The following is a 44,661-nucleotide window of genomic DNA, read 5'->3' as shown; positions in this document are numbered from 1 at the left end:
ATACTGCAATAAATTTGTGATAGAAATTAAAAAAATGGTACAAAGCAAAAAGCTCAAGGGTAAAAGTGTTTGACAAATATGTAAAATTTTAATAAAATATAATACAAATTAAAAATTTAAAGGTAATGACGGAGGCTAATAGAAAGTTTACCTGCGAAAAGAGAGCGCACCCCAAAGGCTGAAAGGGTCGCCGCAAGGGACTTTCGAACCCACCTCCCGAGCTGCTTTTGCCGGCAAACGCCGTTATCTCTAATGAGTACCAAATAGGGTGGTACCGCGAATAACCTTCGCCCCTTCAGGCGAAGGTTTTTTAATTTTATAAAGGAGGTATTGTTATGGAAGAAAAATTTGTTAAAGAAATTACCCCGCGCAGTGAAGATTTTGCTCAATGGTATGTAGATGTAATTTTAAAAGGAGAATTGGCTGATTATTCACCGGTTAGGGGCTGTATGGTAATAAGGCCCTATGGATATGCAATATGGGAAAACATTCAAAAACTTTTGGATAAGCGTTTTAAAGATACCGGACATAAAAATGCATATTTTCCTGTTTTTATCCCCGAATCTTTACTTAAAAAAGAAGCAGAACACGTGGAAGGTTTTGCCCCCGAAGTTGCATGGGTAACTCATGGTGGGCAGGAAGAACTGGCGGAAAGAATTGCCGTAAGACCTACTTCGGAAACAATTATTTGTAGCATGTATGCAAAATGGATAAAATCTTATAGAGACTTGCCTGTACTAATTAATCAGTGGTGTAATGTAGTAAGATGGGAAAAAAGTACGAAACCTTTTTTAAGGACCGCTGAATTCTTATGGCAGGAAGGTCATACAGCCCACCGAACCGAAGAAGATGCTGAAGAAGAGACTTTACGGATGCTGGAAGTATACAGAGACTTTGTGGAATCGGAACTTTCCATACCTGTAATTAAAGGAAGAAAATCAGAAAATGAAAAATTTGCTGGTGCACTGAGAACCTATACAATTGAAGCCTTGATGAGTGATGGGAGGGCATTGCAGGCAGGTACTTCTCACAATTTGGGGCAACATTTTTCCAAAGTTTTTGACATACAATTTTTAGACCAGGACGGACAGCTGAAATACGTATGGCAAACCTCCTGGGGTGTATCTACGAGATTAATAGGTGCGATTATAATGACTCATGGCGATGACCGTGGATTAAAATTACCGCCCAAAGTAGCACCAATTCAAGTCATAATAGTTCCCATTTTTGGTCAAAAGAAAGATTTAGTTTTGAATAAAGCTAAAGAAATATACGAACTATTAAAGAACGAATTCCGGGTTGAACTTGATGATAGAGATGAATATACTCCCGGATGGAAATTTAACGAATGGGAGATGAAGGGAGTACCCGTAAGGTTAGAAATAGGGCCTAAGGATATTGAAAATAACCAAGTAGTGGTGGTAAGGAGAGATACTTTCGAAAAGAATTTTGTTGCCGAGGAAGATGCCGTGGAATATATAAAAAATCTCCTGAATGATATTCAAAAAAATATGTTTGAACAAGCCAAAAAATATAGAGAAGAAAATACAAGGGTAGCTTTAAACTTTGAGGAATTGAAAAATTTAATTGAAAATTATAGAGGGTTTGTCAAGGCGATGTGGTGTGGCAATGGCGATTGCGAAAAATACATTAAAGAACAGACGGGTGCCACACTCCGTTGCATACCTTTTGAACAGGAAAAATTATCTGATAGATGCGTAGTGTGTGGAAAGGAAGCAGAAAAAATGGTCTATTTTGCAAAATCCTATTAATTCGAGGTGAAAGGAGAATGAAAGCAACCGAAATATTCCCAAAGAGCGTATTTAATATCCCTGCCGGTTTAAAATACGATACCGAAAAACTCTTGTATAAAAGCGGATTACTAAGGTCAGGGGAAACCCTGACCTTTTATTCCCTGGGAGTAAAAATTTTGGATAAAATAAAAGAAATAATTATAAATAGAATAGAAGCCGAAAATTTTCAAAAAATATATCAATTTGAACCTTCCATAGAAGATATAAAAAGAGAAATCTACAATGAAAAAATCCTTCCTTTAAACTTTTACTTTTTAAACGATTTTACCCTCTATTCCTATGAAATCACAAACATTACTCCAAAATTGCCCAGAATATTAAATCAAATTTTAGATTATTTTATGCAAAAAATTATCAGCCAAAAATATTTTACTGTAGCAGAAAGTAATGAAAAAATAATTTATTCTTTTTCCTCGGAAAAAAGAGATTTTGCTTTTTTACATTGTCCGGGGTGCTCAAATTCATACTCCTTAAATTATGTAAGTTATAAAAAAGAAATTGAGCCTAAGAAACTTAAAAAGAATGAAAGCATGAAAAAGGTTTATACACCTGGTATTAAGACCATTTCCGAACTTTGTAGCTTCTTAAATATTTCTCCAGAAAAGACTATCAAAACAATGATTTACAAAGTTAATTATAATAATAATAAGGAAGAGTACATAGCTGCTCTTGTAAAAGGTTCAAGGAATATAAATGAAGAAAAGTTGAAAAGAGTTTTAGGTGCTTACAAAGTTACTTTGGCCAATGAAGAAGAAATAATAAATTTTGGCCACACCAAAATGGGATTTGCTGGGCCTATTGGGCTTGACATGAAAGTCATAGCTGATAGGGATATTATTGACATGAAGGAAGCAGTAGTAGGTGCAAATGAAGAAGATTACCATATAATAGACGTTATTCCGGAAAAAGATATAAAGATTGATATCGTTTGCGACATTAAAGAAAATAAAGATAATGACCTTTGCCCTGTCTGCAATAGACCAATGGAAATAATTGAGGGTCAAATAGTTGTAGAATTTTCGACATCCAAGGAAAATAATATAACCTTTAATTCTATGAAAATAGATTTATTTAATCTCTTTTATTTAATTTCTGAAAAAAATAGGGATTCTGAAGGATTGATATTTACCCCGGAGTTTTCTCCCGCTCTTTGCTACATTATCCCAATAAATGTAAAAAATGAGTCTATTCTTAATGCATCAAAGGAAATTTATGAAAAATTAATAAAGTATTTGGATGTCATTATTGACGATAGGGAAGATAGCCCGGGAGTTAAATTCAAGGATGCAGATTTGCTGGGTATACCGTATAAAATTATAATTGGCAATAAATTTATTAAAGAAGGAAAAGTTGAAATAAAAGAAAGAAAAACTGGAAAGTCCTTTGAAATAGAATTTAATAATATTAATATTGAATTTTTTAATACTCTGTGATAAATTTTTTTTGCTTGATTAGATTATTTTTTCATGTAAATTATGATAAAAGGAGAGGGTTACCATGTCAGTGGCAGCTATAGTTCCAGCATATAATGAAGAACGGACGGTAGGATCGGTGTTAAAAACGATTATAGAAAGCGGTCTATGCGATGAAATTATTTTAGTTAGTGACGGTTCTACTGACAATACTTCACAAGTAGGAAGAAACCTGGGGATTAAAGTATTAGACATAAAAGAAAATAAAGGCAAATTTTCGGCTATTTTAGAAGGGTATAAATCTACTAAATCGGAAATTATTTTAATGTTAGATGCAGATCTGGTAGGCTTAAAAAAAGAGCATATAGAAAAATTAATTGAACCAGTAAAAAAAATGGAAGCAGACATGAGTATTGGAATTTTTAAAAACGGGAGAGGGGCCACTGATTTAGCGCAAAAAATAACCCCTTTTCTATCGGGACAAAGGGCTATGAAAAGAGAGGTAATGGAAAAATTAATAACTTATCCTGCTGATAATTACGGTTTAGAAATGGCGTTAACAATCTTATCGAAAAAAGAAGGTTTTAAAGTAAAAATGGTAGATTTATACGATTTAACCCATGTAATGAAGGAAGAAAAAAGGGGATTTTTTAGAGGAAGTTTTGCTCGTTTGAAAATGTACTATGATATATTAAGGGTGTTTATAAAACTTAGATTCGGGGTGTATTAAATGATTACTCAAAGTGAAGTGGTGACTCGTCTCCTTTTATCGATAATTCTTGGAGGTATCATAGGAATTGAAAGGGAGAGTGTAAATAGGCCGGCCGGCTTTAGAACACATGTCCTTGTGTGCGTAGGATCGACTTTAACAATGCTGGTTTCAATATTTATATTTGAAAAATTTAGAGCTTTTACCTCTACAGACCCTTCAAGGATTGCAGCACAAGTAGTAAGTGGTATAGGATTCCTGGGTGCAGGAACAATTATAAGAGTTGGACCTACTGTTAAGGGTTTAACCACGGCTGCAAGCCTGTGGACTGTAGCTTCCATTGGACTTGCTATAGGTTGCGGCTTTTATTCTGCTGCTATAATTGCTACAATTTTTACTTTTATTACACTTATTTCCCTTACCAGAATAGAAGCGGTATTCATTAATCGGAGGCTACTTTATAACATATATGTCACTGTTTCGGATAAACCGGGACAATTGGGAAAAATTGGTACGGTTTTGGGAGAATACGGAATAAGTATAAGAAATATCAAAATGGAAAATTTAGATGAGGATAGAGTAAATATAAATCTTACTGTAAGGTTACCAGCAAATGTAAAAATAGAGGATGTTATAATGAAATTGTCGGCTATTGAAGGTGTTCAATGTATCGATATTTAATTTGGCCGGAGGAAGAACTATGTTAGATCTATTTAAAATTGTTTCTTTATCAAATTATAATGATAAAGAAATTTTAATTATAAAAAGTACAATTGTTAAAAAAGTAGAAATAAATAAAAAACAACAGAGCGTTGATATATATTTGGAAGGCATAGATCCTTTAAAAGAAGAGATAATTAATAAAATTACAAGAGATATTAAACAAAAAATTGGCTGTAATGCAAATATTAACTTAAATTTTATAGAAACAAACAAAAACTGTGATAAAAAGGTTGCGATAGAAGTAATTAAAGAGAACTGGGAAACTTGCAAAGAAGAGCTTTTTAAGAAATACCCTTCCACCAGAATATTTTTAATAAATACGAGCTGGGAATATAAAAATGGAGTACTGGAGATCATAGTAGAAAAAAATGGTAATAAGTATTTAGAAAAAAAAAGAGCAAAGGACTTTATCGAAAAGTTTTTTTTAAGGTACGGTATTGAAATCAATGTAGAATTTAAAGAAAAGTTAGAAGTTGAATATTATGATTTCGAAGAAGAGGAAAGAAAAATTGTTGAATCTATCTTAATGGATTTAAGTTGTGAAAAAGATAAAAAACAAAAAAAGCAGATTGATGTTATTTTAGGAAAAGACTTTGAACAACCACCGATCAATATCAATGCAATTGCCGGTGAAGAGAAAGAAGTTGTAATATTAGGGAAAATTTTCGATGTACAAGTAAAAGAACTGAAAAATGAAGGATTGCTTGTAACCTTCGCAATTACTGATAATACGGCTTCTTTACCGGTTAAATTATTTTTGAAAAAAGATAAAAAAGAGTTAATTAATTATTTAGAAGAAGGACAGTATTTAAAAATTCGAGGCAAGATTGAACAAAGTAAATTTACACAGGAATACGAATTGATACCTTATGATATAAAACTTTCCGAAAAACCCTGGAGAAAGGATGAAGCAGAAGAAAAAAGGGTTGAGCTTCATTTACATACTAAATTTTCCTCGATGGATGCGATTTGTTCCCCAAAAGAAGTAATAGAAATGGTAAAAAATTGGGGTTGGAAAGCTATAGCATTTACAGATCATGGGGTTGTACAAGCTTTTCCTGAGATTTACGAAGCTTCTATAAATTCGGGCGTAAAGCCTATTTACGGAATGGAAGCCTATATCTTTGATGACCAATTTCCAGTAATTGCATTCCCACCGGAAGGAAATATTGATGATTTTCTTTATGTAGCCGTTGATATTGAAACAACAGGCCTATCAATGGATTCTGACGAAATAATAGAAATTGGAGCTGTAAAAATATATAAAGGAGAAATTATCGACACCTTTCATACTTTTATAAAGCCTAAAAAATCTATTCCATCAAGTATTTCCAGCTTAACCGGGATTACAAATGCGATGGTGGAAAATGCCCCTCCTCTTAACGAAGCTTTATACAAGTTTAAAGATTTTATTAAAGATGCTGTATTCGTAGCTCACAATGCAGAATTTGATTCAGGATTTTTAAGAAGGGACTTTTATAAACTGGGCATTCCCTTTAAAAATAGTGTCATTGATACCGTTGCTTTATCGGCTATGGTTCTTGAAGATATTAAAAACCATAAGCTGGATACTGTGGCAAAGTATTTAAACATTAAGCTAAAAAATCACCACAGGGCCACAGATGATGCTAATGCCCTGGCACTTATATTTATAGAATTAATAAAAAGAGCAAAAGAAAAAGGAGCCTTAAAACTTTCCGATTTAAACACATTAAATACGCCGTGTAATATAAATTCTTATCATGCGATTATTCTTGCTCAGAATGAAACAGGACTTTATAATTTATACAAATTGGTTTCTATATCTCATTTAAATTATTTTTACAGGCATCCGAGGATACCAAAATCTCTGCTTAATTCCATGAGACAAGGTCTTTTGATAGGTTCGGCATGTGAATCGGGAGAACTTTTTCAGGCTCTTTTAAATTATCATTCTGAAGAGGATATTGAAAGGCTTGCCTCTTTTTATGATTTTCTGGAAATTCAACCTTTAAAAAATAATTATTTTATGGTTCAAAGAGGTATTGTAAAAAGCGAGGAGACATTGAAAGAAATAAATAAAAAAATTTACCTCCTTGGAAAAAAATTAAATAAATTCGTAGTTATGACCAGTGATGCCCATTTTATTAATCCTGAAGATGAAATTTTTAGAAAGATCCTGCTCAATGCTCAGGGATATCAGGATTATGATAAAAGCTCCATGCTATATTTGAAAACCACAAAGGAAATGTTATCCGAAGCTGAATATTTGGGTGACGGCCCGGCTTACGAAGTAGTAATTGAGAATCCAAGGAGAATTGCCGAACTTATAAAAGATAATTTAAAACCAGTTCCCGATGAATTATATCCCCCAAAAATAGATGGGGCCGAAGAAGAAATAATAAATATGACTTATAAGAGAGCAAAAGAAATTTACGGAGAGGATCTCCCGGAAATTGTCAAAAAAAGAATTGAAAGAGAGCTTAATTCCATAGTAAATAACGGATATTCGGTTATATATTTAATTGCTCATAAACTTGTGAAAAAATCTTTGAACGACGGTTATTTAGTAGGTTCAAGGGGTTCCGTTGGATCTTCCCTGGTAGCTACCATGTGTGAAATCACCGAAGTAAATCCTTTACCGCCTCACTATTTGTGCCCTAAATGCAAGAAAACTATTTTTGTTGAGAACAATGAAGGAATTGTAGGGCCAGATCTTCCGGACAAATTATGTCCAAATTGTTCAAGTAAAATGAAAAAAGACGGATTTAATATTCCCTTTGAAGTTTTTATGGGTTTTGAAGGAGATAAAGTACCGGATATTGATCTTAACTTTTCAGGAGAATACCAAAGTAAAGCTCACAAGTATACAGAAGAGCTTTTTGGAAAAGATAGCGTATTCAGGGCAGGTACTATATCTACAATTGCCGAGAAAACGGCTTACGGTTTTGTAAAATCCTATGCAAATGATAATAAATTAAATTTCCCCGAGTGTGAAATTAAAAGGTTAGCGCAGGGAATAACGGGAGTAAAAAGAACAACCGGTCAACATCCCGGCGGATTAATAGTAGTTCCCAAAGATAAAGAGATTTATGAGTTTACCCCTATACAATACCCGGCTGATGACAGGGAATCAGGAGTCATCACTACCCATTTCGATTATCATTCGATAAGTGAAAGGCTTTTAAAATTGGATCTGCTGGGACATGACGATCCTACTGTGATAAAGCTGCTGGAGGAAGAAACCGGGGTAAATGCAAGAGAAATTCCCTTAGATGACAGGAAAACCATGGGTATATTTTCCAGTTTGGAACCTTTGTCATTAAATCCAGAGGATGTCGGAACTACAGTAGGAACCTTAGGGGTGCCGGAATTTGGAACTCGTTTTGTAAGACAGATGCTGGAAGATACAAGACCCACTACTTTTTCCGAACTTGTTAGAATCAGCGGTTTATCCCATGGGACAGATGTATGGTTAAACAATGCTCAAGATCTAATTAAAAACAAAATAGCAACTTTGAAGGAAGTAATTGCTACCCGCGATGACATTATGCTACATCTTATAGAAAAAGGAGTAGAGCCTAAAATCGCTTTTAATATAATGGAAAGGGTAAGAAAGGGAAAGGGATTAAAACCCGAAGAAGAGGAAATTATGAAAAAAAATAACGTAGAACCATGGTTTATTGAATCCTGCAAGAAAATAAAATATATGTTCCCAAAAGCTCATGCAGTTGCTTACGTAATTATGGCTTTTAGAATTGCTTATTTTAAAGTATATTATCCAAAGGCTTTTTATGCCACTTATTTCACGGTAAGGGCAGATGACTTCGATGGGGAATTGATCTTAAAAGGACATAAAGCTATAAAAGAAGCTATTAAAGAAATAGAAAGTAAGGATAAGGAAGCTTCAGCAAAGGAAAAAAATTTATTAACAATTCTGGAAGTGGCGAATGAAATGTATCTGAGGGGAATAGAATTTTTGCCCGTTGATTTATATAACTCTCATTATAAAAAATTTATTATTACTGATGAAGGTATTTTACCACCTTTAACAACTCTACCCGGCCTCGGCATTGCCGCTGCGTTAAGCATTTTTGAAGAAAGACAAAAAGCTCCTTTCACATCAATAGAAGATCTAAGAATAAGGACAAGAGTAACAAAAAATGTTATTGAAATATTAAGAAAAAACGGGGTTCTCGGTGGTTTAAGGGAAACCGATCAGATTTGTCTTTTTTGAATATTGTATAAAAATATTCAATGTGCTATAATAAAATGAGATTAATTTTGGAAGATTAGTAATAGAGTGGGTTTTCTCCCACTCTTTTAAATTATTTTAAAGGGTGGTACGGTATTATGCAGAAAAATCTTATTTTAGAAAAAGCTAAAAATATTGCTGACGAAGCATTAAAGGGAAAAAATTACGAATTGGTGGATGTTGAGTTTGTTAAAGAAGGAGGTAATTGGTATTTAAGGTATTATATCGATAAACCGGGAGGAGTAACCTTAGACGATTGTCAGGAGGTGAGTGAAGAAATAAGCAGACTGCTGGATATTTACGATCCTATTCCTCAAAGGTATATTCTTGAAGTTTCTTCTCCAGGTGTAGAGCGGCCGCTAAAAAAAGACAGCGATTTTATAAGATTTAAAGGTAAAGAGATAGAAGTAAAAACCTTTGAACCAATATCAGGTAAAAAATCCTTTACGGGCATTTTAGTAGATTTTATTGATGGAGTAATTGTTTTAAAAGAAAAGGACACTAATTTTAATATACCGAAAGATAAAATTTCCTCTGCTCGACTTAAATTTAATTTCAAATTTGACGAACAGGAGAGGTAAAGATGAATATTGAATTTCTTGAAGCACTGGAACAAATTGAAAAAGATAAAGGAATTAATAAAGAAATTCTCATAGAGGCAATTGAAGCAGCCCTTGTTTCAGCATATAAAAAAAATTACGGGACGACTCAGAATGTAAAAATCAATATTGATAGAGAAACTGGCGAAGTAAAAGTATTCTCTCAGAAAACTGTAAAAGAAGATGTTTCGAACCCTCTTTTGGAGATTAGTCTTATTGAAGCAAAAAAAATTAATCCTTTGGTAAAAGTGGGAGATATAATTTCAGTAGAAGTAAAGCCAAAAAATTTTGGCAGAATTGCAGCTCAAACCGCTAAACAGGTAGTCATGCAGAGGATTAAAGAAGCTGAAAGAAATATAATTTACGAAGAATTTGCAGGCAGAGAAACAGACCTGGTAACAGGTATTATTCTGCGCACGGAGAAAAAAAATGTTATAATAGATTTGGGGAAGACGGAAGTTATTTTACCACCGACTGAACAAATTCCCAATGAAGTGTATAATACCGGTGAAAGGATAAAAGTATATGTTTTAGAAGTTAAAAAAACTACAAAAGGGCCACAGATTACCGTATCCCGTTCTCATCCAGGATTAATAAAGAGGCTTTTCGAATTAGAAGTACCTGAAATTTATGAAGGAATTGTAGAGATCAAAAGTATTGCCAGGGAAGCAGGATCAAGAACAAAAATTGCTGTTCATTCTCGAGATGAAAATGTGGATCCCGTAGGAGCTTGCGTAGGTCAAAAAGGTACCCGAGTTCAAACAATTGTGGATGAACTCAAAGGTGAAAAAATAGATATAATAAAATGGAGTAAAGATCCTGCTGAATATATATCAAACGCTTTAAGCCCTGCAAAAGTATTGAAAGTAGATATAGATGAAGATAACAAAACAGCAAGGGTGATTGTTCCAGATAATCAGCTTTCCCTTGCAATTGGAAAAGAAGGACAAAATGCTCGTCTTGCTGCGAAATTAACGGGCTGGAAAATTGATATTAAACCGCAAAATAAATCTTAGGGGGGATTGTCTTGAGTCCTAAAAAAATCCCTCAAAGAATGTGCTTGGGATGTAAGCAGATGAAACCAAAAAAAGAATTAATTAGGGTTGTAAGAGCTCCTGATGGAAGTATTTTTGTAGACCTCACCGGTAAAAAGTCTGGAAGAGGAGCTTATTTTTGCAGGGATCCCAAATGTTTTGATAAAGCTTTAAATGAAGATAGGCTTTCAAAAGCTTTGGATTGCAGTATAGATAAAGATACTATTGAAAGGCTTAAGGAGGAAGTTATAAAAAGTGAAGCCTTGTAATATTTATTTTCTCCTGGGCCTTGCTCAAAAAGGAGGAAAAATAGTTTCCGGGTGGAGCCTTGTGAAAAAACTAATCCCTTTAAAAAAAATAAAATTAGTAATAATTTCACAGGACGCCTCGGAAGGAACAAAAAGATATTTTAAAGATATGTGTGAAAGGTTCAATGTGCCGTTTTGTATTTTTGGTAATTCATACGATCTGGGTAAATCTATTGGAAAAGATGAAAGGAAAATACTGGGTATAAAAGATTACTATTTTTCAAAAAAAATCATAGAATACGTAGGAGCTCATTTAAAATCGGAGGTGGGGAATATTGACAAAGGTAAGGGTGTATGAACTCGCAAAAAAATTAGGAGTTCCCAGTAAAAAATTAATGACCATTTTAGAGGATTTAGACATTGATGTCAAAAATCATATGAGCAGCCTTGAGGATGATATGGCTCAGCTTATTATAGATTTAATAAACGAAGAAAAAGAGCCAAAAAAGAATAAAAAAGATAAAGAAGAAGAAAAGGAATTAAAAATTATTGAACCCAAAAAGGAAGTAGAAAAAAAAGAGGAACAGACAAAGAGTAAGATTCAAAAGGTAATTTTACCTGAAAAGATTACCATTAAAGAATTAGGACAGAAAACTAATATTGAACCGGTAAAATTGATAAAAAAATTGATTGATTTTGGTTTGATGTTAAATATTAATGCTGATATAGATTTTGAATCTGCAAAAAGGCTCTTAAAAGAATTTGGTTATGAAGCTGAAAAAGAAGAAGAGGAATCAAAGGAAAAGCTTGTAAAGAAAATAAAAGAAGAATCTGCAGGAAACCTCAAACCTCGTCCTCCTGTGGTAACAGTTATGGGACATGTAGATCATGGAAAGACCACATTACTTGATGCTATCAGGGAGACCAGAGTGGCAGCTCAAGAAGCAGGAGGTATAACTCAACATATTGGTGCTTCGCAAATAGAAAAAGATGGTAAAATTATTATTTTTTTAGATACACCAGGCCATGAAGCTTTTACGGCACTCAGGGCAAGAGGAGCGAGCGTAACAGATATCGTAGTTTTAGTCGTTGCTGCTGATGATGGCGTAATGCCTCAAACTATTGAAGCAATAAACCATGCTAAAGCTGCTGGTGTGCCTATTATTGTAGCAGTAAATAAAATAGATAAGCCTGATGCTAATCCAGAGAAAGTAAAACAGCAACTGACAGAATATGGCTTGATACCGGAGGAATGGGGTGGAGATACCGTTTTTGTAAATGTATCAGCAAGAAATCGTATTGGTATAGATCAACTGTTAGAAATGATTTTGCTTGTAGCAGATATGCAGGAGTTGAAAGCTGATTACGATAGCCCTGCAGTAGGTGTAATTATCGAAGCGAAACTTGATAAGGGGCGCGGCCCTGTAGCGTCAGTAATTGTTCAAAAGGGAACATTAAAAGTAGGAGATATAATAGTGGCAGGAGGCACCTGGGGAAAAGTAAGAGCAATGTTTGATTCCCGTGGAAAGATAGTTAAAGAAGCTACTCCATCTATTCCAGTTGAAGTAATTGGATTTGAAGAAGTACCTGTAGCTGGAGATATTTTAAAAGTAGTCGAAGATGAAAAAACTGCAAGAGAAATGGCTGAAAAAGAAAAGGAGTTGTTAAAAGAAAAAGAGGATATTACTTCTCCAAAAGTGTCCCTGGAAAAATTGTTTGATAAAATTAAAAAAGGAGAAGTAAAAGAACTAAACGTCATTATAAAAGCGGATGTTCACGGCTCTTTAGAAGCTTTAAAACAAGCTATTGAAAAATGTTCTAATGATCAAGTAGTAATAAGGATAATACATGGTGGAGTAGGCGCTATAAATGAAAGCGATATACTGTTGGCATCAGCTTCCAATGCTGTAGTTATTGGATTTAATGTAAGACCCGATTCTAATGCAAGAAAATTGGCTGAAAAGGAAAACATAGATATAAGAACTTATAGAATCATATATGAACTAATTGAGGATTTACAATCCGCAATGAAAGGTTTATTGGAACCTGAATACAAAGAAGTAGTTATCGGTCATGCACAGGTTAGAGCGCTGTTTAAAGTACCTAATGTAGGTATCGTAGCTGGGTGTTATGTAGTAGATGGCAAAATTACTCGAAATGCTAACATCAGGGTTATCAGAAATGGCGTGGTTATTTACGAAGGTAAAATTTCATCATTAAAGAGGTTCAAGGAAGACGTCAGAGAAGTTGCAAGCGGATATGAATGCGGAATTGCAATAGATAAATTTAATGATATAAAAGAGGACGATGTTCTTGAAGCATTTGTAAATAAAAAGGTAGAATAATTAATCCAAAATTATTAAAGTAAGATAAAGGGGGAAAAAAGGTGGAATTCTCAAGAACCGATAGAATAGCAGGAGAAATTAAAAAAGCTGTAAGTGAAATTATAAATAATGATCTAAAAGACCCCCGTATACAAGGACTTATATCTGTAACCAAGGTAGAAGTATCAAAGGATTTAAGACATGCAAAAATATTTTTAAGTATATTTGGTAATGAGAGTGAAAAAGAAGAAATAATTTCAACTATACAAAAAGCTGAAGGGTTTATCAGGAAAGAATTGGGATCAAGGATTAGAATTAAGTTTTTGCCTGAACTATCTTTCAAATTAGATGAATCAATTGAATATGGGATTCATATCAGTAAACTGCTCAAAGATATTTCACAAGAAACAAAGGAAGAGGAATAAAATATGGATATAATATCCATCAAGGATACAATATTAAATAATAAAAGTTTTATAATAACTTCTCATTTAACTCCCGATGGAGACGCTATAGGATCACTGCTGGGACTTACCTTAGCTTTAGATAATTTGGGCAAAGAAGTATTTCCTGTTTTAAACGATAGTATCCCAAAGCGTTATTTATTTTTACCCCATGCAAAATCTATTGTAAACGAAAATTCTCTTTCGGGCAAAAAGGATGTTATTATCTGCCTTGATTCCGCAGATTCCGAAAGGATAGGTTTTAAGAATCCCTTAAAAAATTACGCGAATATAATAATAAATATTGATCACCATAAAAGCCATGTGCTGTTTGGAGATTTAAATTACGTTGACCCTTCAGCTTCCTCGGTAGGGGAAATGGTTTATAATTTGGTTAAGGAAATTAATGTAAAAATAAATTATGATATTGCGCTTTGTCTATATACTGCAATAATTACCGATACGGGTTCTGTAAAACATTCGAATACCACACCCTCAGCCCTTAGAGCTTTAGCAGATTTTGTAGAATTAGGAGTTAAACCCGATAGGGTGAGCTGGGAGGTATTTGAGAAAAACAGTCTCAATACTATTTTACTTTTAAAGGATACATTAAATACCTTAAAGATATCTGATGATGGAAAAATTGCCTGGCTAACCATTACCCGGGAGATGTTGGAAAAAACAAATACCTTGGAGGAAGATACCGAAGGTTTGATTGATTATGCAAGAAGCATAGAGGGTGTAGAAATAGCCTTGCTTTTTAAAGAAAGGGAAGATAATAAAATAAAAATTAGCTTGCGGTCAAACGGTTGGATAGATGTTAGTGAAATAGCAAAAAAAATGAACGGGGGAGGCCATGCGAAGGCTGCCGGTTGTATGTTGGAAGGAAATATGAAAGATGTAGAAAAAAAGGTATTAAGAATCATAGAAGAGTATATGGAAGAGGGTAAAAATGGAGGGAATTATTAATTTAATAAAACCACCGGGTATTACTTCCCACGATGCGGTATCTTATTTAAGAAAGGTTTTTTCCATTAAACGTATAGGTCATGGTGGCACGTTGGACCCCGGCGCTTGCGGGGTAATTCCAATATTTATCGGGAAGGCTACCAGAGCAATTGAATACTTTGAAAACTGCGATAAAGAATATATAGCAGAAATCACCCTGGGTAAAACTTATGATACAGGAGATAACTTTGGGAATTTAATTGATGAAAAAGATCCTTCAAAAATTACCTTGGAAGATTTTAGAAATGTTATTTCAAAATATATTGGTGAGATAGAACAAATTCCTCCGATGTATTCGGCTATTAAAGTAAAAGGCAGAAAACTTTATGAATACGCCCGAAAGGGATTGGAAATTGAGAGAAAGCCACGAAAAATATATATATACACTATTAAAATACTTGATTTTAAAAATCCAAGAGCAAGGATCAAAATACACTGTTCGAAGGGTACTTATATTAGGACTCTATGTGAAGATATTGGAAAAGATTTAGGATGCGGCGCACATATGTCATTACTTATTAGAACAAGATCCGGCCCATTTTCCTTAGAAAAATCGGTCACCTTCGAAGAAATTGAAAAATATTACAGAACAAATGAAATAAATGGATTTCTTTTGCCTGTGGATAAAATGCTCAATAGAATAATGAAAAAAGTTACAATTCCTTATGAAAAAGAACAGATATTAAAAAGAAATTTTATACCTTTAGAAAAATTATTAAAGGATTTTAGGGAATCTAATGAAGATTTTTATATGCTTTATGATAAAAATAATGTTTTTTTTGGCATAGGCAAATTAGATTCAGATAGAAAAATTATAAAGTTCCATAAAATTTTTATTTGAGGGTCGAGATGATAATGAAAACATATTTAGATATAGAAAATTTTTCAACAGAAAAAAATACTGCCGTAGGGTTGGGAAATTTTGACGGTGTTCATTTAGGACACAGGAGGCTTATAACCGTTTTAAAAGAAGAATCAAGAAAAAGGAATCTTGTTTCCACAATACTTACCTTTGATCCCCATCCGTCTAAAATTTTATTTCCTGAAAAAGATTTTTCTTTAATTGATACACTAAATAAGAAAATTTCTATTATAAAGAGCATGGGAATTAGTTTATTAGTTATTGCTCCTTTCACCTATGAATTATCGCGATTGAATTGGGAAGAGTTTGTTGAAAAAATACTCCTTGAAAAGATGAAGGCAAAATTAATTGTAGTTGGTTATAATTTTACTTTTGGATATAACGGCCAGGGAAATGTGGAAAAATTATCCAATATTGGGAAGGAAAAGGGCTTCGAAACCATTGTTATACCCCCGGTAAAAAAAGAAGGAGAGATAGTTAGTAGCTCAAAAATAAGAATGTTTATTAAAGAAGGCGATATGGAAAAAGCCCAGATGCTCTTAGGCCGTCCTTTCAGTATTGAAGGAAGAGTAATAAAGGGAAAATCTCTGGGGAGAAAGCTTGGTTTTCCCACCGCCAATATAGAAATTCCTGAAGGAATTGTATTGCCATCTTTTGGAGTATATTCCGTTTATATAAAAATTAATAACGATAAATTATATGAAGGTATAGCTAATATAGGAATAAACCCAACTTTCATGGATAGGAATATTAAAAATCCTATTTTGGAAGTCCATATATTTGATTTTACGAAATTAATATATGGAGAACAGGTAGAGGTATTTTTCATAAAAAAAATAAGGGATGAAAAAAAGTTTGAGACTCCCAATGCCTTAGCTGAACAAATTAAAAATGATATAATTACCGCAAGGGAAATTTTGAGAGGAGCATCTTTTTCCAGAATTTCTTGTATAAAGGGATAACATATGTTATAATATTTTACGAAAAATGTTTATGAACCCTTGCGCGGTAATCCATTACCTCCAATAGGTTACTGGGCAATAGGGGATTAAAAGAAGTTAGGAGGTGAAAAAATGGCATTAACAAAGGAATTGAAGCAGGAATTGATAAGTAAATTTAAAGTACATGAAAATGATACGGGATCTCCGGAAGTACAGATAGCTCTTCTTACCGAAAGAATAAATCAGTTAACCGAGCACCTTAAGGTTCACAAAAAGGATCATCACTCTCGTAGAGGACTTTTAAAGATGGTAGGTAAGAGGAGAGCCCTTCTTAATTATTTAAAAGAAAAAGATTTTGAACGTTATAAATCCGTAATAGAAAAATTAGATCTAAGAAAATAAAAAAGCGGGGATTCCCCGCTTTAATTTTTAAAAAAAAGAAGGAAAAAATATATTTAATGTAGAATAAAAATTATGGTTTTTAATGGAAGAAAGGAGGCAATAATTAGTTGGAAATATTTAATACAGAAATAGCAGGAAGGACATTGGTTTTTGAAACAGGGAAACTTGCTCAACAAGCAAATGGAGCAGTTTTAGCAAAATACGGTGATACTGTTGTTCTTGTTACCGCAACCGCTTCAAAGGAACCGAGAGAAGGGGTGGATTTTTTACCTCTAACAGTGGACTATGAGGAAAGGTTATACGCAGTTGGGAAAATTCCCGGCGGATTTATAAAAAGAGAAGGAAAACCCAGTGAAAAAGCAATACTTTCAGCGCGTTTGATAGACAGGCCCCTTAGACCTTTATTTCCGAAGGATTTGAGAAATGATATTCAAATTATTGCTACTATTTTATCCGTAGACCAGGATAATACTCCGGATGTTCTTGCTATCAATGGTGCATCTTTAGCTCTTTGTATTTCTGACATTCCTTTTGAAGGTCCTGTAGGAGCTGTTTCGGTTGGTTTAATTGACGGAAAGTTTGTTATCAATCCTACCGTGGAGCAACATGAGAAAAGTCGCTTGAGATTAGTAGTGGCAGGAACAAAAGATGCTATTTTAATGGTGGAAGCAGGTGCGGATGAGGTTACAGAAGAAGAAATGTTAAATGCAATACTTTTTGGACATGAAGAAATTAAAAAAATAGTAGCCTTTCAGGAAGAGATAATAGCTAAAATAGGTAAACCTAAAATGGAAATACCTCCTATTAACATTGATGCCGAAATGGAAAAAGCTGTTAGAGATTTTGCCACCCCAGAAATACAAAAAGCTATTCGTATATATGAAAAACAGGAAAGAGAAGCGTATCTTTCGAAAATTACGGAAGATACTCTAACTCATTTTGCAGAGATTTATCCAGAAAGGGAAAAGGAAATATCGGATATACTGTATAATATTTTAAAAGAAGAAGTTAGAAAAATGATTACCAAAGAAGGAGTAAGGCCAGACGGGCGTAAGAGCAACGAAATAAGGCCAATTTCTTGCGAAGTGGGAATTCTACCAAGAACTCACGGATCAGGACTTTTTACCCGGGGACAAACTCAGGTTTTAACAGTTGCTACCTTAGGTGCTCTTGGAGATGTTCAAATCCTTGATGGCTTAGATCTGGAAGAAACAAAAAGGTATATGCATCATTATAACTTTCCACCCTATAGTACCGGTGAAACAAGAGTTCTTAGGGGACCTGGCAGAAGAGAAATTGGACATGGCGCTCTGGCAGAAAGAGCATTAGAACCAATGATACCTCCTGAAGAAGAATTCCCTTACACAATTAGACTTGTTTCCGAGGTATTAAGCTCAAATGGATCTACTTCTATGGCGAGTGTATGTGGTTCAACCTTAGCATTGATGGATGCGGGAGTTCCTATAAAAGCTCCTGTTGCAGGAATTGCAATGGGTCTTATAAAAGAGGAAGAAGATTTTACTATACTTTCTGATATTCAGGGTATAGAAGACTTTTTAGGTGATATGGACTTTAAGGTAGCCGGTACAGCAAAGGGAATAACTGCAATACAAATGGATATAAAAATTAAAGGAATTGACGAAAAAATAATGAGAAAGGCTCTGGCTCAAGCCAGGGAAGGAAGACTTTACATTCTTGAAAAAATGCTTTCAGTGATTTCTGAGCCGAGAAAAGAACTTTCTCCTTATGCCCCCAGAATTTTCTCTATTACAATTGATCCTGAAAAAATAAGGGATGTTATAGGACCCGGTGGAAAAACGATAAACAAGATAATATCTGAAACGGGAGTAAAAATTGATATAGAAGATGATGGAAGAATATACGTGGCAGCACCTAATGAAAAAGCTGGAGAAAAGGCCTTAGAAATGATTAATAGAATCACTCAAGATGTAGAAGTTGGTAAGGTTTATTTGGGCAAAGTACTGAGAATAACAAATTTTGGAGCTTTTGTAGAAATATTACCGGGAAAAGAAGGTCTTGTGCATATATCAAAACTTGCTAAAGGAAGGGTTAAAAGAGTGGAAGATGTAGTAAATGTCGGAGATGAGATACTGGTAAAGGTCACGGATATTGATAAGCAGGGAAGAATTAATTTATCCCATAAAGATGTTTTTCCTGAAACTCCAAAAAATAAAGCAAATGCATAAACCGATGAAATCGGTTTATGTTTTTTTATGTACTTTTTTAGTCATTTTTTTTATAAATTTATAATAAATTTTATTAAAAACTTTTATATAGGGGGAAAGCTAAATTTATGAAAGTCATTTCTTTTAGCATCCCCAGGTATTTCTCAAAAATAATTCTATTAATAATTTTTATTACATTATGGACCGTAATAAAAACAGAGGTATTTTGGTATAAAGATACCGAGACTTTAAATCCAATATATGAGTTGAATACCGAAAAAAAAATGATAGCCTTTACCTGCAACGTAGCATGGGGAAATGAGTATCTGCCAAAGATGCTGGAAATTTTCGATAAAAATAAAATTAAAATCACGTTTTTTATTGAAGGAAGATGGGCAGAAAAATACCCGGAATTGGTAAAAGAAATTAAAGAAAAAGGACACGAAATAGGGAATCACGGTTACAGCCATGCTCATCATGCCAAACTGAATTTGATGGAAAATAAAAAGGAAATTGAAAAATGTGAACAGGTACTAATAAAAGTTACCGGTGAAAAAACAAAGTTATTTGCTCCACCCTATGGTGAATTTTCAAAAGATACTATCAAAGCTGCTGAAGAAATGGGTTATAAAGTAATATTATGGTCAATAGATACCATAGATTGGAAAAATCCAGGAGCAAATTATATTATAAATAAAGTGTTAAAAAATGCAAATAATGGTAAGATCGTTTTAATGCATCCTACAAAAGATATCCTAGAAGCTCTTCCTGTAATAATTGAAAATTTAAAATCAAAAGGATTTTTAATTGTTCCGGTAGGAGAATTATTAGAGTGAAATGGAAACTTAAGAAAAAGTTGCAAACTACTTTTGAATTTTATATACTTTATTTTAAAAGATTATAAGGTTTGGATGAGGTGCGAATAATTGAAAAAAGTAACAATAAAAATAAAAAAAATTAAGGGTTGTGAAGATTTACCTTTTCCCTCTTATATGACCCCGTCTTCCTCTGGAATGGATCTTTTTGCTGCGGTAAGTGAAGAAGTGATAATAAAACCAGGGGAAATAAAATTAATTCCCTGCGGATTTATATTGGAATTACCTGAAGGATATGAAGCGCAGATTCGCCCCAGAAGTGGATTAGCCTTGAAATACGGCATTACAGTTCTTAATTCTCCAGGTACAATAGATGCAGATTATCGGGGGGAAGTAAAAGTAATTTTAATAAATCACGGAAAATATGATTTTACAGTCAAGAGGGGAGATAGAATAGCACAAATGGTATTATCAGAAGTTATAAAAGCTGAATTTATTGAGGCGGATGTTTTAGATATTACCGAAAGAGGAAAGGGAGGTTTCGGACATACAGGTATATAAACCTATAAAATTTTAGTATTAAAATTATTTTTGCCCCCATAGAATATAAATGAAGGGGGGCATGTTTATGAGGTTAAGCGAGCTTTGCAGTAAAGAAATAATAAACTTAGAAAATGGCGAAAAAATGGGAAACAACGGTTATATTGATTTAATATTCGATGAGTTAACGGGAAAAATAGAATATATCTTAGTGCCGGGTAAGTTCAGGTTTTTTTCTTTTGGTATAAAAAACTACATACAGATTCCATGGAACTCTATAAAAAGGATTGGACCGGATATTATTATTATAGAGTTGGAGAAATCTAATTACGGAAATAAAATATAAAAATATTGTATTGGAGGTGCTATTTTTTGTCAAAAAACGAACCAAAGATTCAAATTATACCTCTTGGTGGTCTTGGAGAAATAGGTAAAAATATGACTGTAATTCAATACGAAAAAGAAATACTGGTTATTGATGCGGGATTGATGTTCCCTGAAGAAGACATGCCTGGAATCGATATGGTAATTCCTGATATCACATATTTAAAGGAAAATCGCGAATACGTAAAAGCCATCTTATTAACACATGGGCATGAAGACCATATAGGCGCTCTTCCCTATGTATTGCAAGAATTAAATGTTCCTTTATTTGGGACAAAACTTACCCTGGGACTGGTTGAAGGCAAATTAAAGGAAAATAAAATCAAAAAAAATATTTCTATGAATGTGGTAAATCCCCTTCAAACTGTAAAAATAGGCAATTTTACGGTGGATTTTTTTCGTGTAAATCACAGCATACCGGATTCCTTAGGCATTGCTATTCATACTCCTGTTGGTACTATTTGTCATACAGGGGATTTTAAATTTGATCAAACCCCTGTAGATGGTAAAATTGCGGATCTTCATAAATTGGCTGAATTGGGCAGCAAAGGAGTACTAGTATTGCTATCGGATAGCACAAATGCCGAAAGAACGGGTTATACCATGTCCGAAAAAGTAGTAGGAGCTACCATAGAGGAAATATTTGGTATGGCCAAGGGAAGAATTATCGTAGCCACCTTTGCATCGAATATACATAGAATTCAGCAGGTTGTAGATGCAGCTTTTAAATACGATAGAAAAGTAGCAATTGTTGGAAGAAGTATGGTAAATACTGTTTCTATTGCAGAAAGTTTAGGGTACATTAATCTTCCCGAAAATATGATACTGGAACTCGACGAAATAAGCCATCTTCCCGAGAATAAGATAGTGATTATAACTACCGGTAGTCAAGGAGAGCCAATGTCTGCTTTAACTCGAATGGCTATGTCGGAACATAAAAAGTTAGAAATTTTACCGGGCGATACGGTATTAATAGCAGCCACACCTATACCCGGCAATGAAAAACTTGTAGCAAGAACAATTGATCATCTTTTTAAGCAGGGTGCTGATGTGATATATGAAAAGATTTCTGGAGTACATGTTTCCGGTCATGCCAGCCAGGAAGAATTAAAATTAATGATCAATTTAGTAAGACCCAAGTATTTTATACCTGTCCACGGGGAATTCAGGCACCTTATCCATCATGCAAACCTGGCAAAAGAAGTGGGAATACCTGAAGAAAACATTTTCATCGCTGAAAACGGACGAATTATAGAATTTACAAAAGATGGTGCAAGATTCTCCGGAAAGGTAACAGCCGGGAAAGTTCTGGTAGATGGTCTTGGTGTGGGAGATGTAGGCAATATTGTATTAAGAGATAGAAAACAATTAGCCCAGGATGGTATAATGATTGTCGTTGTTACAATAGATAAAGAGTCTACCGAAGTCGTTGCAGGACCGGATATTATTTCCAGAGGTTTTGTATATGTGAGAGAATCTGAACAGCTTATAGAACAGGCGAAAGATATTGTAAAACAGGAATTAAAAAAATGTCAGGAGGAAAATATTACCGAATGGTCATCTATAAAATCTGAAGTCCGGGAAGCCTTGGGGAAATTTCTTTTTGAGCAGACAAGGAGAAGGCCAATGATACTTCCGATTATAATGGAAGTATAAAATATCATATGAATATTAGATTTACTATTAGTAAAGGCTAATATTAGATAGAATATTTATTTGGAAGGATGAAAATACTATGGCCTTTACTAATAGAAATAATTCCAAAAATATAGAAAAAGAAAATCCAACTCAAGAAATTCCTTTACAAACTTCTGTCACCGATACAATTAATCAATTAGGACAAACGGATATACCTCGTTCGGAAAGCAATATTCACTGTCTTTCTATTGTTGGACAAATAGAAGGACATATAATTTTACCACCTCAAAATAAAACTACAAAATACGAACATATTATTCCTCAATTGGTAGCTATTGAGCAAAATCCAAAAATAGAAGGTCTTTTGATTATTTTAAATACAATTGGTGGGGACGTGGAAGCAGGACTTGCTTTAGCTGAAATGATAGCCAGCATGAGTAAACCTACAGTTTCCTTAATATTAGGAGGCGGGCACTCCATAGGAGTTCCCATTGCCGTTGCAAGTGACTATTCTTTTATAGCAGAAACGGCTACCATGACAATACATCCAATCAGGTTAACAGGTCTTGTGATCGGTGTACCTCAAACCTTCGAATACCTGGATAAAATGCAGGATAGGGTTATTAAATTTATTGTAAACCATTCAAAAATAACGGAGGAAAATCTACGTAAATTAATGTTTAATACAGGACAGTTAGCCAGGGATATCGGTACAGTTCTTATTGGTGAAGATGCGGTAAGATACGGAATAATTGATGAAGTGGGAGGGCTTGGTAAAGCGGTGGACAAGCTAAAGAGCTTAATTGAAGAAAAAAATAAGCCCAAAGGAGTAAATTAAAATGATATTATATACACCGATGCCTTATGAAATAATAATGGAGGGGTTTGAAAAATCCAACGTTAATTTTAAAGAAATTTTGATCGATGTAGACTTAAAACTTATAGTAGAACCAATGGACAATTTTTCTGCTAAAATAATAAGAATTATTAGTTCAAATCCTATGGATTATTTAAATCCAGAATTTCAACCGGGTAAAATAATTTTATTTAGAATGCATTAATAAAAAGGCTTAAAAGCCTTTTTATTTTTTAAAAAGGATTTTCCTGCTATATGGAGAATTATTTCATGGTGGGGTGATTCGGTGAAGACGGTAATTAATAAAAAAAGAGGATTAGTTCAAGAGATTAAAGGAATTGTTTTTGTTTTTCTGGGAATGTACTTTATTATATCTTTATATTTTAAAAATACCGGTGCTGTTGGAAATTTTATTAAAAATCTTTTATATTTAATTGCGGGCGAAGGAGCCGTTGTATTCAGTGTATTATTTTTATTTTTAGGTCTTTCTTTTTCCTTAAAAATTAATAATAATGAACTCAATCTCAGAACAACAGGAGCAATTATAATTTTTATAGTTGTATCCTCAATCCTTCATTTTAAAATTAAAAACAATATTTTCTCAGTAAACCTTCCTGAATTAATTAAAGAAAGCATTCTTTATGCAAAACAGGGCAAAGGGGGAGGAATCTTAGGGGCAATAAATTATTATTTTTTCTATAAATTATTCGGTTTATGGGGCTTCTATATTTTTATGACTGCGCTTTCAAGTATAAGCATAATACTAATTACAGGGTCTTCACCTATTGATATAATGCTAAAAACTTTTAAAAGACTGTATAAAAGAAAAATTAAAATTAAGGCTCCATTAAAGGAAGAATTAGATAAAATAGAGGCGAAAAATGATTTACAAAACCCTGCAGCAAATAAATCCTTAGAGATAAATGAGTTACCCATCAAGATAAATAATTTGTCCAATAATAACAAATTAGCGATCGATAAAGATGAAGACAATATTAAAACAGTTGTTGTAAAAAAGAATTCTGTATGCGAAAATTATATTGATTATAAGTTACCACCAATAAGTTTACTGAAAAAATCTCCTGATAAAGGGCAAAATTTAAGCGAAAAGGAAATTTTAAATACAGCTCAGGTCCTCGAAAATACTTTATTAAGCTTTGGGATTCAAGCAAAAGTTATAGAGGTAGGATGCGGACCTACAGTAACAAGATTTGAACTTCAACCTTCTCCGGGAGTAAAGGTAAGTAAAATTGTAAGCCTTTCGGACGATATAGCCTTAAGCCTCGCTGTGCCGGATGTAAGAATAGAAGCTCCTATACCCGGAAAATCAGCTGTAGGTATAGAAATCCCTAACAAAGAAGTCTCAAGGGTATATCTTAGAGATATTATAGAATCTCCCCTTTTTAAAAATTCTGACTCACCTTTAACTGCGGCTTTAGGAAAGGATATTGCAGGTAAACCAATTGTAGCTGATCTACAGGAAATGCCCCATTTGCTAATTGCAGGTGCTACGGGTTCAGGCAAAAGTATTTGCATTAACTGTATAATTTTAAGTATTTTATTTAAAGCTTCTCCAATGAACGTAAGGCTATTATTGATTGATCCTAAAAGGGTAGAATTATCTTGCTACAACGGTATACCTCATTTATTGACACCGGTTATAAATGACCCTAAAAAAGCTTCTGCCGCTTTAAATTGGATGGTCAGCGAAATGGAAAGAAGATATCAATTATTTGCTCAAAAAGGTGTAAAGGATATCAACAGGTATAATGAGATTATAGGACAAGAAAAACTACCAAAAATATTGATAATTATTGATGAATTAGCAGATCTTATGATGGTTTCTCCAAAAGAAGTAGAAGATTCCATATGTCGCTTAGCACAAATGGCGAGAGCAGCAGGAATGCATTTGATAGTTGCTACTCAAAGACCTTCTGTAGATGTAATAACGGGCTTGATAAAAGCAAATATACCTTCAAGAATCTCTTTTGCGGTATCTTCTCAGGTTGATTCAAGAACTATTTTGGATATGGCAGGAGCGGAAAAATTGCTGGGTAAAGGCGACATGTTATTCTTACCTATAGGAGCTTCTAAGCCTGTAAGGGTCCAGGGAGCCTATATTAGCGAAAAAGAAATTGATAATGTATTAAACTTCATTAAAAACCAAATGAAACCAACCTATGAGAAAAATTTAGAAGAAATTGATAGCGAAATAGAGCAAAAAAATTATGAAGAAGTGGATGAACTATTCAGAGAAGCATTGAAAATTGTTTTTGAAAACGGTCAAGCATCGGTTTCTCTTCTTCAAAGGAAGTTAAGGGTTGGATATGCCAGGGCTGCAAGATTAATAGATCAATTAGAAGCGCAAGGGATTATCAGCGGGTACGATGGTGCGAAACCTCGACAAATTTTGATAAACAAAGAGCAATATGATAAGTTGATGAATAACTGAAAGATAACAAAAAGTCGAAACATATAAATATTGTGAAAATTATGCGATTTCCAGGGAAATACTATTTTTAAAATTATTAGGGGGGCAAAAGAGTCCTATGGAAATAAATGAAATTAAGAACTTTAAGGATTTGGGTGAGTATTTAAAAAATGAAAGAGAAAAAAAAGGTATAACTTTGGATTATATAGAAAAAGAGACAAAAATAAGGAAAAAATATTTATCTTCTATGGAAGAGGGGAATTTTCAATTAATCCCTGGAGGAGATGTATATGTTAAAGGCTTTTTAAAAAATTATTCCCAAATATGCGGTATTGATTATATCTCAATTCTTAACGTATATAAAAACCTGGTAAATAATACTGAAATAAAAAATAAAGAAGAAAATTTTATATATAAAGGAGAAAATTCAAAAAAAGAAATTCAGGAAGTGAAAATTAATAAGAAAAAAATTAAAGCGTGGGTAGTTTGGACTTTTACTCTAATAATAATTGCAGGAATAATATACATTCTTAATTTAAACCCTCTGAACTACTCATTCAAATCCACAAATAACGAAAATAATTTAAATAATTCGGAATCCGTCATTCAATCTCAGATACCGAATCCAAATCAAAATAACACTCAAAATAACCAAATACCGGTACAGGAAAGCAAAGAAGAAGTAAAAATTGTGGAAGAGACTGCCAAAAAAATTACTGCGGAAGTTTTATCTGAAAAAATTCAGGCAAATATAAAAGTATTATCCGATAGATGCTGGATCTCGGTGAAAGAAAATGGAAAAATTATATTTGAGGGCACCTTACAACCCCAAGAGGAAAAATACTTTGAATCGACCACCGGATTAGAAGTTAGAGTAGGAAATCCAAAGGCAATAGAATTTTTTATATTGAATAAAAAACTGCCATTGAGCGGCTCAAGCCCTGTTACTATTTTTATAAATAAAATATAACTGAAAAATATAACTGCTGGAGGTAAATTCGTGGTTGAAAAAATAAGCTTAATTACCTTAGGTTGTGATAAAAATTTAGTAGACTCGGAGTTAATTCTGGGAGCTCTGAAAAAGGAAGGTTACAGTTTTACCGAAAACATTAAAGATGCAAATGTAATAATTGTTAATACTTGTGGGTTTATTAAAGCTGCAAAAGAAGAATCTTTGAATACCCTTAAAAAAATTGCCGCACTAAAAAAGAATAATAAAAATATCTTCCTAATAGCTGCGGGCTGTCTTGCTAAACTTCTCGGAGAAGAAATAAAAAATGAAATCCCCGAGATAGATGCAATAATAGGTTCGGGGGATTTATATAAATTACCCGGAATAATTAAGAATAGGAATAGAACTATTGAGATTAGCAATCAGTCTCATTTAATTTACAATGAGGAAGATAGGATCTTAAGTGATGCGTTTTCGGCAAACTTAAAAATTGCCGAAGGTTGCAATAATTGTTGTTCTTATTGTGTAATTCCCAGGATAAAAGGAAAATACAAAAGCAGGGATATGGAATCTATAATAAGGGAAGCAAAATATTTAATTTCAAAGGGAGTTAAAGAAATTAACATAATAGCCCAGGATATAACTTTCTATGGCAAAGATTTATATGGAAAATTCAGCCTTTCAGAACTGCTGAAAAGAATAACTAAGATTCCCGGGGATTTCTGGATAAGATTATTATACGCCTATCCTTCTTATATTGATGATCATTTAATTAAAACAATTGCAGAAAGCGAAAAAATCGTAAAATATTTAGATATTCCCCTTCAACATGTTAATGATAGGATATTAAAATTAATGGGAAGAAAAACCAGCTCCAAAGAAATAAAAATATTGTTTAATAAATTGAGGCAAACTATCCCCGATATTGCTTTAAGAACTACTTTTATAGTAGGATTCCCATCTGAAAAAAAGGAAGAATTTGAGGAGCTTAAAAACTTTATCTGGACTTACCAAATTGACAGGGTAGGAGCCTTTAAATATTCAAAGGAAGAAGGGACATTAGCATACCATTATAGATTACATTTACCCGAAAAAATAAAAGAACAAAGATATGAGGAGTTAATGAAAGTTCAGAAACTTATTTCCAGAACCATTAACAAACGTTTTATTGGTAAAAAATTAAAAGTTCTTATAGAAGGATATATAAATGAAAAGAATTTATTTTTCGGTAGAAGTTATAGAGACAGCAAAAATGTAGATGGTGTTATTTTCGTTAAGGGAAATAATATAAAGATAGGAGAATTCGCAGATGTTATCATAAAAGAAGCATACGATTATGATCTTTATGGAGAAAAGGTTTAAAAAAGAGAGGCTTATTCTAAATATTGCCTCTCTTTTTTTATGACAAAAAAAATTTTTATATGCTATAATATTTGAGTAAACAAATATTCGTTTGAGGGGGATATAATGAAATTTGAAGATTTAGATGTTAAATTAATAGCTATTGTCTTTATCGTTTCTTTTTTTCTATTGATTGCTGGACAGCAAGTATATAAAAAATACGGTATAGATAAACCATTGCTGGAAGATATTAAACAAAAAAATTATATAAAAAATGTGGAGGTCGAAAAATTTAATGATCAGGTAAATATAAAAATAGAACTTAATAAAGTTGATAGCTTTAAAGAGACTTATGAAGATTTAAACAAAACTATTCAAAAATATTTAAAAAATAAACCCTACAGGATAACTATTATCAATAAAAAAGGCGAGCTTAGCAATATATATGAAGAAAAGATAAGATTTATCATTTATGAAGCGCAAAAGACTGGCGAATATGTAAAAATGAAGGATTCGATTGATGAACTTTCTATTAAGGAAAATTTTTATGTAAAAATTGAATTTGATGAGGATATGAATTTATACTTAACAATGGAAAAAAATAATGAAGTGTTTTATCAGGTTTTATTTGAAAAATAATTTACTCTTAAATTTTTTGGGCATAAGGGGTGTTAACGGTGATTTTTGAAATAATACTCGGAGCGGTAATTGCGGTATCAATTTTTCTGTTAATAAATGGAATCAATATTCTTCCAATAATTGGCATTGTGTTGTTTTCAATAGTATTTTTAAATATTTTAAAGAATACCAATTATATAAAGGTTAGTCAAAAAAAGGATAATAATGAAACAAGAATTACCTTTGAGGATATAGGAGGACAGGATACAGCAAAAAATGAACTTCAGGAGGCTTTAGATTTTATAAAAAATTACGATGAGGTAAAAAGAATGGGTATTAGACCCCTCCGCGGTATCCTTCTTACCGGAGAACCCGGCACTGGAAAAACTCTGCTCGCAAAAGCTGCTTCAAACTATATTGATTCTGCTTTTGTATATGCTTCTGGTAGCGAATTCGTAGAAATGTACGCGGGTGTTGGCGCTCAGAGGGTAAGGCAACTTTTTAACACTGCAAGAAATTTAGCCAGGAAGAATTCTAAAAGACACTGTATTATATTTATAGATGAAATCGAAATAATAGCAGGCTCAAGAGGTAAAAACAATAGCCATATGGAATATGATCAAACCCTGAATCAGCTTTTGGTTGAAATGGATGGGCTTTCTGCAAAAGATGATGATGTAAATATTTTAGTTATTGCTGCTACTAATAGACCTGATATATTAGATCCTGCAATTTTAAGACCGGGTAGATTTGATAGAATAGTAAAAGTTAATTTACCTGATAAAGAAGGAAGACTCGAGATACTAAAAATTCATACTCAGGATAAGCCTCTCGATGAGGATGTAAATTTAGATGCAATAGCAAAAGAAACTTTTGGTTTTTCTGGAGCTCACTTAGAAAGCTTATGTAATGAAGCAGCTATTCTTGCTATGAGGGAAAAAGAAAAGAAAATAAAGCAGAAGCATTTTTTAGAAGCAATAGATAAAGTAATTATGGGAGAAAAGCTCAAGAGAAAGCCGGGAAAAGAAGAAATCCGGCGAATTGCCGTGCACGAATTAGGTCATGCTTTGGCCAGCGAATATTATAAACCAGGTTCCGTATCAGCAATTACCGTAACCTCAAGAGGTCAAGCCCTGGGATACATGCGTCAGAAAATGGAAGATGACACATATCTTTTTACGAAAAAGGATTTGGAAGCAAATATAGCAATATCATTGGCCGGAGCTGCCGCTGAAGAAGTATTATTAGGTGAAGCAAGTACGGGTTCAACGAGTGATATTAATCAAGCTGTAAATTATGCTAAAAATATAATTTATTCCGGTATGTCTTCTCTTGGCACGGTAGATAAAAATACACTGCCGCAGCGTGAACTCTATACGGAAATGGTTAAAATCATAAATACCATAAAGGAAGAAGTAAAAGGATTAATAGAAAAATGCAAGGAGGATTTAACCAATATTGTGGAAATTTTAATTGAAAACGAGAAAATTGATGGAGATACTTTCCGCAACTTATTAAAATGTTCAGAAATCTTTAAAGCTGCTTAAAATCTTTCAAATTTTATTAGAAGGGTGAAAAAGAATGAAGGCAGAAATAATTTGTGTAGGTACAGAATTACTGCTGGGGGATATAGTAAATACAAATGCTTTTGTTATTGCCAGAGCACTGAAAGAAATCGGTATTGATGTGTACTATCACACTGTGGTTGGGGACAATTTTACAAGAATTAAAGAGGTTTTTCAGTCTGCCCTAAAAAGATCCGATGTTATTATTACTACTGGGGGATTAGGACCAACCAGAGACGATATTACCAAGGATGCAATTGCTGAAGCATTAAATTTAAAAATGATCATCAATGAAGAAGCTTTGAGAAAAATTGAAGAATTTTTTAAACGAGTCAACAGGGAATTTACTAAAAATAATCTTAGACAGGCTCTGGTTCCTGAAACCTCAAAAATAATTCCTAATGAAATAGGTTTAGCTCCGGGAGTTTTACTTGAAAAAGATGATAAAATTGTTATTATGCTCCCGGGTCCACCTTTTGAAATGGAACCAATGCTTTATAATTACTGTATTCCTTATCTTCAGAAAAAAAGCGGAGCAATAATATTTTCTCGGGTATTAAAATTTTACGGAATAGGAGAATCATCCTTAGAAGAAAAATTAATAGATCTGATAGATTCTCAGTCGAATCCTACAATAGCCCCTTATGCAAAAATGGGAGAAGTTACCATCAGGATTACTGCTAAAGCAAAAAATAAAGAAGAAGCTATACAAATGATTATTCCTATAGAAGAAGAAATTAAAAGAAGGGTGGGCAATTACATTTACGCTTTTGATGATCAAAAAATAGAAGATGTGATAGCAAAAATGCTTATAGAAAAAGGTATTACCATAGCAATCGCAGAATCCTGTACCGGAGGGCTTATTTCCCATAAACTCACCAATATACCGGGTATTTCAAAATCCTTAGAAAGGGCAGTAGTTAGTTATAGTAACAAATCAAAAATCGAGTTGTTGGGAGTAAACCCCGAAACAATAGAAAAAAACGGCGCTGTAAGCGAGAAAACTGCGGAAGAAATGGCAATGGGCATTAGAATTAATGCTAAATGCGATATAGGGCTTTCGGTTACAGGAATAGCCGGACCCGATGGAGGCACATTGGAAAAACCGGTAGGATTGGTATATATAGGATACTCAGATAAAAATCATACCTTTTCAAAAAAATTTTTATTCAAAGGCAAAAGACAGGAAATTAAAGAACGGGCTGCAAATGCTGCTTTACAATTATTAAGAGAAAAATTACTGGAATTTTAGGAAGGGTGCATTGCTTTTGAGTGAAAATCTAATTAGAACCTTTATTTCGATTGAAATAGACGAAGATACAAAAAAAGAAATAGCTAAATACTGCAGAAGACTTAATTACATTAAAGGCATTAAATGGGTGGAACCCTATAATTACCACCTAACTCTAAATTTCCTGGGAGAAATACCTGAAATTATAATACCAAAATTAATCGAAATATTAGACAAAGTCAGCCTAAAATACAGTAGTTTTAAAATAGAATTAGGGGATATGGGATTTTTCCCAAACTCTAAAAAACCCAGGGTTTTATGGGTGGGTATTAAAAATCCTGAGCAGGTTATTAAAATCAAAAAAGAATTAGATGAATTGTTGAAAAGTAGTAATATTTCTTTTGATGAAAAAAGTTTTAAACCTCATTTAACTCTGGGAAGATTTAAAGAGGATTCAAAACAGATTTTTCTACCGGAAGATTTAAAATTTGAAATTTCTTTTATTGTGAATTCAATTAATTTAATGAAAAGCACCCTTTCAAGGCAGGGTCCTCAGTACACCGTAATTCATTCTTCTTTCTTCAAAAATAATAGTATATAAATTTTATATGTTTTTTATTTTATTCATTGTGTATAATTAACTTATTATTATTTTATTTTTGGAGGGGTTATATAATGATGGAAAAACAAAAAGCGCTCGAAATGGCATTGACTCAAATAGAAAGACAGTTTGGCAAAGGTTCTATAATGCGCTTGGGTGAAGCTGCGGCAAAATTAAGCGTAGAAGTAATCCCTACGGGAGCCCTTCCTCTTGATATTGCCTTAGGAGTAGGGGGTGTACCAAGAGGGAGAATCATTGAAATATATGGTCCTGAATCTTCAGGAAAAACTACCGTTGCCCTACATATAATTGCTGAAGCGCAAAAAATGGGAGGAATTGCTGCCTTTATTGATGCAGAGCACGCTTTAGATCCTTCTTATGCAAAAAAATTAGGTGTAGATATCGATAATCTTTTGATTTCTCAGCCAGACACAGGAGAACAGGCATTGGAAATAGCAGAAGCTCTCGTGAGAAGTGGGGCAGTGGATGTAATAGTAGTGGATTCGGTAGCAGCCTTAGTCCCCAAGGCAGAATTGGACGGCGAAATGGGCGATTCCTTTGTTGGCCTTCAGGCAAGATTAATGTCTCAAGCCTTAAGAAAATTAGCAGGATCCATTAGCAAATCAAAAACTGTAGCTATTTTCATTAATCAATTAAGGGAAAAAGTGGGTGTTATGTTTGGTAATCCTGAGACTACCCCTGGAGGAAGGGCGCTAAAATTCTACGCTTCAGTGAGATTAGAAGTTAGAAAAACTAATGTTTTAAAGGAAGGGGACGAAACTATTGGCAGCAGAACCCTTGTAAAAGTGGTAAAAAACAAGGTCGCCCCTCCCTTTAAGCAGGCTGAATTTGATATTATGTACGGCGAAGGAATTTCTAAAGAAGGTTGTGTTCTGGATTTTGCTGCGGATATAGGTATTATACAAAAAAGTGGTGCATGGTATTCTTACTGCAATGAAAAAATTGGACAGGGCAGGGAAAACGCAAAACAATTTTTAAAAGAACACCCCGAATTATTAAGAGAGATTGAGAAAAAGGTAAAGGAAAAATATAATATTCTGGACAGAACTGAAATAACTCAAACAAATATAGCCAGCGAAAAAACCTTAGATGAAAGAAAAAAAACATTAGAACCTAAAGCAACAGAAGGGAATAAAAAATGAAGTTTTTGTTTTTTACCGATACCCATATCAGAAACACGAACCCTCAGGGCAGAAAGGATAACTTTCTTGAAACAGTATTAAAAAAATTAGAAGAAATAATAAATATAGCCCGGCAAAATAATGTGAATGCAGTAATACACGGTGGAGATTTATTCGATAGGCCTGATACACCTCCTTCATTGGTGAGAGAAGTGGTAATTCGTTTAAAAAAATTAGACGTCCCTCTATATATGGTTGCCGGCAATCACGACATGTATGGGCAAAATCCAGCTACAATTAAAAGAACAATGCTTGGATTACTGGATTCCATAAATATTATAAACCTTATAAATCCAGGGCAAAAAATTTTCTTTAAAAAAAACGGTATCACTGTCAGATTGACGGGCACCCATTTTTTTTATAATTTGGATAAAGAGGACAAAGAGGGCTACAGGGTAAAAAAGGAAGATTGTGATGTGGCTATACATATAGTTCACGGTATGCTCATGGATAAACCTTATTTTAAAACTTCCTTTTTTACCACCATTGATGAAATTATTAATACTGAAGCAGATATCACTTTATCAGGACATTATCATACCGGATTTGGCGTGAAGCAAATAAACGGAAAATATTTTGTAAATCCGGGAAGTGTAGTTAGAATAGATAGCTCATTGGTAGAGATATCAAGAATGCCAAAGGTCACCCTGATCGAGATAGAAAATGACATAAAAATCGAAAATATTGTATTGAAAACTGCTTTACCCGGTCAGGATGTATTGGATAGATCAAAATTGGAGGAAATGGAATTTAAAGAAAAAAAACTATCAGATTTTATTCAGGGTATTAATTCTGCTTCCAGTTTTAAATCTTATGATTTTACAGCAATATTAAACGAAATTTCTAAAAAAGATAATCTAAAAAAAGAAATTGTGGAGGAAGCTTTAAAGAAGATAGAACAGGCTCAGCTGAATAGCTCTTTTGATGGTGAAGACCTTGAGGTGATTTAATGAGCAAAATATTAAGCCTGGAGATTGAAAATTTTCAGTCTCACAAAAAAACGAAAATTGAATTTGATGATGGAATGACAGTAATACTGGGACCTACAGATCAGGGAAAAAGCTCAATTATTAGAGCTTTAAAATGGGTCCTTTATAATGAACCCCGGGGAAGTGATTTTATATCGGTGGGGGAAAATTTTTGCCGCGTTAAATTAACTTTAGAAGATAATACTCAAATTATTAGAGAAAAAGGAATAAACAGAAATAGATATATTTTAATTAAAAACGGTGAAGAAATGGTTTTTGAGGGATTTGGTAATACCGTCCCTCAGGAAATATATAAAGCCCACGGTATACCTAAAATAAAAATAGACAAAGATGCCATTTCCTTTGCAAATCTTTCAGAACAATTAGAAGGACCTTTTTTGCTTTCGGAAAATCCAGCTACAAGAGCCAGAATTCTGGGAAAGTTAGCAGGAATACACGTGCTTGATGCAGCTTTAAAAATTACCAATAAAGAATTAAATGATTACAATTTTAAAGAAAAAATTGTATTACAGAAATTAGAAGAGTTAAAAAATAGATTAAATGAATACAAAGATTTGGATGCAATAAGGTATAAACTGGATATCACTAAGAATTTAATTGAATTACTAAAAGTAAAGTTATATACATTAAAGAATTTAATGAGTATAAAAGAAAAATTTCAATATATTTATGAAGAAGAATATAATATTAATTCATTACTTAAAAGCTTACAGACCGTTGAAATTGCAGAAGAACTAATAAAAACCGCGGAAAAAAAATCATTATCCTTTAAGCAGCTTTATAATATAGATCAAAAATTAGGTGAACTTGAATTACAAAAACTAAGTATTCAAAAAGTGTTAAATGATACAAGGAATGTTTTGATTGCAGAACGAATTTTTATAGAAACTAATGACAAAATACAAAAATATAAAAAACTGAAAGACTTTTCATTAAAACTTAATAAATTAGAAAAGGAAAGATTATTATTACTATCAATAATAGAAAAGACAAAATATGTAAATAAAAGCGAAGAATTTTATACTAAAGCAGAGGAAAACCTTAAAAAATATAAGGATTTGTGGGATTTAAAAAATAAAATTGGCAACCTTTCGAAGAATATCAAACAATTAGAGCAAAAAGCAAATAATTTTAAAGATATATTTAAAGTTGAAGAATACTTAAAGGAATTAGACAATAAAAAAACTCTTCTTGAAAAATTAAAAAAGCTTAAAGAAGAATTAATAGTAAACCAAAATAACATTAATGAAACACTAAGGTATTTAGAAAAAATTGAAGATTATCTAACTAAGGAATCTCATAAATACGTTTTTTTAATGAAAAAACTTTCTAAATGTCCTATTTGTTTTAGCATATTAGATGAAAAGCAAGTAGAAAAAATTGCTGCAGAAATTTTATCAAAAGGAGGCAATAATTAATGGATCCAGAAAAAGAAATCCAGGAAATAAAAGAAAAAATAGATAAAGCTAAAGCTCTCAAATATAGAGCTGAAGCAAAACTTGAAGAACTGCAAAGGCAAAAACAGGATTTACTCGCTGAGCTTCAAAAATTAAACGTGAAACCTGAAGAATTGGATAAAGAAATTGAAAAACTCAGCAAAGAAATTGAAGACTTACTTTCCAGGGCAAAAAGTATGCTTCCCGAAAATATATAAAATAAGGGATTGGTGAAGCCGAATGGAATTAGAAAAAGAAATAGAAATCCTTGAGCGAAATTATCAGCAATTGTTTTTGGATTATACAGTTAAAAAAAATATCAAAGAACAGCTTGAAAACGAAAAAAATAAAATCCTTCAAGAATATAATGAAATAAAAGAAATAGAAGATATTTTACAACAGGTAAGAATTCTTCTGCAGAAAACAGCAGAATTCTCAAGAGAACAGGTAAAACAACAAATAGAAATTTTAGTTACTAATTGTCTTCAGTATGTTTTTGGATCAAATATAGAATTTAAAATATCTATTGAAGAAGCAAGAAATCGTCCTGAAGCGGAATTTTTTGTAATATCCAATTATAATGGGCAAAAAATTATTACAAAACCGCAGGATGCTCGTGGCGGTGGAGTAGTGGATGTTATATCCTTAGCTTTAAGGATTGCCGTATTAGAAAATATATTTAGTTATAAGAAAGGGCCAATCATTTTAGACGAACCTGCAAAACATGTCAGCAGCGAATATATACAAAACGTTGCGATGTTTTTAAAACATATAAGTGAAGCCTTTAACAGGCAGATAATTATGGTTACTCACAATACATTCTTAAGCGAAATAGCTGATGTGGCTTATAAGGTGGAATTAAAAGAAGGGAAAAGCGTAGTTACCAAAATAAGGAACAAAGATTAGCACTGGCTTGACATTAAAATTAAAAAATTATAAAATAAACTTGAAGCTTTGTTTTGTAAAAAGCTTTAAGGAGGAAAGACCGAGTTCCCCTCGGTTTTTTATTTTGATAAAATAATGTGTGAAAGTAAATAGTAAAGGGGTCTGGGGAGGTGAGTAAATATTAATTTTTCGACTGTATTTATAGTTGGAGCAACGGGTTTAATAACCTTTGCTATAGGTTATTTTACAAGAAAATACATTGCCGAAGCAAAAATTAAATCAGCGGAAGACGAAGCAAAAAAAATTATTTCTGATGCTCAGTTAAAAGCTGAATCTTTAAAGAAAGAAGCTTTAATCGAAGCCAAGGAAGAAATTCTAAAGCAAAAAAATGAATTTGAAAAAGAACTTAAAGAGAGAAGAAATGAGCTGCAAAGAACTGAAAGAAGGCTACAACAAAAAGAAGAAGCTTTAGATAGAAAAGCTGAGGTTTTAGAGAAAAAAGAAGAATCTGTAGCCAAAAAAGAACAGGAAATTAATAGATTAAATGAAAAAGTAAAAGAGCTATTCAATACACAGGTTGCTGAGCTTGAAAGAATTTCTGGAATGACTACAGAAGAAGCGAAAGAATATCTTTTAAATAAAGTTAGAGATGAAATCCGTCATGAAATGGCAATGATGATTAAAGAAATTGAAACCCAGGCAAAAGAAGAAGCCCAGAAAAAGGCAAAAGAAATCATATCCTACGCAATTCAAAAATGCGCGCCGGATTACGTTGCAGAAACTACGGTTTCAGTGGTAACATTGCCCAATGATGAGATGAAAGGGCGAATTATTGGGAGAGAAGGAAGAAATATTAGAGCATTGGAGACCCTGACAGGAGTAGATTTAATTATCGACGATACTCCAGAAGCGGTTATATTATCAGCGTTTGATCCTGTAAAAAGAGAAATAGCAAAAATAGCCCTGGAAAAGTTAATAATAGATGGTAGAATTCATCCTGCACGAATAGAAGAAATGGTAGAAAAAGCTCAAAAAGAAGTTGAGAATATAATAAGAGAAGAAGGAGAAAAAGCAACCTTTGATGCCGGCATTCACAATTTGCATCCTGAATTGATAAAATACCTGGGTAAACTTAAATTCAGGACAAGTTACGGCCAAAATGTACTTTTACATTCTATCGAAGTGGCTCATATAGCCGCAGCAATGGCTGCAGAATTAGGGGTAGATGTTCAGGTAACGAAAAGAGCCGGTTTACTACACGATATAGGTAAAAGTGTAGATCAAGATATTGAAGGTCCTCATGCTCTGATAGGTGCCGAGATTGTAAAAAAATTTGGAGAATCACAGATAATCATTAATGCTATTGCATCTCACCATAATGACGTCGAACCGGCATCTATTGAAGCCATTCTTGTCCAAGCAGCAGATGCTATTTCTGCAGCAAGACCAGGAGCAAGAAGGGAAACTCTTGAAGCATATATAAAACGCTTAGAAAAATTGGAAGAAATTGCCAATTCTTTTAAAGGCGTAGAAAAAGCCTATGCCATTCAGGCGGGTCGTGAAATAAGAATTATGGTAAAGCCAGAAGAAATCGATGACCTTGAAACCATTGAACTTGCACGAAATATTGCTAAAAGAATTGAAGAAGAACTGGAATACCCTGGCCATATAAAGGTTAATGTAATAAGAGAAGTAAGGGCAACCGAATATGCAAAATAAAAGTGCGCGAATATTTCGCGCACTTTTTTAGATAATTATAATGGGATAATATTTTTCTAACATTTGGGGAAAAATAAAGAAAGGTTGTGAAAGATTTGAAAATATTATTCATTGGAGATATCGTAGGTAGACCGGGACGAAATATATTAAAAGAAAATTTAAAGAATATCATTGAAGAGTATACGGTTGATTTTGTAATTGCCAACGGAGAAAATGCAGCCGGGGGTAATGGCATTACAAAAAAAGTTGCTGATGAACTTTTTGAAATAGGAATTAATTTTCTTACCATGGGTAACCATGTTTGGGACAATAAAGATATTTTTACTTTTATTGATAATGAGGAAAGAATTATTCGTCCCCTTAATTATCCCCCGGGTACTCCCGGCAAGGGTTCAAAAATTATAGAGATAAAAAATGACCTTAAAATAGGTATAATTAATATATCCGGTCGTACATACATGCAAAATTTAGATTGCCCTTTTAGAACCTGCATAGAAGAAATTGAAAAAATTACTTCTATTACAAATATTATAATCGTCGATTTTCATGCTGAAGCTACTTCTGAAAAACAGGCAATGGGTTGGTATTTGGATGGAAAAGTATCTGCCGTAATAGGCACTCATACTCATGTCCAGACGGCAGATGAAAGGATCTTGCCCAGGGGCACTGCATATATCACTGACGTAGGAATGACTGGAGCTTACAATTCCATTTTAGGAGTCGAAGTTGAAGGTGTTATAAAAAAATTTATAACCCAATTACCGGCAAGATTTGATGTAGCAAAAGGAATAGCACAATTAAATTCTGTTTTAATAGAAATAGAAGAAAATACAGGACGAGCTACTTCTATTAATAGAGTAAATTTATTAAAATAAATTTTAAAAAACAAAAGGAATTTTATGTTTTTTAGAGAATAATAAATTAAACAATGTAAAAATTTTTAAGGAGGAATTAAAAATGGAAGTATTAAAAGTGTCAGCTAAATCAAATCCAAATTCTGTAGCCGGGGCTTTAGCTGGTGTAATAAGAGAAAAAGGAGCTGCAGAAATTCAGGTAATAGGCGCCGGAGCACTAAATCAAGCAGTAAAAGCTATAGCAATTGCAAGAGGATATGTAGCTCCCAGCGGAATTGACCTTATTTGTATTCCCGCTTTTACCGATATAGAAATAGAAGGCCAGGAAAGAACAGCAATAAAATTGATAGTAGAACCTCGATAATCTTAATTAGTTAAATACATAAAAGTTTTTATATTAAATTTTGAGATTAGATAGCCTGTTTTATACAGGCTTTTTTGATTTCAAGGAGGAAATACCATGAAAGTCGACCTTCATATTCATACAAATTTTTCCGATGGTAAACTGACTCCTGAAGAAATAGTCGATAAAGCAATAGAGTTTAAACTAAAAGCTATTGCTATCACAGATCATGATACGGTAGATGGAATAAAGTTTGCCATGGACAAGGCAAGGTTTTATCCATTTCTTGAAGTAGTACCCGGAATAGAAATTAATACCGACTTTGAAGAAGAAGAAATTCACATTCTGGGATATTATATAGACTATCAAAAGCCTTTTTTACAAGAAAAATTGAGAGAATTACAGAAAAAAAGAGAAAATAGAATCCAGGATATGGTAGAAAAACTAAATAAACTTAATATTGATATAAAAATCGAAGAGGTCGAAAAAGAAGCAGAAGGCCCTTCAATTGGAAGACCTCATGTAGCAAGGGTACTTGTAAAAAAAGGTTATGTCTCCTCAGTAGAAGAAGCTTTTTCACTTTTTTTAGATAGAGGAAAGCCCGCTTACGTTCCCCGGTATAAATTATCACCTGAGGAAGCAATTGAACTAATCAAAAAAAGCGGGGGCATCCCTGTTCTTGCTCATCCGGGATTGATAAAAAGTAATGAGATAATTATAAAAATAATTTTTAAGGGGATACAAGGAATAGAAGTATATCATAAAGAGCACAATGAAGAAGCAGTAAGATTTTTTATGGAATTAGCCAGGAAACATAATTTACTTATGACAGGAGGTTCTGATTGCCACGGGGATCCTTTAATATTAGGTAGTCTCCCTGTACCTTATGATTTTTTAATAAAGCTTAAAGAATATAAAAATCGTAAAACAATTTCATAATTTTGTATACATCAAATCAATTATTTTTGTATTTTTTTTATTAATGAGATAAATTGGAAGGATAAAAATAAATTATATAGAATACATTATACACGAAAGAAAAAAATTTAAATAATAGGAATTTGAGGTGAGAGAGTGTCTGAAAAAAAGGTTGAAATCAAGATTGATCTGAAAGCATGCAAAAAATGTGGAATATGTATTGCTTTTTGTCCAAAAAAAGTATTTAGCTCCGAAAACGGTAAACCCGTAGTAGCAAACCCGGAAGCTTGTATTAATTGTAAATTATGCGAATTAAGATGTCCTGACTATGCTATAGTGGTAGGTGATGATAAAGATGACAAATAAGCCTGTTTTAATGCAAGGTAATGAAGCCTGCGTGGAAGGTGCAATAGTAGCGGGAATGCGCTTTTATGCAGGTTATCCTATTACTCCCTCTACAGAAATTGCGGAAATTGCTGCAGAAAAGCTCCCAAAAGTGGGAGGAAAGTTCATTCAAATGGAAGATGAAATCGCCAGCATGGGAGCTGTTATTGGTGCTTCCCTTGCAGGCTTAAAATCCATGACAGCTACCAGTGGTCCAGGTTTTTCTTTAAAACAAGAAAACATAGGCTATGCATGTTTAACCGAGGTCCCCTGCGTTATAGTTGACGTTCAAAGGGGTGGACCAAGTACCGGCCTTCCTACGCTTCCTGCTCAAGGTGATGTAATGCAGGCAAGATGGGGAACCCATGGCGACCATCCGATTATTGTATTATCACCATCTTATGTTAGAGAAGTATTCGATATGACCGTACGTGCTTTTAATTTGTCAGAAAAATACAGAACCCCAGTAATACTTTTGATGGATGAAGTCATAGGTCATATGAGGGAAAAGGTGATTTTACCAGATCCTTCCACGGTTGAAGTAATAAACAGGAAAAAACCCGATTTGTCAAAAATTACTAAATACAATCCCTACGAGGATGTGGATGGAGACGGAATTCCACCTATGGTTAATTTTGGTGAAGGTATTCCCTATCATGTAACCGGATTAATACACGATGTTTATGGTGCTCCGTCCACTAACCCCGAAGTGACTTTTAAATTAATTTCAAGATTAATGAAAAAGATAGAAAATAATTTAGATGACATTATTGATTACGAAAAATTGTATACAGAAGATGCTGAAACAGTTGTAATTTCTTTTGGCTCTACAGCTCGTTCAGTGGCAAGAGCGGTAAAATTATTAAGAAATGATAATGTAAAAATTGGAGCATTGAGATTAAAGACGATTTGGCCCTTCCCCAAAAAGGCGATTGACGAACTTCCAGACAGTGTAAAAAATATAATTGTAGCAGAGATGAATTACGGTCAAATAATAGAAACTGTTGAAGCTACTTCGAGAGGAAAGTTTAACGTTATCGGGTTAAATAAATTTAACGGCGAACTTATTAGCCCCGATGAGGTAATCGATAAAGTTCGGGAGGTATTAAACAATGCGTAAAAGCCTTGAGAAATATTACAGGACCGAAAGATTGCCACATATATGGTGCCCAGGTTGTGGTCATGGGATAGTAACAGGAGCGGTAATAAGAGCCATAGATAATTTAAAAATTGATCAAAATAAAATTTGTATAGTGTCTGGTATTGGTTGTTCTTCTCGCGCTCCGGGTTATTTAAATTTTAATACCCTTCATACTACTCACGGAAGAGCTCTTGCTTTTGCAACAGGGATTAAGCTTGCAAATCCTGAATTAAAAGTAATTGTTTTAACGGGAGATGGAGACTGTACTGCCATTGGTGGTAATCACTTTATTCATTCTGCAAGAAGAAATATAGATATTACAACTATTATTTTTAATAATAATATATACGGTATGACGAGTGGTCAATACTCTCCAATGACTCCAAAAGGTGCTTTTGCTACGACAGCCCCCTATGGAAATATTGATAGAAACTTTGATCTTTGCAAACTTGCTCAAGCCGCAGGCGCAACATACGTGGCAAGAGGTACAGTTTATCATGTCCCTCAATTGATAAAGATGATAGAAAAAGCTATTACTCATAAAGGTTTTTCGGTGGTAGAAGCTGCCACAATTTGTCCCACTTATTTTGGCAGGAAAAATAAATTAGGCTCCCCTGTAAAAATGATGGAAATTTTAAGAGATAATACAATTTCAATAAAAGCCGCCGAAAAGATAAGCAAAGAAGAATTAGAAGGCAAAATAGTAATGGGAGAATTTTACGAAGAAGCTGCGCCAGAATATACGGAAGAATATATGAAAATTATAAAAAATGCTCAGGGGGTAGAATAGAATGGATGACAGATTTGAATTAAGACTTAGCGGCTCCGGCGGACAAGGTTTGATTCTTGCAGGTATTATTTTAGCCGAAGCAGCAATTATTGATGGAAAAAATGCAGTTCAATCTCAGTCTTATGGACCTGAAGCACGAGGAGGAGCCAGCAGAGCTGAAGTAATAATTAGTAATAGTGAAATTGACTACCCGAAGGTTACAAAGCCTAATGTTCTTCTTGCTTTATCGGAAGAAGCTTTGAAAAAATTTAAAGATAATGTTTCCGAAAAGGGGATAATAATAAAAGATTCCTTATTATCAAAAATAGATTCTCCCTTTAAAATTTATGAGCTTCCAATAATTGAAACTGCCCAAAATAAAATTGGCAGGGCTATGGTAGCCAATATTGTAGCTCTGGGAGTAATCACAGAGCTAACCGGTATTGTAAGCAAGGAAGCTATAGAAACTGCTATATTAGCAAGAGTTCCTAAAGGAACAGAAGAATTAAACAAAAAAGCTTTATACGCAGGTTTTGAACTCGCAGCAGAAGCTAAAAAATAATAAAGTAACTTTTATCGAAAGGAGGGAAGTTTTTTCAAATTATTCTTTAATTTCTCTTTAAAAATAATTAGAGGGGGAGTTTATCATGGTAGAAACCTTAAATCCTTTTGAGATAGTACAAAAACAAATAAAAACTGCATGTGACAAACTGGGTTTAGAAAATTCTTATTTTGAAGTACTAAAAGAACCAGAAAAAGTGTTAACCGTTTCAATACCGGTAAAAATGGATGATGGTTCAGTAAAAACCTTTATCGGATATCGCTCACAGCACAGCACAGTTTTAGGGCCAGCAAAAGGTGGAGTAAGATTTCATCCCGATGTAACAATGGACGAGGTAAAAGCCTTATCTGCATGGATGACTTTTAAATGTGCCGTTATAGGGTTACCTTACGGTGGAGGAAAAGGCGGAATCAAAGTTAACCCTAAGGAACTTTCCAAAGGTGAACTGGAAAGGTTGAGCAGAGGATATTTTGCCGCCATCAGTCCTATTATAGGTCCTGAAAAAGATATTCCTGCTCCTGATGTATACACCAACGCTCAAGTAATGGCCTGGTTTATGGATGAATTCAGCAAATTAAGAGGTTATTACTGCCCGGGCGTTGTAACAGGAAAACCAATTGTTATTGGAGGTTCTCTCGGAAGAAATGAGGCTACAGCTCGCGGAGCAATGTTCACAATTAGAGAAGCAGCTAAAAGAGTGGGAATTGATCTTAAGAATGCTACCGTGGCAATTCAAGGATTCGGAAATGCAGGAAGCATTGCGGCAAGACTTTTAAACGAATTAGGCTGTAAAATAGTTGCAGTAAATGACTCCCGCGGCGGTGCCTATAATCCCGAAGGTCTTGATCCTAAAGCCGTTCTCGAATATAAGAACAAAAATGGTACAGTAAAAGGATTCCCTGGTAGCAAGGATATTTCCAGTGATGAATTACTAACCTTAGATGTGGACATTTTAGTACCGGCTGCATTAGAAAATGTAATCACGAGCAAAAACGCTGATAGCATCAAAGCAAAAATCATAGGCGAAGCTGCAAATGGCCCCACCACACCTGAAGCAGATGAAATTTTATACAAGAAGGGCGTTCTGGTAATTCCCGATATTTTGTGCAATGCCGGCGGAGTAACCGTATCATATTTTGAATGGGTACAGAACTTAATGAACTTCTACTGGACAGAAGAAGAAGTAAATCAAAGGTTAGAGCACTTAATGGTAAAAGCTTTCAATGAGGTTTACAGCCTACATAAGGAATACGGCGTAAATATGAGAGAAGCTGCATACATGGTTGCTATAAAGAGGATTGCAGAAGCCCTGAAGGTAAGGGGCAGAGTATAAAAAAATCCCTCCCTTTTCAGGGAGGGATTTTTAAATAAAAGTTATGATAACTATACATTTTTGGTATGTAAGTTATAACAAATTACTAAAGGATTTTTTTTATAAATATAGAAATTAATTAATATAGAAGAAAGACAGGAGGGTAGTTGTAAATGTTTGACAAAGAAACCCTTAGCAGGATACAGGAAGAACAAAAAAGATGGGAAGAAACTACG

At 33.5% G+C, this 44,661-nt stretch carries 43 protein-coding genes; all 43 read left to right on the top strand.

Going from position 1 to position 44,661, the window contains the following annotated elements:
• Positions 1–335 precede the first annotated feature (335 nt).
• Entirely contained in the window at positions 336–1,772 is a 1,437-nt protein-coding gene (gene proS / locus ACPLOV_RS09485) for a proline--tRNA ligase (protein WP_424911070.1), read from the top strand.
• A 17-nt stretch (positions 1,773–1,789) separates the two neighbouring features.
• On the top strand, positions 1,790–3,247 hold the full coding sequence (locus ACPLOV_RS09480; RefSeq protein ID WP_424911069.1) for a YbaK/EbsC family protein: 1,458 nt from the start codon (positions 1,790–1,792) through the stop codon (positions 3,245–3,247).
• A 64-nt stretch (positions 3,248–3,311) separates the two neighbouring features.
• Positions 3,312–3,956 carry a glycosyltransferase family 2 protein gene (locus tag ACPLOV_RS09475; protein WP_424908859.1) on the top strand — a complete coding sequence of 215 codons (645 nt, stop codon included), beginning with the start codon at positions 3,312–3,314 and terminating at the stop codon, positions 3,954–3,956.
• Positions 3,957–4,616, top strand: coding sequence for an MgtC/SapB family protein (locus tag ACPLOV_RS09470; protein WP_424908858.1), 660 nt, complete (start codon positions 3,957–3,959; stop codon positions 4,614–4,616).
• A 19-nt stretch (positions 4,617–4,635) separates the two neighbouring features.
• Positions 4,636–8,874 carry a PolC-type DNA polymerase III gene (locus tag ACPLOV_RS09465; protein ID WP_424911068.1) on the top strand — a complete coding sequence of 1,413 codons (4,239 nt, stop codon included), beginning with the start codon at positions 4,636–4,638 and terminating at the stop codon, positions 8,872–8,874.
• 116 nt (positions 8,875–8,990) lie between these two features.
• Positions 8,991–9,473 (top strand): ribosome maturation factor RimP, encoded by a 483-nt coding sequence (gene rimP, locus ACPLOV_RS09460; protein WP_424908856.1) that lies wholly within the window; start codon positions 8,991–8,993, stop codon positions 9,471–9,473.
• Positions 9,474–9,475: 2 nt separating this feature from the next.
• Positions 9,476–10,507: a transcription termination factor NusA gene (gene nusA, locus ACPLOV_RS09455; protein WP_424908855.1), complete on the top strand. Its 1,032-nt coding sequence runs from the start codon at positions 9,476–9,478 to the stop codon at positions 10,505–10,507.
• 11 nt (positions 10,508–10,518) lie between these two features.
• Positions 10,519–10,794: an RNase P modulator RnpM gene (gene rnpM / locus ACPLOV_RS09450; RefSeq protein ID WP_424908854.1), complete on the top strand. Its 276-nt coding sequence runs from the start codon at positions 10,519–10,521 to the stop codon at positions 10,792–10,794.
• Positions 10,781–11,131, top strand: coding sequence for a L7Ae/L30e/S12e/Gadd45 family ribosomal protein (locus ACPLOV_RS09445; protein WP_424908853.1), 351 nt, complete (start codon positions 10,781–10,783; stop codon positions 11,129–11,131). The genes rnpM and ACPLOV_RS09445 overlap by 14 nt, the downstream gene beginning before the upstream one ends.
• 37 nt (positions 11,132–11,168) lie before the next feature.
• Entirely contained in the window at positions 11,169–13,118 is a 1,950-nt protein-coding gene (gene infB, locus ACPLOV_RS09440; RefSeq protein ID WP_424908861.1) for a translation initiation factor IF-2, read from the top strand.
• A gap of 41 nt (positions 13,119–13,159) precedes the next feature.
• A complete protein-coding gene (gene rbfA / locus ACPLOV_RS09435; RefSeq protein ID WP_424908852.1) occupies positions 13,160–13,522 on the top strand; it encodes a 30S ribosome-binding factor RbfA in 363 nt (120 codons plus the stop codon).
• Positions 13,523–13,525: 3 nt separating this feature from the next.
• On the top strand, positions 13,526–14,509 hold the full coding sequence (locus ACPLOV_RS09430; protein WP_424908851.1) for a DHH family phosphoesterase: 984 nt from the start codon (positions 13,526–13,528) through the stop codon (positions 14,507–14,509).
• Positions 14,493–15,389 carry a tRNA pseudouridine(55) synthase TruB gene (gene truB / locus ACPLOV_RS09425; protein WP_424908850.1) on the top strand — a complete coding sequence of 299 codons (897 nt, stop codon included), beginning with the start codon at positions 14,493–14,495 and terminating at the stop codon, positions 15,387–15,389. Before ACPLOV_RS09430 ends, truB begins: the two co-directional genes overlap by 17 nt.
• An 8-nt stretch (positions 15,390–15,397) precedes the next feature.
• A complete protein-coding gene (locus ACPLOV_RS09420; RefSeq protein WP_424908849.1) occupies positions 15,398–16,372 on the top strand; it encodes a bifunctional riboflavin kinase/FAD synthetase in 975 nt (324 codons plus the stop codon).
• 111 nt (positions 16,373–16,483) lie between these two features.
• Positions 16,484–16,753 (top strand): 30S ribosomal protein S15, encoded by a 270-nt coding sequence (rpsO, locus tag ACPLOV_RS09415; RefSeq protein ID WP_068748522.1) that lies wholly within the window; start codon positions 16,484–16,486, stop codon positions 16,751–16,753.
• A 107-nt stretch (positions 16,754–16,860) separates the two neighbouring features.
• Positions 16,861–18,960 (top strand): polyribonucleotide nucleotidyltransferase, encoded by a 2,100-nt coding sequence (locus ACPLOV_RS09410; protein ID WP_424908848.1) that lies wholly within the window; start codon positions 16,861–16,863, stop codon positions 18,958–18,960.
• A 107-nt stretch (positions 18,961–19,067) separates the two neighbouring features.
• Positions 19,068–19,775 (top strand): polysaccharide deacetylase family protein, encoded by a 708-nt coding sequence (locus ACPLOV_RS09405; RefSeq protein ID WP_424908847.1) that lies wholly within the window; start codon positions 19,068–19,070, stop codon positions 19,773–19,775.
• Between the two features lie 90 nt (positions 19,776–19,865).
• The gene (gene dut / locus ACPLOV_RS09400) at positions 19,866–20,315 is read left to right on the top strand and encodes a dUTP diphosphatase (protein WP_424908846.1); all 450 of its coding nucleotides are present in this window, start codon (positions 19,866–19,868) and stop codon (positions 20,313–20,315) included.
• A gap of 67 nt (positions 20,316–20,382) precedes the next feature.
• Entirely contained in the window at positions 20,383–20,640 is a 258-nt protein-coding gene (locus ACPLOV_RS09395) for a YlmC/YmxH family sporulation protein (RefSeq protein WP_424908845.1), read from the top strand.
• Between the two features lie 26 nt (positions 20,641–20,666).
• Positions 20,667–22,334 (top strand): ribonuclease J, encoded by a 1,668-nt coding sequence (locus ACPLOV_RS09390; RefSeq protein ID WP_424908844.1) that lies wholly within the window; start codon positions 20,667–20,669, stop codon positions 22,332–22,334.
• Positions 22,335–22,413: 79 nt separating this feature from the next.
• A complete protein-coding gene (locus ACPLOV_RS09385; protein WP_424908843.1) occupies positions 22,414–23,154 on the top strand; it encodes a ClpP family protease in 741 nt (246 codons plus the stop codon).
• Position 23,155: 1 nt separating this feature from the next.
• On the top strand, positions 23,156–23,377 hold the full coding sequence (locus tag ACPLOV_RS09380; RefSeq protein ID WP_424908842.1) for a YlzJ-like family protein: 222 nt from the start codon (positions 23,156–23,158) through the stop codon (positions 23,375–23,377).
• 81 nt (positions 23,378–23,458) lie between these two features.
• Complete coding sequence (locus ACPLOV_RS09375; protein WP_424911067.1) at positions 23,459–25,624, top strand: DNA translocase FtsK 4TM domain-containing protein; 2,166 nt, start codon at positions 23,459–23,461, stop codon at positions 25,622–25,624.
• 97 nt (positions 25,625–25,721) lie between these two features.
• Positions 25,722–26,573: a helix-turn-helix domain-containing protein gene (locus ACPLOV_RS09370; RefSeq protein ID WP_424909438.1), complete on the top strand. Its 852-nt coding sequence runs from the start codon at positions 25,722–25,724 to the stop codon at positions 26,571–26,573.
• Between the two features lie 30 nt (positions 26,574–26,603).
• Positions 26,604–27,917, top strand: a complete 1,314-nt coding sequence (gene rimO / locus ACPLOV_RS09365) for a 30S ribosomal protein S12 methylthiotransferase RimO (RefSeq protein WP_424909439.1) — start codon at positions 26,604–26,606, stop codon at positions 27,915–27,917.
• 105 nt (positions 27,918–28,022) lie between these two features.
• Entirely contained in the window at positions 28,023–28,535 is a 513-nt protein-coding gene (locus tag ACPLOV_RS09360; RefSeq protein WP_424909440.1) for a hypothetical protein, read from the top strand.
• A 38-nt stretch (positions 28,536–28,573) separates the two neighbouring features.
• On the top strand, positions 28,574–30,061 hold the full coding sequence (locus tag ACPLOV_RS09355) for an AAA family ATPase (RefSeq protein WP_424909441.1): 1,488 nt from the start codon (positions 28,574–28,576) through the stop codon (positions 30,059–30,061).
• 34 nt (positions 30,062–30,095) lie between these two features.
• On the top strand, positions 30,096–31,331 hold the full coding sequence (locus ACPLOV_RS09350) for a competence/damage-inducible protein A (RefSeq protein WP_424909442.1): 1,236 nt from the start codon (positions 30,096–30,098) through the stop codon (positions 31,329–31,331).
• Positions 31,332–31,347: 16 nt separating this feature from the next.
• Positions 31,348–31,911 carry an RNA 2',3'-cyclic phosphodiesterase gene (thpR, locus tag ACPLOV_RS09345; protein WP_424911066.1) on the top strand — a complete coding sequence of 188 codons (564 nt, stop codon included), beginning with the start codon at positions 31,348–31,350 and terminating at the stop codon, positions 31,909–31,911.
• Between the two features lie 74 nt (positions 31,912–31,985).
• A complete protein-coding gene (recA, locus tag ACPLOV_RS09340; protein ID WP_424909444.1) occupies positions 31,986–33,074 on the top strand; it encodes a recombinase RecA in 1,089 nt (362 codons plus the stop codon).
• On the top strand, positions 33,071–34,063 hold the full coding sequence (locus ACPLOV_RS09335; RefSeq protein WP_424909445.1) for a metallophosphoesterase family protein: 993 nt from the start codon (positions 33,071–33,073) through the stop codon (positions 34,061–34,063). Before recA ends, ACPLOV_RS09335 begins: the two co-directional genes overlap by 4 nt.
• On the top strand, positions 34,063–35,520 hold the full coding sequence (locus tag ACPLOV_RS09330) for an AAA family ATPase (protein ID WP_424909446.1): 1,458 nt from the start codon (positions 34,063–34,065) through the stop codon (positions 35,518–35,520). Before ACPLOV_RS09335 ends, ACPLOV_RS09330 begins: the two co-directional genes overlap by 1 nt.
• The gene (locus tag ACPLOV_RS09325; protein WP_424909447.1) at positions 35,520–35,756 is read left to right on the top strand and encodes a hypothetical protein; all 237 of its coding nucleotides are present in this window, start codon (positions 35,520–35,522) and stop codon (positions 35,754–35,756) included. Before ACPLOV_RS09330 ends, ACPLOV_RS09325 begins: the two co-directional genes overlap by 1 nt.
• A gap of 22 nt (positions 35,757–35,778) precedes the next feature.
• Positions 35,779–36,444 (top strand): ATPase, encoded by a 666-nt coding sequence (locus ACPLOV_RS09320; RefSeq protein WP_424909448.1) that lies wholly within the window; start codon positions 35,779–35,781, stop codon positions 36,442–36,444.
• A gap of 159 nt (positions 36,445–36,603) precedes the next feature.
• On the top strand, positions 36,604–38,142 hold the full coding sequence (rny, locus tag ACPLOV_RS09315; RefSeq protein ID WP_424911071.1) for a ribonuclease Y: 1,539 nt from the start codon (positions 36,604–36,606) through the stop codon (positions 38,140–38,142).
• 95 nt (positions 38,143–38,237) lie between these two features.
• The gene (locus ACPLOV_RS09310; protein ID WP_424909785.1) at positions 38,238–39,017 is read left to right on the top strand and encodes a TIGR00282 family metallophosphoesterase; all 780 of its coding nucleotides are present in this window, start codon (positions 38,238–38,240) and stop codon (positions 39,015–39,017) included.
• 82 nt (positions 39,018–39,099) lie between these two features.
• Positions 39,100–39,360 carry a stage V sporulation protein S gene (locus ACPLOV_RS09305; RefSeq protein WP_068748500.1) on the top strand — a complete coding sequence of 87 codons (261 nt, stop codon included), beginning with the start codon at positions 39,100–39,102 and terminating at the stop codon, positions 39,358–39,360.
• A gap of 96 nt (positions 39,361–39,456) precedes the next feature.
• The gene (locus ACPLOV_RS09300; RefSeq protein ID WP_424909786.1) at positions 39,457–40,278 is read left to right on the top strand and encodes a PHP domain-containing protein; all 822 of its coding nucleotides are present in this window, start codon (positions 39,457–39,459) and stop codon (positions 40,276–40,278) included.
• Between the two features lie 135 nt (positions 40,279–40,413).
• The gene (locus tag ACPLOV_RS09295) at positions 40,414–40,623 is read left to right on the top strand and encodes a 4Fe-4S dicluster domain-containing protein (RefSeq protein WP_424909787.1); all 210 of its coding nucleotides are present in this window, start codon (positions 40,414–40,416) and stop codon (positions 40,621–40,623) included.
• A complete protein-coding gene (locus ACPLOV_RS09290) occupies positions 40,613–41,761 on the top strand; it encodes a 2-oxoacid:acceptor oxidoreductase subunit alpha (RefSeq protein ID WP_424909788.1) in 1,149 nt (382 codons plus the stop codon). The genes ACPLOV_RS09295 and ACPLOV_RS09290 overlap by 11 nt, the downstream gene beginning before the upstream one ends.
• Entirely contained in the window at positions 41,754–42,572 is an 819-nt protein-coding gene (locus tag ACPLOV_RS09285; protein WP_424909789.1) for a 2-oxoacid:ferredoxin oxidoreductase subunit beta, read from the top strand. Before ACPLOV_RS09290 ends, ACPLOV_RS09285 begins: the two co-directional genes overlap by 8 nt.
• Before the next feature lies 1 nt (position 42,573).
• Positions 42,574–43,113, top strand: coding sequence for a 2-oxoacid:acceptor oxidoreductase family protein (locus tag ACPLOV_RS09280; RefSeq protein ID WP_424909790.1), 540 nt, complete (start codon positions 42,574–42,576; stop codon positions 43,111–43,113).
• A gap of 85 nt (positions 43,114–43,198) precedes the next feature.
• Complete coding sequence (locus ACPLOV_RS09275) at positions 43,199–44,446, top strand: Glu/Leu/Phe/Val family dehydrogenase (RefSeq protein ID WP_424909791.1); 1,248 nt, start codon at positions 43,199–43,201, stop codon at positions 44,444–44,446.
• The last annotated feature ends 215 nt before the right edge of the window (positions 44,447–44,661 follow it).

The sequence above is a fragment of the Thermovenabulum sp. genome (assembly GCF_049723235.1).
In the GTDB taxonomy this organism is placed as follows: Bacteria; Bacillota; Thermosediminibacteria; order Thermosediminibacterales; family Thermosediminibacteraceae; genus Thermovenabulum.
This window is presented reverse-complemented; position numbering and strand designations above follow the sequence as displayed.

Excerpts from the sequence above, each read along its gene's own strand:
- proS (WP_424911070.1), top strand. The coding sequence starts at position 336 with ATGGAAGAAAAATTTGTTAAAGAAATTACCCCGCGCAGTGAAGATTTT.
- ACPLOV_RS09480 (WP_424911069.1), top strand. The coding sequence starts at position 1,790 with ATGAAAGCAACCGAAATATTCCCAAAGAGCGTATTTAATATCCCTGCC.
- ACPLOV_RS09475 (WP_424908859.1), top strand. The coding sequence starts at position 3,312 with ATGTCAGTGGCAGCTATAGTTCCAGCATATAATGAAGAACGGACGGTA.
- ACPLOV_RS09470 (WP_424908858.1), top strand. The coding sequence starts at position 3,957 with ATGATTACTCAAAGTGAAGTGGTGACTCGTCTCCTTTTATCGATAATT.
- ACPLOV_RS09465 (WP_424911068.1), top strand. The coding sequence starts at position 4,636 with ATGTTAGATCTATTTAAAATTGTTTCTTTATCAAATTATAATGATAAA.
- rimP (WP_424908856.1), top strand. The coding sequence starts at position 8,991 with ATGCAGAAAAATCTTATTTTAGAAAAAGCTAAAAATATTGCTGACGAA.
- nusA (WP_424908855.1), top strand. The coding sequence starts at position 9,476 with ATGAATATTGAATTTCTTGAAGCACTGGAACAAATTGAAAAAGATAAA.
- infB (WP_424908861.1), top strand. The coding sequence starts at position 11,169 with ATGACCATTTTAGAGGATTTAGACATTGATGTCAAAAATCATATGAGC.
- ACPLOV_RS09430 (WP_424908851.1), top strand. The coding sequence starts at position 13,526 with ATGGATATAATATCCATCAAGGATACAATATTAAATAATAAAAGTTTT.
- truB (WP_424908850.1), top strand. The coding sequence starts at position 14,493 with ATGGAGGGAATTATTAATTTAATAAAACCACCGGGTATTACTTCCCAC.
- ACPLOV_RS09420 (WP_424908849.1), top strand. The coding sequence starts at position 15,398 with ATGATAATGAAAACATATTTAGATATAGAAAATTTTTCAACAGAAAAA.
- rpsO (WP_068748522.1), top strand. The coding sequence starts at position 16,484 with ATGGCATTAACAAAGGAATTGAAGCAGGAATTGATAAGTAAATTTAAA.
- ACPLOV_RS09405 (WP_424908847.1), top strand. The coding sequence starts at position 19,068 with ATGAAAGTCATTTCTTTTAGCATCCCCAGGTATTTCTCAAAAATAATT.
- ACPLOV_RS09395 (WP_424908845.1), top strand. The coding sequence starts at position 20,383 with ATGAGGTTAAGCGAGCTTTGCAGTAAAGAAATAATAAACTTAGAAAAT.
- ACPLOV_RS09385 (WP_424908843.1), top strand. The coding sequence starts at position 22,414 with ATGGCCTTTACTAATAGAAATAATTCCAAAAATATAGAAAAAGAAAAT.
- ACPLOV_RS09380 (WP_424908842.1), top strand. The coding sequence starts at position 23,156 with ATGATATTATATACACCGATGCCTTATGAAATAATAATGGAGGGGTTT.
- ACPLOV_RS09370 (WP_424909438.1), top strand. The coding sequence starts at position 25,722 with ATGGAAATAAATGAAATTAAGAACTTTAAGGATTTGGGTGAGTATTTA.
- ACPLOV_RS09360 (WP_424909440.1), top strand. The coding sequence starts at position 28,023 with ATGAAATTTGAAGATTTAGATGTTAAATTAATAGCTATTGTCTTTATC.
- ACPLOV_RS09350 (WP_424909442.1), top strand. The coding sequence starts at position 30,096 with ATGAAGGCAGAAATAATTTGTGTAGGTACAGAATTACTGCTGGGGGAT.
- recA (WP_424909444.1), top strand. The coding sequence starts at position 31,986 with ATGATGGAAAAACAAAAAGCGCTCGAAATGGCATTGACTCAAATAGAA.
- ACPLOV_RS09335 (WP_424909445.1), top strand. The coding sequence starts at position 33,071 with ATGAAGTTTTTGTTTTTTACCGATACCCATATCAGAAACACGAACCCT.
- ACPLOV_RS09330 (WP_424909446.1), top strand. The coding sequence starts at position 34,063 with ATGAGCAAAATATTAAGCCTGGAGATTGAAAATTTTCAGTCTCACAAA.
- ACPLOV_RS09325 (WP_424909447.1), top strand. The coding sequence starts at position 35,520 with ATGGATCCAGAAAAAGAAATCCAGGAAATAAAAGAAAAAATAGATAAA.
- ACPLOV_RS09320 (WP_424909448.1), top strand. The coding sequence starts at position 35,779 with ATGGAATTAGAAAAAGAAATAGAAATCCTTGAGCGAAATTATCAGCAA.
- ACPLOV_RS09305 (WP_068748500.1), top strand. The coding sequence starts at position 39,100 with ATGGAAGTATTAAAAGTGTCAGCTAAATCAAATCCAAATTCTGTAGCC.
- ACPLOV_RS09300 (WP_424909786.1), top strand. The coding sequence starts at position 39,457 with ATGAAAGTCGACCTTCATATTCATACAAATTTTTCCGATGGTAAACTG.
- ACPLOV_RS09290 (WP_424909788.1), top strand. The coding sequence starts at position 40,613 with ATGACAAATAAGCCTGTTTTAATGCAAGGTAATGAAGCCTGCGTGGAA.
- ACPLOV_RS09285 (WP_424909789.1), top strand. The coding sequence starts at position 41,754 with ATGCGTAAAAGCCTTGAGAAATATTACAGGACCGAAAGATTGCCACAT.
- ACPLOV_RS09280 (WP_424909790.1), top strand. The coding sequence starts at position 42,574 with ATGGATGACAGATTTGAATTAAGACTTAGCGGCTCCGGCGGACAAGGT.
- ACPLOV_RS09275 (WP_424909791.1), top strand. The coding sequence starts at position 43,199 with ATGGTAGAAACCTTAAATCCTTTTGAGATAGTACAAAAACAAATAAAA.